The organism is Oscillatoria sp. CS-180 (genome assembly GCF_028330965.1).
Lineage (GTDB): Bacteria > Cyanobacteriota > Cyanobacteriia > Phormidesmidales > Phormidesmidaceae > Halomicronema.
In genome coordinates this window covers 115,344-173,014 of record NZ_JAQMUB010000088.1, presented here as the reverse complement: position 1 = coordinate 173,014, position 57,671 = coordinate 115,344, and the positions used below count along the sequence as shown (strand labels likewise).

Annotated in this window: 51 protein-coding genes (2 of these 51 cut by a window edge); 29 read left to right on the top strand and 22 right to left on the bottom strand. The window is 48.9% G+C overall.

The genetic code is table 11. The features are described 5' to 3' along the window. Positions 1–900: the 3' portion of a peptide chain release factor 3 gene (gene prfC, locus PN498_RS22840; RefSeq protein ID WP_272065720.1), read on the top strand. Its footprint begins 735 nt before the window's first position; the window shows 900 of its 1,635 coding nt (coding positions 736–1,635); the start codon falls outside the window, past its left edge; it ends in the stop codon at positions 898–900. Between the two features lie 105 nt (positions 901–1,005). On the opposite strand, the gene PN498_RS22835 is transcribed toward prfC, so the two are convergent. From PN498_RS22835 to lpdA, 4 genes are read right to left on the bottom strand one after another with little or no spacing between them, the layout of a single operon-like run. Continuing rightward, on the bottom strand, positions 1,006–1,839 hold the full coding sequence (locus PN498_RS22835; protein ID WP_272065719.1) for a Uma2 family endonuclease: 834 nt from the start codon (positions 1,837–1,839) through the stop codon (positions 1,006–1,008). Between the two features lie 56 nt (positions 1,840–1,895). Beyond that, a complete protein-coding gene (locus PN498_RS22830; protein WP_272065718.1) occupies positions 1,896–2,135 on the bottom strand; it encodes a DUF5340 family protein in 240 nt (79 codons plus the stop codon). A gap of 42 nt (positions 2,136–2,177) precedes the next feature. Beyond that, positions 2,178–3,062 (bottom strand): indole-3-glycerol phosphate synthase TrpC, encoded by an 885-nt coding sequence (gene trpC / locus PN498_RS22825; protein ID WP_272065816.1) that lies wholly within the window; start codon positions 3,060–3,062, stop codon positions 2,178–2,180. Positions 3,063–3,070: 8 nt separating this feature from the next. After that, positions 3,071–4,504: a dihydrolipoyl dehydrogenase gene (gene lpdA / locus PN498_RS22820; RefSeq protein WP_272065717.1), complete on the bottom strand. Its 1,434-nt coding sequence runs from the start codon at positions 4,502–4,504 to the stop codon at positions 3,071–3,073. Between the two features lie 170 nt (positions 4,505–4,674). On the opposite strand from lpdA, the gene PN498_RS22815 reads away from it, so the two are divergent. The 6 genes from PN498_RS22815 (at position 4,675) to PN498_RS22790 (ending at position 17,330) form a co-directional block, all read left to right on the top strand. Continuing rightward, positions 4,675–5,313 carry a YdcF family protein gene (locus PN498_RS22815; RefSeq protein ID WP_272065716.1) on the top strand — a complete coding sequence of 213 codons (639 nt, stop codon included), beginning with the start codon at positions 4,675–4,677 and terminating at the stop codon, positions 5,311–5,313. 310 nt (positions 5,314–5,623) lie between these two features. Continuing rightward, entirely contained in the window at positions 5,624–6,439 is an 816-nt protein-coding gene (locus tag PN498_RS22810) for a Uma2 family endonuclease (RefSeq protein ID WP_272065715.1), read from the top strand. 300 nt (positions 6,440–6,739) lie between these two features. Then, positions 6,740–8,578: a ShlB/FhaC/HecB family hemolysin secretion/activation protein gene (locus PN498_RS22805; protein WP_272065714.1), complete on the top strand. Its 1,839-nt coding sequence runs from the start codon at positions 6,740–6,742 to the stop codon at positions 8,576–8,578. A 142-nt stretch (positions 8,579–8,720) separates the two neighbouring features. Continuing rightward, positions 8,721–13,763, top strand: a complete 5,043-nt coding sequence (locus PN498_RS22800; protein WP_272065713.1) for a two-partner secretion domain-containing protein — start codon at positions 8,721–8,723, stop codon at positions 13,761–13,763. A gap of 79 nt (positions 13,764–13,842) precedes the next feature. Continuing rightward, positions 13,843–16,473 (top strand): CHAT domain-containing protein, encoded by a 2,631-nt coding sequence (locus PN498_RS22795; RefSeq protein WP_272065712.1) that lies wholly within the window; start codon positions 13,843–13,845, stop codon positions 16,471–16,473. Positions 16,474–16,520: 47 nt separating this feature from the next. Then, positions 16,521–17,330: a DUF6816 family protein gene (locus tag PN498_RS22790; protein ID WP_272065711.1), complete on the top strand. Its 810-nt coding sequence runs from the start codon at positions 16,521–16,523 to the stop codon at positions 17,328–17,330. A 276-nt stretch (positions 17,331–17,606) separates the two neighbouring features. Here PN498_RS22790 and asnB read toward each other — a convergent pair whose 3' ends face one another. Then, positions 17,607–19,631 carry an asparagine synthase (glutamine-hydrolyzing) gene (gene asnB / locus PN498_RS22785; protein ID WP_272065710.1) on the bottom strand — a complete coding sequence of 675 codons (2,025 nt, stop codon included), beginning with the start codon at positions 19,629–19,631 and terminating at the stop codon, positions 17,607–17,609. Positions 19,632–20,160: 529 nt separating this feature from the next. Here asnB and PN498_RS22780 point away from each other — a divergent pair. From PN498_RS22780 to PN498_RS22745, 8 genes are all read left to right on the top strand, one after another. Then, on the top strand, positions 20,161–20,877 hold the full coding sequence (locus PN498_RS22780) for a DUF1028 domain-containing protein (protein WP_272065709.1): 717 nt from the start codon (positions 20,161–20,163) through the stop codon (positions 20,875–20,877). A 376-nt stretch (positions 20,878–21,253) separates the two neighbouring features. Further along, positions 21,254–22,441 (top strand): FIST signal transduction protein, encoded by a 1,188-nt coding sequence (locus PN498_RS22775; RefSeq protein ID WP_272065708.1) that lies wholly within the window; start codon positions 21,254–21,256, stop codon positions 22,439–22,441. A 54-nt stretch (positions 22,442–22,495) separates the two neighbouring features. Next, the gene (locus PN498_RS22770; RefSeq protein WP_272065707.1) at positions 22,496–23,785 is read left to right on the top strand and encodes a GGDEF domain-containing protein; all 1,290 of its coding nucleotides are present in this window, start codon (positions 22,496–22,498) and stop codon (positions 23,783–23,785) included. A gap of 74 nt (positions 23,786–23,859) precedes the next feature. Continuing rightward, complete coding sequence (locus PN498_RS22765) at positions 23,860–24,369, top strand: GNAT family N-acetyltransferase (RefSeq protein ID WP_272065706.1); 510 nt, start codon at positions 23,860–23,862, stop codon at positions 24,367–24,369. 203 nt (positions 24,370–24,572) lie between these two features. Next, the gene (fabD, locus tag PN498_RS22760) at positions 24,573–25,457 is read left to right on the top strand and encodes an ACP S-malonyltransferase (RefSeq protein ID WP_272065705.1); all 885 of its coding nucleotides are present in this window, start codon (positions 24,573–24,575) and stop codon (positions 25,455–25,457) included. Between the two features lie 17 nt (positions 25,458–25,474). Beyond that, positions 25,475–26,116, top strand: a complete 642-nt coding sequence (locus tag PN498_RS22755) for a lysophospholipid acyltransferase family protein (protein WP_272065704.1) — start codon at positions 25,475–25,477, stop codon at positions 26,114–26,116. Positions 26,117–26,460: 344 nt separating this feature from the next. After that, positions 26,461–26,769: a DUF2288 domain-containing protein gene (locus tag PN498_RS22750; protein WP_272065703.1), complete on the top strand. Its 309-nt coding sequence runs from the start codon at positions 26,461–26,463 to the stop codon at positions 26,767–26,769. Between the two features lie 94 nt (positions 26,770–26,863). After that, positions 26,864–27,850, top strand: coding sequence for a homogentisate phytyltransferase (locus PN498_RS22745; RefSeq protein WP_272065702.1), 987 nt, complete (start codon positions 26,864–26,866; stop codon positions 27,848–27,850). A 62-nt stretch (positions 27,851–27,912) separates the two neighbouring features. On the opposite strand, the gene PN498_RS22740 is transcribed toward PN498_RS22745, so the two are convergent. The 11 genes from PN498_RS22740 to PN498_RS22690 all read right to left on the bottom strand — a co-directional run bounded on the left by PN498_RS22740 (position 27,913) and on the right by PN498_RS22690 (position 36,893). Then, positions 27,913–28,575 (bottom strand): Na(+)/H(+) antiporter subunit B, encoded by a 663-nt coding sequence (locus tag PN498_RS22740; protein ID WP_272065701.1) that lies wholly within the window; start codon positions 28,573–28,575, stop codon positions 27,913–27,915. Between the two features lie 2 nt (positions 28,576–28,577). Next, on the bottom strand, positions 28,578–29,207 hold the full coding sequence (locus PN498_RS22735; RefSeq protein ID WP_272065700.1) for a DUF4040 domain-containing protein: 630 nt from the start codon (positions 29,205–29,207) through the stop codon (positions 28,578–28,580). Continuing rightward, complete coding sequence (locus PN498_RS22730; RefSeq protein ID WP_272065699.1) at positions 29,200–29,478, bottom strand: monovalent cation/H(+) antiporter subunit G; 279 nt, start codon at positions 29,476–29,478, stop codon at positions 29,200–29,202. Before PN498_RS22730 ends, PN498_RS22735 begins: the two co-directional genes overlap by 8 nt. Continuing rightward, entirely contained in the window at positions 29,475–29,726 is a 252-nt protein-coding gene (locus PN498_RS22725; RefSeq protein ID WP_272065698.1) for a hypothetical protein, read from the bottom strand. The genes PN498_RS22730 and PN498_RS22725 overlap by 4 nt, the downstream gene beginning before the upstream one ends. 85 nt (positions 29,727–29,811) lie before the next feature. Then, a complete protein-coding gene (locus PN498_RS22720; protein ID WP_272065697.1) occupies positions 29,812–30,228 on the bottom strand; it encodes a Na+/H+ antiporter subunit E in 417 nt (138 codons plus the stop codon). After that, the gene (locus PN498_RS22715; RefSeq protein ID WP_272065696.1) at positions 30,225–31,673 is read right to left on the bottom strand and encodes a cation:proton antiporter; all 1,449 of its coding nucleotides are present in this window, start codon (positions 31,671–31,673) and stop codon (positions 30,225–30,227) included. Before PN498_RS22715 ends, PN498_RS22720 begins: the two co-directional genes overlap by 4 nt. After that, positions 31,670–32,005 carry a cation:proton antiporter subunit C gene (locus tag PN498_RS22710; RefSeq protein ID WP_272065815.1) on the bottom strand — a complete coding sequence of 112 codons (336 nt, stop codon included), beginning with the start codon at positions 32,003–32,005 and terminating at the stop codon, positions 31,670–31,672. The genes PN498_RS22715 and PN498_RS22710 overlap by 4 nt, the downstream gene beginning before the upstream one ends. Before the next feature lie 498 nt (positions 32,006–32,503). Next, on the bottom strand, positions 32,504–32,869 hold the full coding sequence (locus PN498_RS22705) for an EamA family transporter (RefSeq protein ID WP_272065695.1): 366 nt from the start codon (positions 32,867–32,869) through the stop codon (positions 32,504–32,506). Positions 32,870–33,018: 149 nt separating this feature from the next. After that, entirely contained in the window at positions 33,019–35,070 is a 2,052-nt protein-coding gene (locus tag PN498_RS22700; RefSeq protein WP_272065694.1) for a hypothetical protein, read from the bottom strand. A 50-nt stretch (positions 35,071–35,120) separates the two neighbouring features. Next, positions 35,121–35,924 (bottom strand): class I SAM-dependent methyltransferase, encoded by an 804-nt coding sequence (locus PN498_RS22695; protein WP_272065693.1) that lies wholly within the window; start codon positions 35,922–35,924, stop codon positions 35,121–35,123. A 12-nt stretch (positions 35,925–35,936) separates the two neighbouring features. Then, positions 35,937–36,893 carry a glycosyltransferase family 2 protein gene (locus PN498_RS22690; protein WP_272065692.1) on the bottom strand — a complete coding sequence of 319 codons (957 nt, stop codon included), beginning with the start codon at positions 36,891–36,893 and terminating at the stop codon, positions 35,937–35,939. A gap of 509 nt (positions 36,894–37,402) precedes the next feature. Here PN498_RS22690 and PN498_RS22685 point away from each other — a divergent pair. Further along, on the top strand, positions 37,403–37,753 hold the full coding sequence (locus PN498_RS22685) for a phenylpyruvate tautomerase MIF-related protein (RefSeq protein WP_272065691.1): 351 nt from the start codon (positions 37,403–37,405) through the stop codon (positions 37,751–37,753). A gap of 134 nt (positions 37,754–37,887) precedes the next feature. Here PN498_RS22685 and PN498_RS22680 read toward each other — a convergent pair whose 3' ends face one another. Together PN498_RS22680 and PN498_RS22675 are read right to left on the bottom strand one after the other, a co-directional pair. After that, positions 37,888–39,543 (bottom strand): WD40 repeat domain-containing protein, encoded by a 1,656-nt coding sequence (locus PN498_RS22680; protein ID WP_272065690.1) that lies wholly within the window; start codon positions 39,541–39,543, stop codon positions 37,888–37,890. Positions 39,544–40,055: 512 nt separating this feature from the next. Then, positions 40,056–41,876: an ArnT family glycosyltransferase gene (locus tag PN498_RS22675; protein ID WP_272065689.1), complete on the bottom strand. Its 1,821-nt coding sequence runs from the start codon at positions 41,874–41,876 to the stop codon at positions 40,056–40,058. A 319-nt stretch (positions 41,877–42,195) separates the two neighbouring features. Between PN498_RS22675 and PN498_RS22670 the strand changes: the two genes are divergently transcribed. The 9 genes from PN498_RS22670 (at position 42,196) to PN498_RS22630 (ending at position 50,181) form a co-directional block, all read left to right on the top strand. Then, positions 42,196–42,924 (top strand): J domain-containing protein, encoded by a 729-nt coding sequence (locus PN498_RS22670; protein ID WP_272065688.1) that lies wholly within the window; start codon positions 42,196–42,198, stop codon positions 42,922–42,924. A 98-nt stretch (positions 42,925–43,022) separates the two neighbouring features. Further along, entirely contained in the window at positions 43,023–44,384 is a 1,362-nt protein-coding gene (gene der / locus PN498_RS22665; RefSeq protein WP_272065687.1) for a ribosome biogenesis GTPase Der, read from the top strand. Between the two features lie 16 nt (positions 44,385–44,400). After that, positions 44,401–45,327: an energy-coupling factor transporter transmembrane component T family protein gene (locus PN498_RS22660; protein WP_272065686.1), complete on the top strand. Its 927-nt coding sequence runs from the start codon at positions 44,401–44,403 to the stop codon at positions 45,325–45,327. Positions 45,328–45,329: 2 nt separating this feature from the next. Beyond that, the gene (locus tag PN498_RS22655) at positions 45,330–46,784 is read left to right on the top strand and encodes an anthranilate synthase component I (protein ID WP_272065685.1); all 1,455 of its coding nucleotides are present in this window, start codon (positions 45,330–45,332) and stop codon (positions 46,782–46,784) included. Between the two features lie 184 nt (positions 46,785–46,968). Further along, complete coding sequence (gene pipX / locus PN498_RS22650) at positions 46,969–47,241, top strand: transcriptional coactivator PipX (RefSeq protein ID WP_272065684.1); 273 nt, start codon at positions 46,969–46,971, stop codon at positions 47,239–47,241. After that, positions 47,238–47,924: a YggS family pyridoxal phosphate-dependent enzyme gene (locus PN498_RS22645; RefSeq protein WP_272065683.1), complete on the top strand. Its 687-nt coding sequence runs from the start codon at positions 47,238–47,240 to the stop codon at positions 47,922–47,924. The genes pipX and PN498_RS22645 overlap by 4 nt, the downstream gene beginning before the upstream one ends. A gap of 414 nt (positions 47,925–48,338) precedes the next feature. Further along, the gene (locus PN498_RS22640; RefSeq protein ID WP_272065682.1) at positions 48,339–48,962 is read left to right on the top strand and encodes a cell division protein SepF; all 624 of its coding nucleotides are present in this window, start codon (positions 48,339–48,341) and stop codon (positions 48,960–48,962) included. Between the two features lie 93 nt (positions 48,963–49,055). Next, positions 49,056–49,862, top strand: a complete 807-nt coding sequence (proC, locus tag PN498_RS22635) for a pyrroline-5-carboxylate reductase (protein ID WP_272065681.1) — start codon at positions 49,056–49,058, stop codon at positions 49,860–49,862. Between the two features lie 19 nt (positions 49,863–49,881). Beyond that, complete coding sequence (locus tag PN498_RS22630) at positions 49,882–50,181, top strand: hypothetical protein (protein WP_272065680.1); 300 nt, start codon at positions 49,882–49,884, stop codon at positions 50,179–50,181. A 24-nt stretch (positions 50,182–50,205) separates the two neighbouring features. Here the strand turns inward: PN498_RS22630 and PN498_RS22625 are convergent, their stop codons facing one another. Then, positions 50,206–51,231 carry a threonine aldolase family protein gene (locus PN498_RS22625; protein WP_272065679.1) on the bottom strand — a complete coding sequence of 342 codons (1,026 nt, stop codon included), beginning with the start codon at positions 51,229–51,231 and terminating at the stop codon, positions 50,206–50,208. 175 nt (positions 51,232–51,406) lie between these two features. Here PN498_RS22625 and PN498_RS22620 point away from each other — a divergent pair, with 175 nt between their 5' ends. The 3 genes from PN498_RS22620 to PN498_RS22610 all read left to right on the top strand — a co-directional run bounded on the left by PN498_RS22620 (position 51,407) and on the right by PN498_RS22610 (position 53,778). Next, on the top strand, positions 51,407–52,024 hold the full coding sequence (locus PN498_RS22620; protein ID WP_272065678.1) for a trimeric intracellular cation channel family protein: 618 nt from the start codon (positions 51,407–51,409) through the stop codon (positions 52,022–52,024). 139 nt (positions 52,025–52,163) lie between these two features. Further along, the gene (gene bioF / locus PN498_RS22615; RefSeq protein ID WP_272065677.1) at positions 52,164–53,357 is read left to right on the top strand and encodes an 8-amino-7-oxononanoate synthase; all 1,194 of its coding nucleotides are present in this window, start codon (positions 52,164–52,166) and stop codon (positions 53,355–53,357) included. A gap of 85 nt (positions 53,358–53,442) precedes the next feature. Beyond that, positions 53,443–53,778 carry a hypothetical protein gene (locus PN498_RS22610; protein ID WP_272065676.1) on the top strand — a complete coding sequence of 112 codons (336 nt, stop codon included), beginning with the start codon at positions 53,443–53,445 and terminating at the stop codon, positions 53,776–53,778. A gap of 87 nt (positions 53,779–53,865) precedes the next feature. On the opposite strand, the gene PN498_RS22605 is transcribed toward PN498_RS22610, so the two are convergent. Together PN498_RS22605 and PN498_RS22600 are read right to left on the bottom strand one after the other, a co-directional pair. After that, positions 53,866–54,411, bottom strand: a complete 546-nt coding sequence (locus PN498_RS22605; RefSeq protein ID WP_272065675.1) for a hypothetical protein — start codon at positions 54,409–54,411, stop codon at positions 53,866–53,868. 115 nt (positions 54,412–54,526) lie between these two features. Beyond that, positions 54,527–55,603 (bottom strand): potassium channel family protein, encoded by a 1,077-nt coding sequence (locus PN498_RS22600; RefSeq protein ID WP_272065674.1) that lies wholly within the window; start codon positions 55,601–55,603, stop codon positions 54,527–54,529. Between the two features lie 176 nt (positions 55,604–55,779). Here PN498_RS22600 and PN498_RS22595 point away from each other — a divergent pair, with 176 nt between their 5' ends. Then, a complete protein-coding gene (locus PN498_RS22595) occupies positions 55,780–56,994 on the top strand; it encodes a glycosyltransferase (protein WP_272065673.1) in 1,215 nt (404 codons plus the stop codon). A gap of 38 nt (positions 56,995–57,032) precedes the next feature. On the opposite strand, the gene PN498_RS22590 is transcribed toward PN498_RS22595, so the two are convergent. Continuing rightward, positions 57,033–57,671: the 3' portion of a Gfo/Idh/MocA family protein gene (locus PN498_RS22590; RefSeq protein ID WP_272065672.1), read on the bottom strand. The gene runs 372 nt beyond the window's last position; only the last 639 of its 1,011 coding nucleotides appear in the window; its start codon lies beyond the right edge, outside the window; it ends in the stop codon at positions 57,033–57,035.

The following is a 57,671-nucleotide window of genomic DNA, read 5'->3' as shown; positions in this document are numbered from 1 at the left end:
TTAGATTTGGATGCTGTTCATGCAGGACAGCTCACACCTGTTTTCTTTGGCAGCGCCATGACCAATTTTGGCGTACAGCTGTTTTTGGATGCGTTTCTGGACTATGCCTTGAAGCCAGGGCCCCGCACTAGTACTCAAGGAGAGGTTGAACCTACTAAAGAGGACTTCACAGGATTTGTATTCAAGCTCCAGGCCAACATGGACCCCAAGCATCGTGATCGCGTCGCATTCATTCGGGTCTGCTCTGGCAAGTTTGAGAAGGATATGGTGGTCAACCATGCCCGATCTGGTAAAAACGTGCGCCTGTCTCATCCGCAGAAGCTCTTTGCTCAGGGTCGCGAATCGCTGGACGAAGCCTTTCCTGGTGATGTCATTGGTTTGAATAATCCTGGGGTTTTTGCGATCGGCGATACGATTTATCAAGGGCAAAAGCTTGAGTACGAAGGAATTCCCTGCTTTTCTCCTGAACTCTTTGCTTATCTCAGAAATCCCAACCCCTCGAAATTCAAGCAGTTTCATAAGGGGGTTACGGAATTGCGAGAAGAGGGAGCAGTTCAAATTATGTTTTCAGCGGATGAGACCAAGCGTGATCCCATTCTGGCAGCCGTAGGCCAGCTTCAATTTGAGGTTGTACAGTTTCGATTGCAGAATGAATATAACGTTGATACGCGCTTGGAACTATTGCCTTACAGCGTTGCTCGTTGGGTTGAAGGTGGTTGGGAAGCTTTAGAGAAAGCTGGACGCCTCTTTAATACAACAGCCGTTAAAGATAGCTGGGGACGCCCTGTTCTGCTCTTTAAGAATGAGTGGAATGTGGGACAAGTGGAAGGGGATCATCCTGAACTGAAGCTTAGGAATACTGCACCTGTGGTTTCTGGGCAGCAGGTCGCGGATTTGTAATGGTCTCTTGAATTGGTGTGACAAGCATAGGGGACACGATATGTTGTCGTGTCCCTACACAGCTACGCTTTTCCCAATAAGTTGATTCCTTCGCCAGTGGTAGAGTTATTCGGACTCGGGATCAATGCCGAGTGCCCTCAATTTCTCAGCCAGACGATCGGCTCGCTGCCGCTCATTTAACGTCTGCTGTTGTTCATGGACCAAGGCATTTTCGGCAGCTTCAGCTCGCTCTTCAGGGGTGGGAATCCATTCGTCGTTTTCATCGAACCATCGTAGCCAAAGCCGCTCACAGCCCTCATAGATTCCTTGCCAAACGCCTAAGCCCAGGTTCAGGTCAGGGAACCAAAATCGATTATTCGACAAGTCCAGTTCTTGATAACGACCGCTGGTGAGGTGGAAGACGCGGAATCGGTCGGTGTAGCGGTCAAAGACGACGTAATAAGGAATTCGTAGAATTTGCTCGTAGACCTGCCACTTTTTAGGTGGACGATCGCCTAACCGATCAGGTGCTCTGAGGTCGGGTTCTTTGAGATCAGGAAGCATCCCCAAATCTTCCTTTTCGGTTCCTGGTGAAAGGAGTTCAACCACAACAAAAGGGCTAATCCCCTCCTGCCAAATCACATAACTTAGTCTCAAATCGGTGCCTTTGTAGAGACGTGGAACACCGAGCACCAAAAACCAATCAGGTCGTTTATACCAAAGCTGATGATGAACGTCGTAATAGAGGTTCATATCAGTGGCTGTAAATATTTTATCCGCAGCGTATTCTTTGAGACGCAGTGTGGCGCTAAGAAGCTGCGGTTGAAAATCGTGAAATTCGTCTGGCAAGCCCGGCTCCTCTGGATTTTCACTCGGCAAATCATACATCGTTGGTAAGGTTTCCCACGGTGGCCGAGGAGGGTCAGTCTGCTGAGTCGGGTATTTGATGTAGTACGTCATGAATTCCCTCCCTTAATGCAGCAGTTGGGCTTATTTGAGCAAACAAAACGAAAACGCTATTCCTTAACAGGATTGTCGTTGAGCGACCATCGGTAATCAATTTTGACCCCGAGGCGATCGCAATCTTCCTCTAGCTTTCGCTGTTGGGATAGTGCTTTTCTTAGCGTAATGATCAGTTCATCAACATCGTGTTTTAGTTCAGGTTCTTCATAGACTGCGAACAGGGTTTGTCGCTCTAATAATTGCAACAGAAGTTCGTAGTGCACATGAGACGGTAGAGGGAGAGGCTCGCTCATAGAGAAATCGACAAACTTAAAAGTAATGAATTGTTGTGGGTGTCAGGGATAGAGATGCGCGATCGCCTCTACTAAATTATTCTGCCGCATTAGAGATTCACCCACCAAAATACCCTGTGCGCCTGCCTGGTGAACTTTAGCAACATCGTTGGGTCGATGAATGCCGGATTCACTGATCACAAAAATGGCCCGTTCCTCAATCTCAGCTTGTCTGGCCTGAAGGAGCGTTTCCGAAACCTCCAAGGAGGTCTGAAACGTCTCCAGATTACGATTATTGATCCCAATGAGGTGAACCGTATCAATTGCGAGTGCTCGGTCTAATTCAGCCAGTGTATGAACTTCGACCAGTGCCCTCATGCCTAGCGCTTGGGCAATACGGGTGAAGTAACGCAGATCCTCATCGCTGAGAATAGCGGCAATCAGAAGAACGGCGTCCGCTCCTTTAACGCGCGCCATATACATCTGATAGGGATAAATGATGAACTCTTTGCAGAGCACGGGGAGATCAACGGCAGTTCGGACTTGAGTCAAATAATCGAAGCTACCTTGGAAAAAAGTTTCGTCCGTGAGAACAGAAAGACAGGTCGCCCCACCCGTTTGGTATGCCTGAGCAATCGCAACGGGATCAAAGTCCTCACGAATCACACCTCGGCTAGGAGACGCTTTTTTGACTTCGGCAACCAGGGCGGGAGTGCGATCGCTGTTCTGTAGAGCCGCTAGAAAATCCTTGGCGGGCGGTGCACTCAGCACTTCTCGCTGCAAATCGGCTAGCGATATTTGTTGACGCTGGCGCTTCACCTCTTTCTCTTTTTGCCAAACAATCCGTTCTAGTATGTTTTGTGGTTCAGCACCGGGTGCCTCAATTTTGTAAGTCAGACTTTGCACAGATACCTTGGGGTAGGGAGACCGCCGACGAATTTCCATAATCACTGGCCTCAGGCGCTAACAACAGCACGCTTGAATGCTTCATCCATCACTTCTGAAAGTGTGGGATGGGTATGAACACAATAGGACAAAGCGGTTACAGTCTGCCCTTGAGCGATCGCATTGGCAGCTTCTTGAATTAAATCCGAGGCGTGTAAACCCAGGATGTGTGCACCCAGAATTTCTCCGGTATCTTTGCGGTAGATGACCTTTGCTAAACCATCAGATTCCCCTTCTGCCAGCGCTTTGGAATTGCCTTTGAAATAGGTTTTAACCGTCGCGATCTCATAGCCTTCTTGGTCTGCCAGTGCCTTGGCTTGGGGTTCCGTCAGTCCTACAAAGCTGACTTCAGGGTGTGTAAACGCCGCTGCTGGAATGCTGCGATAGTTGACAGTGCGGGACTCACCACAGATATTCTCCACCGCAACAACTCCCTGAGCGGATGCTGCATGGGCTAGCATCATCTTGCCCGTAGCATCCCCAATCGCCCATAGGTGAGGAATCGGTTCACCGTCTCTCAGAACTCTAAGCTCATCATCAACTGCGATAAAGCCTCGGCGGTCCGTTTCAATGCCAACTCTTTCCAGGCCAAGATCCTTGGTTGCGGGAATGCGACCAGTGGCGACAAGGCAAGCATCCACTTCCAGGACATCGACAATCTCTTTCGTCTCACGATCTGCCAGCTCGATGACGACAGGCGATCCTGGTATCACTTTCATCGCCAACACACCTGCCCGTGTTTCCACATCTCGGGGACCGATGAGAACCCGCTGTGCAACCTTAGCAATATCAGGATCAAAGGTTGGCATGACTTTGTCCAAGGCTTCTACGAGCGTGACCTCAGATCCTAACGCCGTGTAGATATCGCAAAACTCTAAGCCAATGTAGCCACTCCCAATAATGGCAACCCAAGACGGCAGCCATTCTAATTTCAACGCGCCATCGCTCGTAAAAACAGTCTTGTTATCGATTTCAATCCCAGGTGGAACAAAAGGAACCGATCCGGGTGACAGCATCACGTCTTGAGCCGTCAAGGTCTGCTCTCCCGCTTCTGTCTTGACAACTACTTTTTGTTCTCCCGCCAGTTGTCCCCAGCCATAGATGACATCAACGCCTAGCCGTTTGAGGCTATTGCTCATATCACCTTGGATCTTGCTAACCAAGTTTTTAGCATGGTCGGAAATAGCTTGTCGATCAAAAGCAATATTTCCAACTTGGATGCCTAAAGAATTGAGATGATGGGCATTCTGAAGTTCTCGAACGCGCCCCGAGGCAGCCAACAATGCTTTCGACGGAATGCAACCGCGATTCACACAGGTGCCACCCATATCCGCTGCTTCAATGATTGCCGTTTTTAGACCTCGCCGCACTGCATGAATTGCAGCACCGTGGCCTCCTACACCTGCACCAATAATAATTAAGTCGTAGTCAAACGCTTGACTCACAGTTTTCTCCTAGCCAATCGCAGCGAACGTTAGAATACCATTCTGTCTTAGCCACCGTCTCGTTATGGGCTATCAGCAAAACAGTTCCTCTATTCTTGACCAAAGAGGGTGAGTAAGACAATACACGGTGCAACTCTCGGTCAGACGAATTCATATCAGGAATTTTTGCCATGGCTGAACTGGATGCAGTTTTGATTCCGGGTGGAGGGGTCTCAGCCTTTGGAGAAGTGGTGCCTTGGGTCAAGGCAAGATTGGATCGGGCGATCGCCCTCTCTCCCTCAACCACGTTCTTCATTCCCCTCAGTGCTGGCACAACCCATAAACCACCACCCTTAAATCAAAAGGGATTTCCTATTCTGGAATCAGTCGCCGCTGCTGAATACTTGGTTGCACAGGGTGTGCCTGATTCGTGCATTTTGCCCGAGACGATCTCCCTGGACACTATTGGAAACGCTTATTTCGCCAGAGTGCAGCACACCGATCCCCTTGGACTCCAACGCTTACATGTCATTACCTCTGAGTTTCATTTACCCAGGGTTGAAGCCATTTTTAATTGGATCTTTGGCATTTCTGACGCCCGCAATCCCTATCAGCTCACTTTTGAGGCGGTTCCCAATATTGGCATCTCACTGGACGTTTTAGAGACCCGGCGTCAGCGGGAGGCTGCTAGCTTGCAGCAGGTCGAGGATTTGCGATCGCACCTCACGACACTGGCTGAGATCCATCGTTGGCTCTACACAGAACATGAAGCCTACGCTGTTTCTAAATCGCCTCGTCGTCTTAAAGATGCAGCCTTGAAGACTTACTGAACATTGGCCTCCAATACTGTTGCCTACCCAAGAGGTGAATTCTAAAAGTCCTATCACGCAGACGAGGAGGGTATGATTCGTAGCCAAACGTTGCCAGGCTTGTGGCTAATACACTGCGGCAGAAATAGGCTCATCATTCAAAACACTGAAAAAGCTTATCTGCCTTAGTTTTGCAGAGCTTTCCTCTTCTCGCAGAGTATTTTGAACTTTGAATTTTGCATGCCGCGTAGCGGCACTAGCAGTCGATGACCTTTGCTAGCCATCAACATTGATCGGTTTAGAATAAACAGAACGTCGCTGGGACTGATCGATGACTTCACAACAGGTGCGGGCTAAGGAAGCGATCAATGAGGATGGTGTCGTTACTGAGTTGGATATTGGTCACTTAGTCATTGAAGACGACACCCCAGTGGATAACTTTCAATCTGAACAGCAGCAAAGGCTTTTAGTGGAACCGCTTTACAGTTCACAAGCCGTACCTACCCCCTTTTTGGCTGCCGCTAATGTCGGTCTCTTTTATAAGCTGTATGGAACACCTATCGTACCGGATGCAATGCTGAGTCTGGGGGTACAACGACCAGATGCCTATGCTGAAAAGCGCGATCGCTCCTATTTTGTATGGGAGTTTGGCAAAGTTCCAGAGGTCTGTATTGAGATTGTCTCTAATCAAGAGGGAGATGAGATTATCCTCAGTCCGCGATCGCAACAGAAAGGAAAATCGGCCAGTAAAAAGGAACGCTACGCCCAAATAGGTGTGCATTATTACGCTGTGTTCGATCCTTTGCAGCAAATCCAAGACGCTGAGAACATGAACGGTGCACTGCTGCGGGTTTGGATGATTTCACCTGTGGGCTATCGTGAATTAACTCCAGACGATGGAATCAAGATGACTGGACAACCCGTTTGGTTAGAGGGCGCGGGGATTGGACTCACCCTCTGGGAAGGCCAATTTGAAGAAGATACTAGTCGCCTATGGCTGAGGTGGTGTGATCAGCAAGGAAATGTGATTCCAACTGGAGCCGAAGGACAGGCCCGAGAACGCCAGCGGGCCGAGGACGAACGCCAGCGAGCAGAACGATTGGCAGAACGCTTGCGAGCACTGGGTGTTGATCCAGATGAAGTGTAAAGTCCAGTTTTGTTGTTTTGTCGATCAAAATTGGAAGCAAAAGACGCTATTTGTTAAGTTCTAAACATCTAGGAAGTCAGATTAGGTGTTGATAAAATCTACTTTTTGATCCTCTATAAATTGATCTTATAGAGATAGCTTTAGGAGCAGATCTCTAACTTTCTCGCAAAAGGGTTAGTCAATATTTTCTAAGCAATAGAAAAAACTTCAATTGGTTCTAAAAACAAGAGCTGATAGAGTAACCTTAGCTTGTTGTGGTTTAAGTTGTATTACCCTTCAACCATTAATGCATGTTTGGTTATGGCTATTGTTAATTGCTCTATCGATCGCATTGTCCAAGCCAGATATAATCCTTGGCATCGGTATCCCTTTTTCTTAATAGGAATGTTGAGTGGTTTGTTGTTGGGGACGCTGCCGGTTTCTAGAGTCGCTGTAGCAACTGAGCGAGACACTGTTCTCTCGAAGTTAACTCAAGACGCCGCTTTATCTGAAAACGAATGGTTAGCTCAGACGGTCATTGATCCACCTCTAGAAGAGCCCCAGCCGGAGCCTCCTCTGCCTGAGCCTGAGCCTATTCCAGAACCCGATGATGTCCTGACGATTCCTGCCCCAATAGAAACGTTAGTGCCGCTACCTGATGATGAGGTGCCGGAATCGTTTGTCGTGACGGAATTTTCATTTGTAGGCAATACTGCATTTCGTGATGAAGAATTGCAGGCCATCGTAGCTGACTTTCGCGATCGCCCCATCACATTGAATGATCTCTTTGTTGCTCGGGCACTCATCACCCAAACCTATCTCGATGCGGGATACATCAATTCAGGCGCTTATCTGCCTATCCAGCGAATCGAGGAAGGCATTGTTGAAATCCGGGTGATTGAAGGACGATTAGAAGAAATCAATATTGAAGGGTTGAGGCGACTGCAACCCGAGTATGTCCGAAAACGTATTGCAGCCAGAACCGGACAGCCTCTGAATGTCAACGACATCATTGAATCGCTACAGCTCTTACAGCTAAATCCTCTCATTCAAGAGATCTCGTCTCAACTTTCTCCAGGAACGATGACTGGGGGTAGCGTCCTTAACGTAACGGCAGTGGAGGCCGATGCGGTATCAGGTCAAGCAATCTTAGATAATTCGCGATCGCCTTTAGTCGGTAGCTTTCGACGTCGCTTCGTATTTTCTCATAACAATCTGTCGGGGCACGGCGACCCATTTTCCGTGGGATACAGCAACACGGACGGTAGCAACAGCTGGGATGTTCGATATGCGTTTCCCTTCAACGCCTACGACGGAACGATAGAGTTTTTCTATAGTGGCAGTCGTAGTGAGATCATCGAACCCGATCTCAAATTTCTGGGCGTTGAGTCCAATTCTGATGAGCTAGAATTTGGCATTCGTCAACCTATTGTGCAGACGCCTAGACAGGAAGTTGCTTTGGGATTGTCTCTGAGCCATCAGTGGGCTGATAGTTCGTTCCGGTTGGACGGATTTCCTCGATTGCCCTTAGTTACGGCTGGTTCGGATGCGGACGGGAATACTCGTCAGACCGCAATTCGATTCACTCAAGAATGGATTCTGCGAGAAGTCAATCAGGTGGCGGCGGTGCGATCGCAATTTAGCTTAGGTACCACTTGGTTTGGAGCAAGTGATAATCCTGGTGATCTGCCTGACAGCAATTTTTTTAGTTGGCAAGGACAGGCACAGTATGTCCGAATTTTTGAAGACGATATTTCGCTCTTTTTGCGGCTAAACGCTCAGTTTGCCAACAGTCCACTCCTAACAACCGAACAGTTTCGCTTGGGTGGACAAGGCAGTATTCGCGGTTATCAGCAGGATCAGTTCACGACGGACAACGGCATTTTTGCCTCAGCTGAGGCCCGGTTTCCCTTGATGACCATTCCTGAGATTGACAGTACATTTCAGGTGGCTCCCTTCATTGACTATGGTGTGGGCTGGAATGAGGACGGCAACGATAGTGAGGCTCTACTATCCATTGGTGCCGGTATCCTTTGGCAGGTCGGCAATCGATTCAATGCTCGGCTAGATTACGGCATTCCCTTAAGTGGGTCTGAACCTTCAGGGGATTCTTGGCAAGAACACGGAATTCTGTTCACGCTGACGGGGGAGCTTTTTTGATTTCTCCGTAACAACCCGCAAAAAAGAATGCCGTCTGATGAAAAGGGAGTGCTAATATCCGCGTAGCATCAGGAAGGTTTGACTACAGATTCGCTTCAATATTCTCGAACTTTTTCGTGCCAATTCGATTCAGGTCTTTGTCATGGCTGTATTTAGAGCTACTAGGCGATCGCTCTTCTGGGTTTATCTAATCGGATTGTGGGCTGGCAGCTTTGCTGCCTCAGTCTCCGCCCAGGTGACGCCGGATGGAACTTTGGGGAATGAAGCGTCTCAGGTCAACCCCAATAGTCTCGTCAATGGCCTGCCTGCTGATGTAATTGAAGGCGGTGCCGTTCGGGGGGAAAACCTATTCCACAGTTTTAGCGAGTTCAATGTTGAGGAGTTACAGCGCCTCTATTTTGCCAATCCTATCGGCATTGAGAACATCCTCAGTCGCGTCACAGGGGGCGATGCGTCCAACATTCTGGGAACGCTGGGAGTTGATGGCGGGGCTAATCTTTATTTTCTGAATCCGAACGGCATCATTTTTGGTCCAAATGCTCAGCTAGATATTTCTGGGTCCTTCTTTGCCAGTACCGCCGATACGTTTGACTTTGGCAATGGCGATATCTACAGTGCACTCAATCCAGAGTTGCCGCCGTTGGTCGCTATCGACATCACCCCCGGTTTGCAATTTAGTCAGACTCAGCGGGCGATCGCCAACGAAGCGGTACTCACCGTTGGGCAAGATTTGACATTAGCGGGCGGCAACCTAGAGTTGTCGGGCCAGCTTCTTGCGGGAGAAAATCTGGCGCTGCAAGCTCAAGATACGGTGACTATTCGAGATGCAGCGGCTCAACCCTTCATGGCCACTGCAGGACAAGATCTGACGGTTCAGGGAAACCAGGGTGTTGATATTTTTGCTCTGAATCATCCTGCCAGTGGCCTGTTCTCCGGCAGCGAGATGATGTTGCGATCGCCCACTCCCGTCATTGGCGATGCCCGCTTCTACAGCAACGGTAATTTCACCATTGAACAGCTAGACGGTGGCTTAGGAAATCTCACTAGTCCGTCCGATCCAGTTATTCTTGCCAATGAAGATGTCTTCCTAGGCGGATATCAGGGAGCTTCTTTACACATTCTGGCGGGGGGCAGCGTCACCATTCGTGATTTTGTTTGGATACAAGCGGCTGATCCAGTTAACGGTCTTGTCGATGACACGCTTCAGCTACGCAATGGAGAAACGATTAATGGGCAAGTCGTTCCGACTCTAGATATTCGAGCAGGAATTGATTGGTCCGAACTGCCCAACAACACACAAGTTGGCAACTTCTTGCCCACGCCCCCTGATTTCAACGCAGTGGACGCTTCACCCAGTGCCAACATTGAAGTTGGTACCATTTTCTTTGCTGACGCTAATTCCTCTTTAGATCCGGCTCAGGGGCCTGCAATCCCAGTTCGGGGCGTCGTCTCGCTGACAAACCGCTATCAGCCCAATAATGCTCCAGCTAGTGAAGCCAACATAGATGTCAATGCTGTGCAAGCAGCCGTGCCGCTTCTGGCCGGTCGCTCTATTGTTAACGGCGATTTTACTGGCGGTGGATATATCGAAATCCAATCGCGAGGTGATATCACCATTGACGGCATCGTGAATGCTGATCCTCCTGCCTTTTTTGATGGCTTCAATAACCAAGTGTTTGGTAATGGAGGCGATATTGCTCTCGTTGCCGATGGCAATATCATCCTTAGTCAGGGGGCTTTACTTAACTCCAGAGGATTGCAGGGCGGCAATATTGACATCGAAAGCGGCAACACCTTTTCTGCGTCTGGTCCTAGTTCACTCCCAGGAGTGTTGTCTGGCATTCAAACGAGCAGTGTAGGGACAACGCCGGGGGTAGCAGGCGGCACCGTCAACATCATTGCCGACGCGATCGCCCTTTCTGGTCCCATGTTGATCACGACCGACACCGAAGGTGCAGTGGACGGGGGCACCATCGATATTCAAACTCAAAACCTACAGCTTAGTGGCGGTGCAGAAATTCTATCTAGAACCTTTGGTACTGGTCAGGCGGGAGACGTCTTTGTCCAACCTAGGGATTTGAATCAACCGTCTAGTATCACCTTGGATGGAGTCTCTCCTGACTTCGTGGGTTTTGATGAGTCCGGCAACCCGCTTCTAGGAGGATTCTCTAGTGGTTTGTTTTCGACCTCAGAACCACCAGCCACTGGTGATGGCGGACAGGTGACCATCCTTGACTTCGATGAAGTCAATATTCGAAATGGAGCTGTTATTAGCGCTAGAACTCGTACAAATGCCGATGGCGGAACCATTTTTATTGACAACGTTGGCACTCTAAACCTTGAAGGAGGCGGCCAGATTCTTACAACTGCTTTTGCCAATGGAGCAGCAGGAGACATCATTATTTCAGCCCGTGACCTTGTGACTATTGCTGGCTCTGATCCGAGCTATGAAATTAGGAGTAACAATCTTTTTAATACTCGATATGCAGAGTTTATCGCGGCCAATAGCAATACCATTCCAAGTCCAAGACTTGAATCGCAAGCTCGTTTATTTGCTATTGATGCCATTGAAGCAACGATTGACCCAACAAGTCAATTTAGCGGGCTGCAAGCTTCCAACAATCTAAACTTTATAGAAAACACCAATCCAGACGGTTCAATCAGTCTTGTTCCTGTTCTGGATGGCTTAGGGGCACCTGGCATCATTTCAGTCTCTTCTCCCACCATACTGTTGTCGGATGGCGCAACGTTAACAACGAGTACAGTCGGACAAAATGATGGCGGAATTATTGGACTACAAACTAATTTCCTATCCATTACTGGTGGAGCAAGTGCCCTATCTCAGAACTTTGGATCTGGAGAAGGCGGCAGTATTCTTGTCAGTCGCTTGGATGATAGTTTGCCTTCCTCCGTTTTTATCTCCGGTGTAGTTCCGTTATCGACTTCAACTGTGTCGGGTCGACCCGAAGGGGCTTATTCGAGCGGACTCGTTTCTTCTACTGAAAACCTGGATATTGCTCTGCTTGAAGATCCGCTGTTTGATCTCAGTTTTCTTCCAGCGACTACGGGCGCAGGAGGATTGATTTCTGTCGAAATGGATGATTTGACCATTGCCGATGGAGGTGTTCTGAGTGCTCGCAGCCGGAGTAACGGAGATTCACTCGGTATTTTGGTGAATGTGAACAGCTTAGATATGAGTAGTGGCGGCCAAATTCTGGCTCCCGCTTATAGAGAGGGCGAGGCTGGCGCTATTTTTGTTACCACTCAGAATGATATTTCGTTGTCGGGGTTTGATCCAGACTATGGAACCCGTTTTGAGACCTTCGAGAGCAACTATGTCGACTATCTAACCAACCTGTTTGTCAATTTCTACGGACTTCCCTTCGATGAAGCTAATGCGCTAGCGACAGATCGGGCGGTGATTGCTCGCCGGTTCACCATCGATCCCGTTAATTCTCGCACTGGGTTTCATGCTCAGGCTGGCTTTGACAGTTCTGGAAGTGGCATAATTTCTGTCACCAGTAATGGTTCTCTTTCATTAGAAGACTTTGCTAGCATCGACTCCAATAATTTTGGTCTTGGTGATTCTGCTGGCATATTTATCGATGTTGCTAACGAGGTTAGTCTCAACGGAAATGGCTTGATTAGTAGTGCCGTGCAGAATAACTCTAATCGCACTGTTCCTATTGCAGGCGGATCTGTGCTGATCGAAGCAGGATCTTTATCCGCAGACAACAATAGTGAGATTTCGGTCGCGACGTTTGGATTAGGAGATGCTGGACGTGTTGAGATTACAGCACCTGGTCCTGAAGGGGATACCGGGCCTAATGATGCTTTAGGAGACATTTCTCTGGCTGGAGGAAGTTCCATTCGAGCAGGTATAGAAAGTGGAGGGAACGGCAACGGAGGAGGCATCATTTTTGATGTCAGTCGTCTTTCCATGACTGAAGGGTCTCAGGCGATCGCTGGTGTATTCCGCCCCAGTGACTTAGACGGAGACGGTATTTTAGAACCAGGTGGTGTTGCTGGACCCGATGGTGCGGGAGACATTCTTATCTTTGCCTCAGAAGGCGTTGAGATTTCTGGACAAAGTTCTGCTGGTTTTTCGAGTGGCTTATTCGTTAGCACCGAAGCCAATGCCCAAGGCGAGGCGGGAAGCATCCTGATTTTAACTGATCTGCTTTCCATCACCGATAACGGACTAGTCACTGCGAGTACTGAGAATCGTAGTGATGCTGGCAGTATTAACTTGAATGTTCTGGATACTCTCCTGATCGCGAATGGAGGTCTAGTTTCAGTTGATGGCCCCATTGACGAAAATGGTCAGGTATTTGTCGATTTTCCAGGTGACCCTGGCAACATCAACATTGTGGCTGGCAATTTCGTCTTAGATGAGGGAGGCAAGATTCGGGCCAGAACAGCCTCGATTGAGGACACTGCCAATATCAACATTACGGCAGGGTCTTTGCTGCTCCGAGGCAGTCGCACGGAATTAGATCCTCTGGGGAGCTGTCCGACTTGCAACGAAATTTCGACTGAGGCCCTGGCCAATGATGCTACGGGCGGCAACATTATTTTGCAGCTGAATGGAATCAGTGCTGTACGAGATGAAAACAGTGACATTGTTGCCAATGCGGCAGGCAATGGCGGTGGTGGCAGAATTGACGTTATTTTGCCAACGGATGCGGACGGGCGCAGTCCGTTTAATTTAGAAGCGATGTTCCGCCTGCAAGAGGGGCGATCCATTGAAAGTGACCTGGATGCGAGTTCAGAACTGGGTGCGCCCGGAGAAGTGAATGTCGCTGAGAGCACACCTGTAGAACCTGTGGTTGTGCCTGATCAGGTTGATCCGTCTGATCTAGTCGATCGCCGCTGCGAACTGATTGCTTCGGGTAACCCCAGCGAATTTAGCGTCACCGGTCGCGGTGGTTTGCCGACTGATCCAGGTGCATTTCTGGAAGATAGCCCTCTCTTAGAAGATTTTGGACCTGACCCCATGCCCGTTGAGGACGATCGCAGCGATCAGTCCTTAGATGACGAAGCTCTGGCAGCAAATCCACCCGAATTGATTCAGGAACCCCAAAATTTCCGGGTTGCTGAAGACGGGTCAGTTTATCTTTATGCTGAAACGCCTACCAACGCAACGATGCCAGGGCAAGGAGTCATCAGCTGTCAGCCCAATTGAAGTGAGTTGACGATGGAGTAGCTGGATTGGTTTGCATGACTGAGATGCCCGTAATGTACAGGAAGACTAGAGACGACTGATGGTCAAGCCTCTGTATTGCTCAATTCAAATCCGATGGCGACGGAGCCTGTGGCGATGGCTGTTGATCGTTAGTCTGAGCGCGATTGCTGTGGTGGGTCTGCATCCTGTTCTTCACCCATCCAGTCCTGGCGTCACTGTCTATGCAGCGGATCCGCAATCTCTGATGCAGCAAGGGCGTGAACAATACGCCGCAGGACAATACACGGCGGCATTGGAACAGTGGCAGCAAGCTGCTCAAGGCTATGCTGCACAGGAAGCCGGTGCTAACGCTGCCAGCGCTCTCAGCAACCAAGCCTTGGCCCATTTAAAGTTGGGTCAATATGAGGCCGCGCAAACAACGATTGACACGGCTAAGGGATGGCTCAGTGGAGTTTCGGCAACGGACTATAACCGCCGAGTGTTAGCACAGGTGTTGAGTACTGAAGGCCAGTTATTCATGGCTCAGGGCGATGCCACTAGGGCGTTAGCGTCCTTCGCTCAGGCGATCAAGATTTATGAGGCGCTGGACGATGAGACCGGGCTGCTGCGAGCACAGTTGAATCAGGCACAAATTTTTAGAGTCCAGGGGCGAATTCCTGAAACGTTGCGATCGCTTGATGCCGTGTCTGCCCAACTTGACGAGCTTCCAGGTGAGTCATCCCTCAAAGCGACGGGATATCGGCAGTTGGGAATTGCCTTACAGCGATCAGGCGATATCAGCGGTGCTGATACTGTCTTGCGAAAAAGCCTAGAAGCCGCAGAGCAGCGGGGTGATGCGGCTGATATCAGTGCCGCTTGGCTCAGTTTGGGCAATCTAGCACCACCGACTGTTGCCTTAGATTACTATCGTCAGGCGGCGCAAGTTGCCCCAACAACGTTGTCCCGAATACAGGCCCAGGTGAATGCTCTCCACCTTCTGGTTGACCTAGGCTTTCTTTCAGAAGCTCGTCCTTTGCTCAGCGAGATCTTAGTGCAGCTCCCGGATCTGCCGCCTAGCCGCTCATCTTTGTTTGTTCGCATCAATGTAGTCAGCCAGGCACTAAAACCGGAAGCGTTCGAGGCGAGTCCACCGCTTTTATCGACGGAAGAGATAGCGCGCCTGCTGACAACAACGTTGGACGAGGCTCAAGCAATCGGCGATGCCCGAGCTGAAACCTATAGTTTGGGCTACTTAGGACGTTTATACGAAAACAATCAGCAGTGGGACGAGGCGATTGAATTGACTCGCAGAGCCAGTTTGGTGTCTCAATCAATTGATGCCAATGTGGCGACTTACCAATGGCAATGGCAGTTGGGCCGTATCTTTGAAGCACAGGGTGAAACGGAAGCGGCGATCGCGGCCTTTGAGCAAGCCCTCACCACACTACAGCGACTGCGGAGTGATTTAGTTGCGGCAGATCGAGATGCTCGGTTTTCTTTCCGCCAAGAAATTGAACCGGTGTATCGCGACTTAGTGAGCTTGTTGCTGAAAACTGATGCTGCTGATACCCCTCAAGAAAATATTTTCCAAGCGCGAGATGTCATTGAGTCGTTGCAGGTTGAAGAACTGGTCAACTTCTTCCGGGCTGACTGCGTGGTGACTCAGTCTCAGCAGATTGAGCAAATCGATACTGAATCTGCGATTATCTATCCCATCATCCTGGAAGACCGCGTTGAAGTGATCTTGGGCCTACCAGGACAACCTCTGTTGCATCAGCCCACTGATGTTCCCAGGAGTGTCGTTGAGAGCAGTTTGGATCAGCTGTTTACAGCGGTTTCTACCCCGAATTTCACGTTCCCTGAGGGAGGACGGGGCATTGGTGTGCGAGGTGGCAGCGCTGCTGATTACTTAACACTGTCTCAGCAAGTTTACGATTGGATCATTCGGCCTTTTGACAGTGACTTGCAGGCTAGTGGCATTGATACCCTTGTCTTTGTGCTAGACGGCAAGCTGCGCAATGTGCCCATGGCGGTTCTGCATGACGGTGATCAGTATTTGGTTGAAAAATACGCGATCGCCCTTACGCCGGGTCTACAGCTATTGGATCCCCACCCCTTAGCCGATCAAGGAGTTGAGGCGTTAGTGGGAGGGCTGAGCGAAAGCCGTGAGGATTTTGCTGCACTACCGTTTGTCGAAACCGAACTAGAAACGATCGAGGACGAGGTGCCCAGTCAGGTCTTGCTCAATGAGACGTTCGACACAGAAACGTTTGCCTCTCAGTTAACCGACACAGCGTTTCCGATCGTTCACCTAGCGACTCATGGTCAATTTGGAGCCACCTTAGAACAAACCTTCATTTTGACTTGGGACGGCAGAATTAACGCTAATCAGCTGAGTCAACTGTTGCAGAATAGTGAAATCGCTCGGGAAGGTGATGTCGAGTTGCTGATTCTCAGCGCTTGTGAAACGGCAACGGGTGACGATCAAGCTGCTCTTGGGCTGGCGGGCATTGCTGTGCGGTCTGGTGCCCGCAGCACGCTGGCAACGCTTTGGCAGGTCAGTGATTTGGGTACCTCCCTGTGGATGGGCGATTTCTATAGCCAGCTTGCTGACACCCAGCAAACCAAAGCTCAAATGATCAGAAATGCTCAACTCAATATGTTGGCAACTGAGGAATATCAGGATCCTTTCTATTGGGCACCGTTTGTATTAGTAGGCAACTGGCTTTGAGAAAACTACAAAACTCGATCTTCAATACTCGAAACCTACGGACTCCTATGTCACGACGCTTTACTCAACATCTGCGCCGCAATCTATTCTGGTTTGTTTTGATGACTTTGGTCTGGCTGCTCTGTAGTGGAGATGCCTATGGCGGACCTTTGAGCGATCGCCTAGCGACCTTCCCCAATTGGACCGATAAACCCCCAACCCAGCCCGCGAAAGGAGATTTAGTCTATCCAGACTGGATGGCGGGTACGTGGGAACTGACCAGCACGCTCGTTGATCTATCCGCTCCGTTGGCTCCAGAGTTACAAACGCCGGGGTTTGAGAGCAATCAATCGCTGCTCAACCAGCCAATTACCTGCGAAGTGCGGTTTGAACCCAGAATGACCTCGTTGACCAAAAGTTTCTTGCTGAAGCCACGCTTGGCTCAAGAGGAGATTGTGGCTGATCGCGCCTTCAATGGTCTAAGTTTGGCGCAAGCCTATCTGGGGGATCAGGCGGTCAAAACTGTTAAGGTTGATCCGAAGAATCCCAACCGCCAGGTAACGTTTTTGCGGGGCGATCGCCAGCTCGAATCGACCGTCATCAGCCGCGCAGTTGAAGTTCCTTCAGACGAAAGGTTCGTGACCACCGAAATCTTTCAGCAAGTGTTTCGCGGTACTGCTCAGCCTTACCTCAACGAAGTCGAAACAACGACTGCTTATCAAAAACGAGAGTCTGATCAATCGTTTTCGGTTACCGCTGATCAAGTGACTGCCATTTATCTAGCACCCCAGGATTCTGATTACTTCAAAGCCAGAAATCAACCAATCGCCCTGTATCGCTATCAGTTAGAACTCAGTCCAATTGCAACCCCAATTTGATCCAGGCAACGCTTGTGGTAATGACTTTGATGTTCAGATGTGCTGGATTGATAGCGACTTATAGCGGCATGCACTTGCATCAAGCACACCCCATTCCCTATTTCCTGCTCCCTCAGGACACTGAGATGGACTTGACCCAGCTGCAAGGGCCATACCTTGCTCCAGGGCGACGGTTAACCCGCACAACACCACACAACATAATCAAGCCGCTAATCAAATATTGGGGACAGACTATAGCAGAGCGACAGCCCCAGCGAAGCCCTACCCAGAGGGCTTTTATGTGGCGTCTCGCGCAGACCAGCCATACTTTCGGGCATCTTCCTGGGCCTGTTTAGCAACGTCTTTAGCAACAAAATGATCGTGTAGAATCTGGACGCTCAGCATGTGGTTAATGACGGCATCCAACTGCACCCGTTCTGCAACAGGAGTTTCATCACTCTCATGGCGATTCAGAATAGACTGCACGGCATCCATATCAAGCAGTCCCGCAGCTTGCAGCCGCTCTTGGGATAGATAATTGTCTGCCAGCGATCGCATCGCTTTCTGTTTCACAACGTCTGTATGAGAAGGCGGAGCCATAAACGCGAACTTCTGCCGCTGATAGAGGGTTTCGGGTAGCAAAGGACGCATGGTTTCCCGCAAGATGTATTTATCACGGCGCTCTCGCAGTCGCATGGACGGTGGCAGCTTCACCGCAAATTCCACCAGTGGATGATCGAGAAACGCAGGACGGGCTTCTAGGGAATTTGCCATATCGACGCGATCGCCAGCCCAACCGAGCACCTGAGATTCAAACTGGGTTTTGATCCAGACATATTGAGCTTTGTCGAGGGGATGACGGTCAACCAGTTGATCAGCATCCAAAGCAGCCGCGATCGCCGCACCGGGAGAATAGTCCTTCAACTGCTGCCGATGATGTGAGTTGAGGAGTCCCGGAACATGAGCTGCAGAAGAGAGCCAGGATTGCAGAGAACTGGGCGTAAATCCGACTAGTGCGGTCAAAGCAGGATCATCTAGGCGCTTCTCCGCCAGCAAATTACCTTTGAACAGGCGATTGCTTTCTGCTAGCCAGCCTTCGAGATCGGCCCGCTCTTGGGGTGAGGCATCTTCCATGCCATGCAGAATCATGTCCAAGCGGAGTTGAGGATAGCCTGCAAAAAGCTCGTCTGATCCTTCGCCCGTGATCACGACCTTATATCCCGCATCGCGGACATGGGCACTCATGAGCAGTTTAGCGACGGTGAAAGTATTGTAGATGCTGCGTTCTGTGTGCCAGAGGGTTCTCGCAAAGTGATCGTAGAGTTGAGTGCCGCTGACGGACAGAATGTCTTGGTCCGCCTTGACCGCTTCTGCCATTTCGCGAGCGATTGCTGTTTCGTCATAATCGCTGTCATCAAACCCGATGGTGAATGCTTTGACTGGAGATTGCTGACAGGCTGCGGCTACTCCCATGATGGAGCAGGAGTCGATGCCCCCAGATAGGTAACACGCGACTGGCACATCCGCCTCTAACCGGAGCTGAATCGCTTCCACAAAATGTGCTCGAAACTCTTCGATGTAGTCAGCTTCAGTGCGGTGAGAATCGCGCTCTCCTTTATGGGGAAAGTCTAAATCCCAATACTGATCTGTTTTGATCGTTAGCTCACCCTCGCGGCGCTGCACAACAACCTTCTGTCCCGGTGCTACAGCATAAATGCCTTCAAAGCAGGTCGTTCCAGGGACCATCGTCTGCATTAGCTGATGATATAAGCCCGCAGACGAAAACCGTGCTTTTACATCGGGGTGTGCCAGGAGCACCTTGATCTCAGAACCGAACACAAAGCCCGTCGCAGTCTGTGTCCAATAAAGCGGTTTGATGCCGAAGCGATCGCGCACTAAAGTCAGCCGATCTTGCTGTCGCTCGTACAGGGCAAATGCGAATTCTCCCCGCAAACAGGGCAATGCTTCATCTATCCCAAACCGTTCTGTTAGGTGAAGGACTAACTCAGTGTCACTTTTCGTTTGAAACTGGTAGCCTCGCGAGGCTAAATCGGCTCGCAATCGTTTGTAGTCGTAAAACTCACCGTTGTGGGCAATCAGATATTGACCGTCAGCGGACATGAAGGGTTGACGCCCCCGTTCTGGATTCAAATCAATGATGGATAAACGAGCGTGAGCAAAACCGATGCCGCGATCGTCCAAAATGCGGTAACCAAATCCATCAGGCCCTCGGTGATATTGAATTGCGGCCATGCCAACCAACACTTCAGGGCTGACGGGATGATTAGGGTCTGCATACATGACTCCGCCAATTCCGCACATGCCGCTTTATTCCCCACACTGTTTCAACCTAGGTCAGACTTACGCATCGCTCCCTTGCTATCCTCCACTTCTGGAGAATGTTGAATTCAGCTTCATCACATTTGGGAATCAAAAAGCCCCCAGCCGAATTCAACCGCGTAAGTTCCATTAGGGATGCATCCTAATACGGAAATTCGTCAACGTGAGCAGTTCTCTAGACAGATTTTTGAGCTAATCCGTCAGTTGCAAACGGTGCAAAACTGGTATGGGTCGAGTCTGATTGGCGATTACGGCCTGCTCTGAAGTTGTCAAAGCTCAATTCAGAATTGCCCCAGGATTCAGGAATGAGGGACAACAAAGGCCTGTACTCTACTCAGATTTGATAAAAGGTGATTTCCCCCGTTTTTGGGAATTGATAGATCAGTCCAATCCGAATGAAATGTCACCTCCCGTTGACTTGTGTGAAGGAATCGTAAGATTCGAGACAGACTTTTTTGAAAACACCCGTGATCATGATGATGCCAGCAGGTTTTTGAGGGACTGACTCGGTATGACATTCTCTATCGTTGCCTGGGACGCAAAAACAGGAATGACTGGTGTTGCTGTGGCAACCAAGCATCTTGCAGTCGGCGCGCTGGTTCCTCATGCTAGGGCTGGAGTAGGGGCGATCGCGACTCAAGCCCAGACCAATCCTCTCCTGGGTATCTGGGGATTGAGGCTATTGGAAAGCCGAAAAATGGCTCAGGAGACTCTTTCAAGAATTCCAGTGGGTGATGTGCTGGACGTTCTCCTTCAGAATGATGATGAGCGCGATCAGCGGCAACTGCATTTGGTGGATCACCTAGGCCACACAGCTGCATGGACTGGAAAAGACTGTGTCGATTGGGCGGGTCATTTCACGTTCAATCAGTTTTCGGTTGCTGGCAACATGTTGGTTGGAGAGCATGTCCTCCAAGCCATGGCTAATACGTTTCGAGATACGCTTGCCCTTAGCTTTCCAGAGCGATTGCTCTGTGCGTTGGAAGCTGGAGAAGCGGTTGGCGGCGACAAACGCGGTCGGCAATCCGCAGCGCTCTACGTTGTACAGAATGATTTTTATCCCTATTTGGATTTGCGGGTAGATAACGACGCTGACCCTATTCAAGCACTGCGAACGGTCTTTGCAGAGGCTCATAAGGATTACTATCAATCCTTTCGCAAAGCGATGCCAACCCACAATCAACTTTCCCTCAAGATTGAGCCAATTTGGTTGAGGAAAGTCGTTTGACTGAGTCCCAAGTTGTCACCTCCTTTTCCCAATACCTATTGGATTCGGTATGAAAGTGATTTTGGGGGTGCGTAGGTCCTAGAGGCGCGGTTGGAGTTTTGATTCTGACGATGGATCTCCGACTTGCCATTTTGCAACTGGGATAGCGCGATCGCATAGCCTCATTAGTCCCATTGGGACAAAACGGCGAGCCGTCTGGCTATGCCTTCAGAACTCGGATGCTATTAGGTGGACAAGCCAAGATAGCCAAAGCTATATGAAATGATGGATCTCTTAATAGATGGCTGCTTAGGCAAGCTCTTATACAGATGTCTATAGACCCAGATGCTGGAGTTGGGAACTCTGATAACGAACCTGATTTGAGGGATAAGGCATCATGGGCACTCGCTCCGGAGTTGGCATCAGCCACCATCGTAATCCTAAGAAAGCAGGGCAAGAGGCGTCTGAGCAGGCTCTCCAACAAGCGGGTATCGATTCTCCCGATTTTGTTTTAGTTTTCTCTTCAGTGGGCTATCATCAGAAACTCTTGTTGAGTACTGTGCGGAATCTTACCCAGAAGGCCCCTTTAATTGGCTGTTCAGGTGAGGGTGTAGTCGTGCAAGGCGAGGCTGATGAGTCGAACTTTTCAGTCGCTGTTATGGTGCTTCAGTCGGACGAAATACGGTTTGAGCACGGTGGTAGAGCCGGATTGACTCAAGATGTTCTCGAAACAGGGCATGAAGTTGGAAAAGCACTGGCAGATAAGTATACCGAGGATGCGATCGCAACACTATTGTTTGCAGATGGCATCTCTTGTAATTTCGACAAATTAATGCTCGGCTTAGAAAGTCAATTTCCGCAAGCAACTGAGATACCTATTGTGGGCGGTTTGGCTGCCGATAACTACTCTATGAAGACGACCTATCAGTATATTGACGATACTATTCTGACGGATGGCGTGGTCTGGGCAACTCTGGCAGGAAAAGCGAAATTCACTCTAGCAATCAACCACGGTTGTGTTCCTTTGGGGAGTAAGTATACGGTCACAAAAGCGCAGCATAACGAGATTTTTGAACTTGATCATCGGCCTGTTTTGGAGGTTTTGAAGCCTTATCTCCTAGACAAAGAGATGGAAAATTGGGAGCTTGCATTTATAAATTTATGCCTGGGCATCAAGACTTCGACAATTCTTCAGGATTATGATGATTTCTTGGTTCGAGGCATTGTGTCAAGAGATATCGCTGCTGGATCGGTTAAGATTCCTTCAGAAATTGCTGAGGGAACCGAAATCTGGATTGTACGTCGAGATGAAGAGAAGATTGCAGCAGGACTCAATAAGATTGCCCAAGAAACTCATGATCAACTGGGTGGCAACATTCCAAAATTCATATTTCATTTGGAATGTGCAGGTCGAGGAGATGTCGTTCTACGAAGCGATCGCAAACGCGCCTTAATGAATAAATTGCAGGCGTCAATTGGTTCAGATATTCCTTGGATTGGTGTCTATCCCTATGGGGAAATAGGACCGTTACAAGGCAGAAATTGTTTTCACAACTATACCTCTATTATCACATCTGTTTATTAAGGGGCAAAGCTACCACATTATTGTTGTGCTTTTGAAATTTTCTGCGACAAGAGAATGCCCTATTCACAAAAGTCATTTCAGACCAGGGAGGAACAGTTTCGACATCTGCGCCAAGAAAATGATGTCTTGATAGAGCAGGTCATGAGGCTAACTGAGGAAGTCAAAAGGCTAACTCGTACGGAAAGTAAACTTTATCAAATGCAGAAAAGGTTAGATAGGCAGATCTATAGCTATCAGTCTATTAATGAATTTTGTAAAAAGCTGAATCAGGCCATTGCTTTGTCTGATGTATTTGATGCAATTAAGGAGTTCATTCTCTACGAAGTTAATCTTGAAAGATGTCTGATTTTTCTAAGAGATAGGCAAGAAGATATTTTTCCTGTACAGGCGCTAGATGGGTATTACGATGAAGAAGCCAGTCAGCAATTTGAAAATCTAAAACTTATGAAATCGGATCTGCATTTAGAAACGTTGCTTTCTAAGGCAGAATATGTAATCTGTTCGGAGCAGTGTGAAGAAACTCTAATATGCCATTTTAGAGATTTATTTGGCATGCAAGAATACGTTCTATTTGCCATTGGCGAAGATAAACGCGAACCCATTGGTTTGCTAGTGGCCGGGAATACTCAAGAAATGGCAAATTATCAAACTCGCGTGACGGCTGATGGCGATTTTTTGCTTTATCTCAGCAATTTAGCCTATCAGGTCTCCACGGCTATCAAGAAGACACTGTTTTATGAGGAATTGCAGAAACAAAAAGAGGATTTGAAGAAGGCAATTTTGGAGCTTAATCTCAAGAAAACCAGATTAGAAGTAACACTTCAGGATCTGGATGAAGCTCGTTCTATGGCAAACCATGATTCACTTACAGGATTATTTAATAGAACGTACTTTAATGCTCAGCTTCCTCAAGAATTTAATCAAGCAAAGCTAGGGGGATATCCAATATCTGTCGTGTTGATGGATATTGATTTCTTTAAGTCAATTAACGATAACTTTGGACATCCTGTGGGCGATCTTGTCTTAAAGAAGGTGGGTGAAATTCTCAAGCAGCATACTGAGACTGACGGCATTGCCTTTCGATACGGCGGAGAAGAGTTTGTCCTCGTTTTCTCCGGTGTCGCCCCAGAAGTTGCTTATGATCGGGCCGAGAGCATTCGTCAATGCTTTCAGGATCAGTCCTTTCGAGTGAATCGCCATGATGTGTCTACAACGTTGTCCGCAGGAATTGCCTATGGCCCTGTAGGGTATGACCGTTATGAAAAATTAGTCAGCCAGGCGGATGAAGCGCTTTACAGAGCAAAATCACTGGGGCGGAATCGGATTGAGACGTTTGTCATATAGCAATTGATATTATGCTGTAGCAGAATCTTGAGCCAAAAGTTTCGTAATAGCAACTAGTGATTGTTTAAAGAGTGATGCCGTATCATCCGGTTCAATTACGCCCGACTGCATCTGAAGATTTAGAGTTTGTATTAGAAGCTGAGAACGCTGCTGAAAACGCCTGCTTCATTCGGCAGTGGTCCCGCGATCGCCATCTTCAGGCCTGTCAGCATCCTGATGAGCGTCACTGGGTTGTGGTCGATATCGTGACTCAGAAACGTGTTGGCTATGTCATTATGCAGGGCGTCCAGGATGTTGACCAGTGTTTATTACTGAAGCGGATTGTCATCACTGAGAAAGGCAAGGGGTATGGGCGGTCTGTGCTGAGGCAAGTTCTGGAAAAAGCTTTTTTGGACTTTAATGGGCATCGCATCTGGTTGGACGTGATGGAGCGTAACGAACGGGCGCGATCGCTATACCGCAACCTCGGTTTTGTGGAGGAGGGCCGCTTGCGAGACGCAGTTAAAACGTCTGACGGATTTACTGCTATGTGGCTGATGTCAATGCTGCGCTCAGAATTCATCGATTTATATGGCAGTGAATAGCTGGGTCAATTTCAGTGCTGGTCAGATTGTCCAGAGGCTTCATGTTTCAAGCCTGATCAGGACAATTGATGGTTTTTAATCAAAATTGAGGGATTGAGAGCGCTAAGAATAGGATGCTGATGCGAATTTAATTTTGAGAAAAGTCCCTTGGCTCAGTAGAGTGTAGAGTGGATTTTGCTTAAGACCATCAACAGTAAGTAATCATGGTGAAAACAGCCTGGGTATTTCCCGGACAGGGATCTCAATCAGTCGGCATGGGGATAGATCTCATGGACCTCCCCTTAGCAAAAGAGCGATTGGCGATCGCTGATGACGTCTTAGGCTGGTCCGTTAGTGGTGTTTGCCAAAGTGAAGATAACAAGGTTTCGAACACGCTTTACACTCAGCCTTGTTTGTATGTTGTTGAAAGCGTATTGATTGATTTACTGAAAGAGCGTGGACAAACTCCCGATCTCGTTGCTGGACACAGTTTGGGCGAATACTGCGCCTTGTATGCTGCTGAAGCCTTCGACTTTACCGCTGGCTTGCGGCTTGTGAAGTTACGAGCCGAGCTGATGTCCCAAACTTCGGAAGGCATTATGGCTGCAATTATTGGCTTTGATCGAGAAGCTTTAGAAACCAAAATTGCTGAAACAGAGGGTGTTGTTTTGGCGAACGATAACAATCCGTCTCAAGTGGTGATTTCAGGAACACCTGAGGCGGTTGATGCGGTTTTAACGACAGTTAAAAGCAAGCGAGCGGTCAAGCTGAAGGTAAGTGGTGCTTTTCATTCCCCGATCATGGGGCCTGCCGCCCGAGAGTTTCAGGAGGTGCTGGATGCAGTTGAGTTTCAGCCTGTTGTGGTGCCTGTCTTATCTAACGTTGACCCAACACCGATGATGGATTCTGCGATGCTGAAAGAAAGACTGTCGCGCCAAATGACGGGATCGGTTCGCTGGCGCGAAATCTCTCTGGCACTCCCGGAGCAGGGGATTGAACGTGTTATCGAAGTGGGTCCAGGCAATGTCTTGACTGGCCTCATGAAGCGCACAGTGAAAACGTTGACGCTGGTAAATGTGGGCACCCTCAATCAGCTTCAGACGCTGTAACGATCAGGGGGACGACCATGGCTAGTCGCGATCGCGAACCCTTCGCTAGTTTACTTCTGTACCATCTGTTCAAATGGTCAGTCGTCAGTCCTATGTACCGCGTTTATTTTCGGGGACGAGTCGATGGAGCACATCATGTTCCCCAGCGAGGACCGGTGATTGTAGTTGCCAACCATGGTAGCGACTTCGACCCACCAATTCTCTCTAGCTGCGTACAGCGTCCTGTGTCTTATATGGCAAAAGAAGAGTTGTTTCAGGTCCCTGTCTTGGCTCCTGCGATTCGACTGTACGGGGCTTACCCCGTTAAACGAGGCAGTGCTGATCGCAGTGCTATTCGAGAAGCCCTCAAGCAACTTGATCAGGGTTGGGCGGTTGGCGTTTTTTTGGAAGGCACCCGAACTGACAATGGCCGTATCCCTAGCCCTAAGTTGGGGGCTGCTTTAATTGCGGCCAAGGCACAAGTCCCGCTGCTACCTGTCAGCCTATGGGGGACGCATCGTATCTTGCCGAAAGGGGGCAAATGGCCACGAACCATTCCTTTGACCGTAAGAATCAGCTCGCCCGTTCCCCCTCCGGCGAGTACGAACAAGGAACTGCTTTGGGAAACGACCCGCCGCTGTACAGACACCATTCATCAGCTTCACAATCTAGGCCGATAGCGCCTGGGAAAACTGGTTTTAGGCTATGCGGCGTTGAGTGGTTGAGCTTGTACTCCGTAGCATCCAGGGGCCTAGCCTATAGCTAGATGGTACGCCGTCTTGTTCTAGCCGAACTGGCGACGGCTGATTCGCTTTCAAGACAGCACGCTAAGCGGGTTACAATAGGCCTCTGTTGGCAAAAATGCTAAAACTGTGGCTTTAACCATCTAGTTTGGTGTACTCAATAGCATTCGGGTGCTTAGCGCATTGCCAAATGGCACGCCGTCTTGTTTTAACGGAACTGGCGCCGGCCATAAATCTTGAGGTCTTGTCCACCAACGACCTTTCACTCATTCCAAGAGGCTATGACGCAACAACTTAGACAGGAACTTGAAGCATTGGTTGGTCCGGCTGCATGGCACAACCTGTTGCCTCACGCCGCCCGCGATAGCCTCGTTGTGGTTAATTCAGATCTCGATATTGTTGAAGTCGGCGTTGCGGTGGTTACAGACAACGTAAATTTTGTTCAGCGGTGGATTAGCGAAGCATTGATTGCTAAGCCGACTGTGGAACAGTTGGAAGATTGGGAACGCGATCGCGGGCGCGAATTTCAAGCTCTGATCGTGCAGCCCTATGTGCTAATTCAGGACATAACAGTCGATAATTCGGCATGAAACTTGTGAATTGGGGCGTTTTCTCTCTACGATCCATTCTCAGCTCGATAAGCTATAAAGCGTTCACTCTTGTGTGTTGTTCTGTGGTCCAAGCGTGTCTTCAAAGCCTCCCACCGTTCAAATTAGCCTATTCCAAACTCCTGTCCCCTGGTTGACGGCTTTTTGGAAGTTTTCGCGTCCTCATACGATTATTGGCACCAGCCTGAGCGTCATTGGTGTTTTTGTCATTGCGTGGACGGTTGTTCAAACAGGAACGACAACTCCTCCGCTAAATCCGTTTTCCCTACTGTTGCCTTTAGTGGCTTGTCTAGCAGGTAATGTTTATATCGTTGGTCTCAACCAGATTGAGGACGTTGAGATTGACCGCATCAACAAACCTAGTCTGCCAATTGCCTCAGGAGAGTTTTCTCGCCGTGATGCCTGGAGTATTGTCACCTTCGCAGGCTGCCTGAGCATTGTCCTAGCTGCCTTCGGGGGATGGTTTTTGCTGGCAACCGTTTTGTCTAGTTTGACGATTGGCACGGCCTATTCGTTGCCACCTGTTCGACTCAAACGATTTCCTTTCTGGGCCTCTACCTGCATTCTGACTGTGCGGGGCATCATTGTGAATTTAGGATTATTCCTACATTACAGCCGTCAGCTAGGTTTACCATTAGAGATTCCAGGACGGATGTGGGCACTGGCTCTGTTTGTTCTTGTCTTTAGTATCGTGATTGCGATTTTCAAGGACATTCCCGATATTGAGGGCGATCGCCGTTTCAACATCTCAACCTTTACCGTACGTCTAGGGCAAGCTCGCGTCTATCAGGCAGCCCGTCTCATTTTGACGGCTTGTTATATCGGCATGATGGCGATCGCTCCTTTGATTGCAGGGGTGAACTGGATATTTGTCTGGGTCACTCATGCTGGTTTGCTAGCGCTCTTTTGGTGGCGGAGTTACCGGGTCGTGATGCCGAATAGCAACCTTCTGGAGAAGCCAATCACCGGTAAATCTATCTCATTCAGTGACTTTTATCAGTTCATTTGGCAGCTCTTTTTCTTGGAGTATTTTCTTTACCCCATTGCGTGTCTCTTAGGTTAATCAATCAAGCAATAGAACACGCCAATCAAGAGCTTAAAGCGTTGGATGAAGGCAAATCGTTACTACAACAAGCCCCGATAGCGAATGAAAACCAGGATGGCTGCCCACGCGCCGAGAGCCACTTTGATGGCGACGAGAATGTTCAGCAAAGGAATCCAACCGCCACTGACGAGACTACCCAACTCGCCATGAGGCAGCTGTAGACCAATCAGGGATAATACAGCAATAACAATGAAAATGAGAACCGACACCTTTTCTAGGGTTGCAGCTCGCCAACGTTTATAAATCGCTTCCATCCAGCGTGAAGACGATGTAATGGCAACCAAGCCGATCGCAGTCCCCCCTGCAACACCTGCCGCAAATCCCCCACCGGGACTCAAATGCCCTCGAATCGCTAGCTCAATACTAATGAGTGCGGCAATAGTAGCTCCCAAGCGGGCCAGCACGATTGAGGGATCGTCCGTAAATTGGTAAATCGTGCATGAAGGCTGCTCATCGGCTAGCAGGAACCGTACGCCCATAATGGCGATAGTGAATACGACTACTTCAAAAATGGTGTCATACAAGCGATTTCGGAAAATAATGCCTGACACCGCATTGGCTACACCACTGTCTTCAACCACTAGCTCGACCATCGACAGTTCAGCCGCGTCCACTGATGGGTTAGGAAACACCAGCATTTTGAGATAGAGGGCAATCACCGCTACAACGTAAATCCACTTCATAACTAGCCCTCCAATCGACCACGTAATAAAACATCTTCAGGCTGTCTGATAGGGAAAGACTCCGGTAGTGTTTGGCAATATTCCACCGTAGCGACAGTATCGGGCAGGCCAGCGTCCAGAATGCTGTGAACTCGCGGAACTCTGACTGTCAGATGGTAAAGCGGTGAGCTGGCTGCTGAGTGCAGACCTGAGACAGATGCAGGGTTATCATCATTGGGTGCAATCACGCCGTGTAATTCTTTGGCTCGCAAAGAGGCTTGTAGAGCCTGAGAACTAGGATATGTCAGGACTTCTAACCGCATGTGATGCTGCTTCAGCGTTTTTCGAAGACTGGGCAATAGGGTCTGAGACAGCGAAGACGGTCCTTCAGCCGTCATTTCCAAAACGCCTAGCCGTAAGCTCATGGACGATCGCACTGCAATGGCATACAGCGTAATTGAGAGCATCGTTCCCACTAAGGCTTCAGTCAAAGCCACGTCTGCTGCGCCGAACAGGGCATACACCAGTGCAGCAACTGCCCCCAAAATGCCGCGAATAACGAGAGCGTGGTAGGGATTGACTTGAGTGACCAACATACCTGCTGTCAAAGGTAAAAGGGCGGCGATCGCCACCATGTAGAGTTCCTCAGACATCTTCCCTCCCTGAACTTGAACAGTAGGCCAACACGTATCCCAAAACCGTATTCCAAATTGCTAGCGAAATGAGTGCGAGTATCAACAGCGGCCACTCACTAGGAATTTTCAAAAGTAGCCCCATTACAATACTCATAGAACCCAGCGTATCTGCGACAGAAAGGCTGTGCAATTTGAACAGGACAGAACGATGACCTAGCAATGGAAACGTTCCCCAAAACCAGAAGACAATTCCTAGTACGATTAGACAGTAACTAAAGGCATTAATCATAATTCGTTTATCCGCCTAAGCACATGGGCTAACAACATTAGAGCTGCGTTACCAACACTTAAAATCAAAACACCAACTAGCCCAATCATCCAATCATCTCGCATAACCGACACTACCAAGATCATGATGGATGTCTTAGTTGCAATACTGGCAAAAGCCAGCATCTTTTGCCAAATGTCTTCGTCTTGCCAAGCTTCATAGATAGGGATGAGCAAAGCTAAAATCATTGCAATTAGAATACCGTTCATTCTTTTTGGGAGACTAAATTTGACAATTCTCAAGCAGCTTTTCAGACGATTCAGGCATGGAATATAAACTCAGTAATTGATCAAATCACTTACTAGCTTGCTCACCCAGCGTTTTACTTTTGCGACTTCTGCGAATGCGATGCACTTCATACCAGCCATCTTCGTGATATTTCAAAACAATTGTTTTAGGTGTAAACGTAATCAAGAAAATGTCTAAAAAGATAAGACCAGGGGTTCTTTTGGGTTTGACGCGCTCCATCACTTTATCTTCTTCGGAATGCGGACGAAAAATAATCTCAATTGCTTCCATATACGCTACAGGAATCGCAATTAAGATTTCCCAAAAGACTCGAATCCAGTCCTTTAGCAGGGCCGTCATCGTATGGTTTCTAGGTAAAAGAAAGGCAACGCAAATGCCGATTATAATATTGGCTGGGCTGAGATCAGAGGTCAGCAAAAACCAGATAATAAGCCGCAATACAAGATCAAGGTATCCAATCATACGACTACCATCCCAAAAAGTAGCATTAGCATTAAACTCATGATCCCAATTAGGTTTTCAAACCGCTCAACACCCTGAGGTAGCTTGAGTGTAAAGCGGCGAAATATCAACCAATAGGTCGTCCATCCAGTACCGACAATGGCCAGGGCTATGAGCACTTTATTAACGGTGTATAGCTCAAAGCTTTGTCCATTAGCCAGGACTAATCCACTCAACAACAGGCCGATCGCTAGCCAGAAGCCTGATTTGATTTTCTTGTAGCTAGCTGCTGATGCAGTCTGCTTTTCAACGGGCAAAAAGATGAATTTGGCGAATGCGATCGCAGTGCCGACTGCAATCAGATTCATAACAGTAGCGTGCCAATACTCCAGGTTTTGAGTCGTTAGTGCCTTGGCTTCAAAACCTGCTAAGAGCGGAAGACCGGAGATAGAAAGACTAGCAATCACAATTGCTAGCCAAATTCCTCTGGGCAACGGCGATCGCTTGAGGGTCTGAAAATCCCGGCTTGGCAAATTCCCTGCAATTAGAAAGAGAGAAGCCTTGGCAAGACCATGGGTCAGAGCATAGAAGCCGGCTGCTGCTGGGGCTGCCAGTACAAAGCCTATTTGCGAGATGGTGCTAGACGCCAACATGCGCTTGGTATCTTTTTCAAGAATCGCATAGCTGACACCTAACAGCGCTGTGCCGATACTGAAAACCTGCAAAATCGGAGCAATATCTTCTGCGATCAGCGCAAATCGCACGAGTGGAAAAACTCCTGTCTTGACTACCACGCCTGACAGCAAAGCGGAGACCGGGGTCTCTGATTCTGAATGGGTCAACGGCAGCCACAAACCCGAGGCAAAAATTCCACCCTTCGTTAGGAGCCCTAAGACAATGAGGGCGATCGCATCAGTTGGGGCATTCTCCAGACCATTGAAGGAAAACGATTGATTGGTTTGATATACCAGCACCGCCCCCATCAAATAAAACAGCATGGCAGTGTTGCTGATGAACAAGTAGCGCAGCCCCACCCAAATAGAGCGATCCGTCCGAGGGTAGGCAATCAGCAGAAAGGCAGCAATTCCAATGACCTCTAATGCTACGTACAGACTCATCAAGTCAGCACAGATAAAAACAGCATTGACGCTGCCGTGCAGAATGATAGTTTGTGTATAAAAGAATTTCGACTTGCCCTGTTGCCAGCAGTAGAGTACAACCGCTGTGGTTACGAGGGCATTCGTCAGAATGAAGAAGCCGCTGAGGGAATCAACCACTAGCGTAACGCCGAAATTGTCCAACAGTTCCAGCGTTAGGGTATTAGGATCGACAATGCGAGACAGTCCATAGGCAATAGAAATAGAGGTAATGCTGAGAGCAAGGGTGCGGGTCAAATGGGGCAATAAGTAACCGCTGAATCCGACAAACAGCGGCAGAGCAATCCAAAGAATGGTCAAAGTGTTCATGGTGTATTGCTCTTCTCGATTTCGTTACTTTCCAGCGTTGGGTTGTCTCTTGCGAGCTTCATCACGCCGACCAGCATGAGCGCCTGAATGGAGAAGCCAATGACAATTGCGGTTAGAATAACGGCTTGGGGAACCGGGTCAGCGTAATCAACCGTTCTTTCGTTTGCCAAGATGGGCGTGAAAAGACCTTTCCGTGCCGCCACGAGGACGTAAAGAGCAATCACCCCAGTGCTCATCACATCCATCGACAGAATCTTCATCATTAGGTTGCGTTTCAAAATGATGCCAAGAAATCCGCATAGGACCGTGGCAAACACACAAGCTTCTAAGATGGATATCGACGTCCAATTTGTACCCATGAACGATCGCGCGATCGTTTCCAAAATCAGGCTTTCACTAAAATCTGTGAGTCTAAGCAAACATCTCACCGCAGTCATAGGCAAACGCAACTCATAGACTTAATACTATCAGGAATAGAAAATTCATTAACTAAAGTCTAATCTATAGCGTTCTTATCATCAGCCCCATGCCGGTGAATATTTGTTGATAGACCTGAGAAGAGATACAAATCAATAGGGTGAAGACTGCTAACAGCATATTGTGGTAACCGAGCACCAAAGTCCCCATATTCCCCAAAACCTAGGAATTGAAGGGGAAAATGCAGGATATTGAGGCAAATGCAAGATGTCAGCACCACAAGTTGCGCGCCTTGGCAAAAACGTCACTGCGCGGCTAAACACTCGGATGCTATTGGGTGCACAAGCCAAATGGCTAAAGCTATATCTAGGACACCAACCTGGATGGTCAAAGCCGTGCCTTAAAGCTGAGGATTATGGTGACGCCAAGAGAGCAACACCTAGCACGATAAAAACAAGACCTAAATATTTCAAAATTGAAAGGCTTTCGCCCAGCACAAAATAACTCAGTAAAACCGTGAATACATAAACTAGGGAACCTGCAGGCGCTGCGATGCTCAGTTTAACTCTTGTGAGTAGGAAGATATAAATAACTGCTCCGAAAGCGTACAATCCTAGACCTGCTAGCAGTTCAGGAATGACAATAATTCTCAGAATTCGTATCAGTGGGCTTGCGCTATCAATGAGCACTATTTTAAGTGCGCCCAACTTCAAGAGTAGCTGCCCAGAAGCATTGGTTAAGACAGCAATCAATAAAAGAGTGAGTTCTCGAAGATCCATGGAAGTACTTGAAATTTGGTAAGACTATCTCGACGCATAGCCAGGAATGTAGTTGCCAGATACCAATGCAAATATTCTTTGATCTCAAATACAAAATTACAACTCAATATTTGACTATTTGATCTGAAAATAAAAAATCATCTTGAGGCTTACTCAATGGATACATTAGGGTTTAAGTCATATTTCTCACAAAAGCCCCGATTCGTTCCATCAGGAACCTCTTCAAATAATAAATACTGCGCATTCTCATTTTGTGTTGAAACTGAAAACTTCGAGGAATTTATCGATACATGTATTGGGCCATACTTGTCCAGGGCTTTTCCCTCGGTATCAAGTGTTGTCAGTTGAAAGGCTGCATGCGTGCAGTCTTGATGTCTAAATCCAATGGTGCCAATGAACTTAGAGGAATCGGCTAACGGACCAATATAAAGTGTAGGGAGCATCGAATGCTCTGCCGTGTTAGCTTCATCTATCTCTAGAGATAGGAAATCAGATTGCGTTCCAGGTCTTGGAAATATTTTTTCCTGCATCAGTTGAAGAGATTTCAAAGCTGCTTCAAGTGAAGTCCTTCTAATCCTCTCGTATATATGAATGGTTACTCCCCCTTCTAATACAAATTGCTCTGGCAGAATCCTAAAGTCTTGGCTGATATCCCAGGTCTCTGTAAAAGCATCAAACACGACCTTCACCACATCCTGTTCTTCAGCTGACATATGATGTTGAAAAGGAACAGCGATAAGTAAGTAATGAGCTTTCAATAATGCCTCAAGTGGATAAAAATCCCGAGAATCAACATGAGGTACATGAAGGATGTTTAGTTTGGATTGTTGTCTGCCAAAAAGCTGCTTTTCTCCTTCCATAACTATCGAAGGATTTAAAGTCATAGAAGAAGCTGCTACGTAGATTGGTTCGTTATTTGCTCCTATTGAGCGGAGAAAAGTGATTAAATCATTGACTTCGTTATAGTCGCTGCGAATCATTGGTGGCGGGGGGGAAGTCAGAGCGAGCCAAGGAACTAAAGAAGTTCGAAAGGGAATGAAAGTTGTCAACCCATTGAGTAAGTTAAAAATTAGAATTGCAGCGATCAATATAGGTATTGAAGCTCGTAGACTGTTCTTGAAATACCGAAGAGATGCCCAAAACAGTATGGCAATGCCAATTACTGTGAAAACGGTGAATTGTGTTGCGTAATGAAAACCAATATATCTAGCGGAAATTCCCCAATCAAGAATCGATATCGCTCCAAATAGAGTGAGAAAGAGCAACGAAGATCTAGAATCTGGTCTAATTAATGCTCCGATCGCTAAGCCTGCAACAGCCAGTAACCAAATCACCCATCCGTAGGCTTTAGCATAAAACCCCAAAATCGCAAAGACAGGGTGTTGATATGAAGCATAAAGTGAACTGAAGTCAGTGTTGATAACTCTATTGATGAATTCTGGCGACAACAAAGTCAATGCTAGGAAACAGCTTAGGGATATCAAGACAACTGCAAGCTCATAATTCAAGAATCTCCTCAAGAATTTTCCAAACTTTTTAGGGAACAAGCAGAAAGACAGAATTAAACCTTCGAGAAATAAAGCAGCTAAGAAGGCCCTTGCATTGTAAGCGTAGTACCGCCGAAATAAGATTGCGAATGACAGCAGAAGTCCTGTTAGTGGAATTTGCCAGCGAATGGACAACTTAGGATCCCTTAAATGGGTCAGGATGGCGAGGTTCATGATGGCAGCACCACCGATGCCGGGATAACCTACAAGGATAGAATTCCAAACGGGGGGCATTAGGATTGCAGAAAATGCTGTCATCCAAAAAATCGCAAATGAATAGGAATTCAGGAGTCGAACCACAATGACTCCCGTTGATAGAGAAAAGGGCAGGATATACAGTAGGGCTAAGCCTGTTATGAAAACTAATCGAGAATCACCAAATATCAAAATAATGGGAACGATTGGCAAGCAGGGAACTTGGTTATAATCCCTTCCCAAAGAGCTGAAAAAAGTATTGAATCCATCGACTATGGAACTTCGAAATATGTTTGCTAGCTCTACACTTTGGTTGTGATAGTTAGCAGTATCCCAAAAATAGATATACTCATCATTTGAAACATATCCGATGGAGATAGTTGCTATAACTATAGTCAATATGCTTAGTAAAGTGAGATTGCTCACAAGAGCACTCTTATCAAAATCGAATTTTTTCATGCCATCACAGACACAGCTATATCCGACTTTCTGCATCACGTAAATTAGGTTTATTTAGTTGCAACGACTGCAATATTCCAAGCCATTCGCTTCATTAATGGGATTTTCTTCAAAGCTCTGTCAACGGTTTCCAGTCGAAAATAAAGCTGCCTAAGCCGAGCCTCTTCATAGATGATTTTTTTCCAATAGCGCTCTTCATTAGGATTGACTCTTTCGATTAGATAAAATTGAAGAAATATCCAAAGCGAGGCTAACCAAAACGTATCAAATTCGGCTTCAGCGTAAACCTTTTTGACAAACTTTATGATTCCGATATCTAAGGGCATTTCATCCTCAGTGCGTACATCTTTAGCCATTTGCCGGTAGATATTGATAATTGGATTGTGTCTAAGTGGTTCCCAAAAGCATACTATTCCTCCTGGGACTAAAACGCGATGGATTTCTTGAAGTGTCCTTTTCGGATCTACGTGATGAAGTATATTTGCCGCATAGACAATGTCAAAACTATTCTCAGGAAAGTCTATATCCATGGCATTGATGACTTTCCCATCGATCTTCACTCCATATCTATTAGCTAGCTTTAAAGCTGTTTCCACCATTCCTGGAGAAATATCGCTCGCAACACAGTTTGCGCCTCTTCGAGCAAAATAAACGCTATTTTCACCAGCTCCGCAGCCTAAATCCAGAAGTCTTTTGCCTCCGATGTCGCCAAGCTTTCTGACTATATAGCGATTTTCAGGACAGGTTGAGCCCTCGAAATATAGATCAACATCGATATCTTCAACATCAATTTTAGAGGCCCATTCATCATGAAAATCTTTCTCTTTTTGTAAGGGATTTCTATTCTTTTTCATGAGTCGTTTATCCTAATTGTCTTGATTCTCAAAACCACCTACTTCTGCCAGAGTATACAGTGGCCTATTTTTTACTTCTTCAAAAATTTGACCAATATATTCGCCTAATATACCAACGCTTATGAGCTGAACTGAGCTAAGTAAAAAGACCAACATCATAATCATTGTTAATCCCGTTAACGGCGAGTCTGGATGACTTATACGCCAGTAGAGCACTAAAAATGACATCAGCAAAGCAGCCGTGGCAGAAGCAAACCCCAAATAAGTTGAGATTCTTAAAGGTGCTTTTGAAAAGGACACAAGACTACTCACTGCTAGGGAAAGAGACTTGCAGAAAGTGTACTTAGCTTCCCCTAAAAAACGCGGATCACGTTCAAAATATACGGCGGTTTGCTTGAAGCCTACCCAGGCTCGCAGTCCTCTTATGTATCGATTTCGTTCTGGCATGACATTCAAGATGCGAACTACTTTTCTGTCCATCAAGCAGAAGTCCCCAGTATCTGTCGGAATATCGATATCAGCTAAATGCCTGATAAACCGATAGAACACATAAGCAGTAAAGCGCTTTAGACAAGATTCCTTATGCCGCTGCACTCTTTTTGCGTAAACAATTTCGTATCCTTGATGCCATTTTTCAACAATTTCTGGAATAAGTTCTGGTGGATCTTGAAGATCACCATCAATCACTATGATTGCTTTTCCTCTAGCGAAGTTAAGTCCTGCAGTGACGGCTACTTGATGACCAAAATTACGCCCAAAGCTGAGATAGCAAACTCTTCGATCAGTATGGTGTAATTTTCGAATAATTGTCAAAGATTCATCACAACTACCATCATTCACAAACAGCAATTCTACTGACCCATTCAGAGAATCTAATACATTTATTGTGCGGCGATACATCTCTAGAATCCCTTCTCCTTCGTTGTAGATAGGGATTATCAGCGAGTATTTGATTTCATCTTGACGCATTGTTGATGTCTAACCAAACGCATTATCCTGCACTCGCTTATGAGGATAGTTTACCTGCAAAGCAATATTTGCGACTTAAAAAGTATGTGAAATGGACGATGAAAATATGTGTTCCTTAAAAACCATCGGTTCTGAAAGTTAAGAAGTAGCTAATAAGGCTTCTCCTAAACTTTTTGAGAATTATCTAATACATCAAAAAAAAGACGTCCATGGTTTTTGAGCTTTGTGGTCTATATTTTTAATTAATAAACTCAATCTAATAAGCTCTTATGCTGAAGTAATACGGACAAGGGGGTGCAAGGTAATTCCGCATCAATAAAAATAAAATCTATGGTTTCCGATCTTTGAAGTTTTCTATCTTAAACTCATCAAACTCATCTAATCAGCCCTTGTAATGAAGAGGCGGAGACGTACATCGCAAAGATAATATTCAATGATTAACCAAGATTGCTTTTTTCGTGACGAGCAATTGGATAATGAGCAATGATACCGCTATAGCTTTTGAAATTATGCCTCTAATCAAGCTACAGACCTCTGTTCCTTCTCCCAATAAGGCTGACATCGATAGAATCCTCAAGGACCTCTCTAGCAGCCTGGCTTCCTATTTAGGTAAGCCTGAGTCCTATGTAATGACAGTATTTGAAGGCGATGTACCCATGACCTTCGGCGGGTCTACGGACCCTGTTTGCTATGTCGAAATTAAGAGTGTCGGTACGATGGGGTCGAAAACAAGAGCCATGAGCGAAGAGTTCTGTACCAAGATTGAGGATGCACTCGGTGTGCCTAAGAATCGCACCTATATTGAGTTTGCTGATGCGGCAGGTTCAATGTGGGGATGGAACGGCACAACCTTCGGCTAAGCAAGTGTGTGCTTCAATTCATTTCGATGAACCTTGTTCAGCCTGTACTTGGATCGTCGTAGGGAGCAGGGAATAGGGAACAGGGAATGGAATGTGCTTGACTCAAATGCAGGCCGCTATATCTTTTCAAGACATTATTGATATGGCCGTTGCCAGATTTGAATTTGAGCGGTTTTGGTGAATCCATCCCCAGTAAGGCCAATGAGTTGGTGACCATCCGCGCTCATTGTTAGTCGGTGCATGGCATCCTGCTCTAACACTGCTATCAGCTCTGTCGTCTGTAAATCCCAGATCTTGAGCCCTTCACCAGTACTGACCATCACCACGTTGTTGTTCAGTGCGAGGCGATCGCCGTAGCCCCAGCTCTCTCTATCGCTCGACAAGAGTATCTTGGCCTGCAACTCACCCGTGACTGAGTTCCAGATCTTGAGATGAACGTTGGGCTGAGTATAGGAGGTTGTGACTACGGTTTGAGTATCGGGGCTGAAGTGAGCTGATGTAAGACTAGTAAACCACTGGCGAGGTAGCTCCGTTTGTTGGTTTGTGTCCAAATCCCAAATCTGCACCCGACCGTGGGTCTCTATCAAGAGCTTTTTGCCAGTTGCACTAATATCCAGCAGGCGAAAGTAGGGTGGGCTGTTTTGAATGGTGACTGGCCCAAGTTGAAATTCGGTCTGCCCCTTTTCAGGCAGGGTCGAGTCGAGTTCTCCCGTCTTCCGATTCCATAGATTGATCTCGCCGTAGCCCCCACTAATGATGGTGGTATCATCAGCGGTTACTCTGACTAAGTTGAGGTCGTGAGTGGTATGGCCCTGGAGCATTTGAGGCGATTGATTGGGTGTTTTTGGATCCCAAATGCGGACCATGCGATCGCCTGCTCCACTGATGATAGTGTGGTTGTCTGGGGCGATCTCCAGTGCTGTAACCCTGCCAGAATCACTCTGCAAGGTTTGCGTCACTGTCCCTGTCGATAAATCCCAGACCTTAATGGCTTTATCAGAGCCGCCGCTGACCAATGTTTGACCATCTGGACTCAGGGCAATTTGGGTGGCTGCCGGATGGTCAGTGAACGTTTGTATCTGAGCAAAATCACAGTAGGGTGAAGGTGTCGAACTCTGCTTGCAGTAGGATGCAGTCTGCGGCGGCGGCGAGATTTCCGGTGTGATGAAGTGTTGCTGCACTAATATCACTAGAGTGATCGTGCCAATCGCCCAAGCGATCAACTTCAGGGTGCGCTGCCCCAGAAGGCTGGATGTGGAAGGTGATAAGGGAACGCCCTGCAGCATTTGGGTGAGTTCACGCCGACTGCGCTTAGCTTCATACCAAAAGGCGGCACAAAATAGGGTAAGCGCAGCTAAAGGTGAAACTAAAAATAGCAGGGCAACTGCTGGATGAACTTCCCCAGTGAGGGCCGCCGATAAAGTCAGGGGTATCGCTGCGGTGTACCAAAATGAGCCCCAAGCCACCAAAAAGACCAGGACGAGCGGATGTAAGGTCATCGTGATGTGGACAGTCGTGCCGCCAGCCCCCGCTTCAAATCGACCGTGAATCTTGGGTAGGAAGGAGTTGCGATAGTGAATAAGACGGCGAATCTCGAAGCCTGACTCAGACAAACTGCCAGTGTAAGGAGGATGGTTGCGAGAAAATCCCCATCGAATCCGAGGCGCTTCAATATGAGGTTCTAAGATGGCAACAATTTCTGAGAGCGACTGATGGGTTTGAATGGAGAAGCGATCGCGCGGCAGCAATTTCATGATTTTGGGAAAAGGATGGTTTCGTGGCGGTGTCATTGTTATCGCCACGTTGTCTTTAACTACACATCCAGCCGCTAATTTTCCTAGGACTTATGCTGGCTTTAGAAATTTCTGAAAACAACAATACCCGACTGTCTTAGTTTTGTAGAGCTTTGCTCTTCTCGCAGAGTATTCTGAATTTTGAATTTTGAATTCCGCGTAGCAGTGCTAGTGCAGCATCAAGCTCGAAATTGTGAGTATAGCCGTCGCCAGTTCTGTTGGGACAAGACGGCGAGCCATCTAGACGATGCTGAACACCCGAAATTACTGGGAATGCACAAACCTAGATAGCTATAGCTATCAATCCAGATTTTGCAGTTGAGTTGACGCTGACTGCTCTAGCCCCCCAGCCCCCATTCTAGGTGAGCCAATCCCTGGAAGTCCCCCAGGATTGGGGATTTAAGGGGCGAATGCACGCGATTTGTTAAACCGAGAGATCAGAGCACCGTATTGTCTGCTTCAACACTTGCAGGGATAACTCGCCTACAATTGCAAAATTGGCAGACCCCTTAGTTTCTGGTGAAGAGCCGAACCAGATGATAGGTGTCGGTCGTGACCAGAGAGTCTTGCTGTTCAGGAGGCCATTGAATTTCCTGAAGTTCGTCAGCTGTACCGACCACAAGGGCTGAATTGTTGCTGGTTGGACTCGTTAACTCATCAGCGAGTTCGGTAGGCTGCTCTATGTAAGTGACGGGTTGCTGAGTGTAGAAAACGAGGGTCGGTTTCATAAAGCCGACCATGTAAAGCGGTTCATCCATTTGCTGTTCAGCGATCGCCGTTGCCGCAATCTGTCTCAATGGCTGTTGACGCACCTGATCCGCAAGTTGGTAAGCAGGCAAAATAGACCCCAAAACAAATAGAGTAAACGCAACGAGATTAACGAACCATAACCAACGACTACGGCGCACTAGCAGTCCAATTCCTGATAGGCCTGCAAGGCTCCAAATAATAGCGGCACGAATCATAATGCCGGACTCTCGAACTAGATCGGGCAAGCCTGGCATTGCTGGGTCATTTCCCATCCAGTTGGGACTGTAAAGTGCGGCGATCGCCAGCACAATGAATACAAAAATGTTGACACCATAGCTGAGCCAAAAGCCAACTCCAGTTTTTAACCTATCCGGTGCAAGGCAAAGGCGATCGCTCCAGCCCAACCCAACCATGATGGCGGCAGCAGGCATGAGGGGCAAAACGTAGCTGGGTAGCTTCGTAACAGCGATGGTGAAAAAGCCAAAAATGACCCAAAACCAGATAAAGGCAAAGATGCCTAGATGTGTTGATCGTGGCTGGGTCTGCCAGTCGTTGATGCTCAAGGGACGAAGACGAGCGATCGCCCAAGGCAGAAACGGTGACCAGGGCAGAAAGCCAACTGCAACAACTAGAAAATAGAAATACCAGGGGGCAGCGTGACCGTTGACCACACTCGTAAAGCGGTCAACATTGTGATAGCCAAAAAAGGTGTCAATGTAAGCCCTGCCGTTTGCCAGGATGACCAATACATGCCAGGGAACCGTAATCGCTAGAAAGATGACGGCTCCTTTTACCAAATGGAGTTCTCGCCACGCCTTGCGCCACTGTCCAGTGTGAAGAAAGAAAGCGCCGACAATGAGTCCCGGCAGCACGATGCCTACAGGTCCCTTAGCGAGTACGGCTAGACCCAACGAGACGTAGGCAGCCAGGTACCAGTTGCGCTGTCGTTGAGGAAATTCCGGCTGAGCGTACCCCAAAAAGAAGGTCAGTAAGGCCGTACCGATGCAACCCGTCAGCAACATGTCAGAGACGCCAATGCGTGCCCAAACGATGGTTTCGGGGTGAAGGGCCATAATCGCTGAGCCAATAATGGCAGACCACAGTAAATTCCGTTCGCTATCGCGGGCCAGAGGTTGAGTATTTTCGTGAGTTGGCGGCTGGGTATAGGCGATCGCCCGCTCAGGTCGGGAAAAGCCAAACCGCCGCAGCGTATAGAACCCCATACCAACCAAGACTGTGCCGGAGAGGGCCGAGGGCAACCGCACGGCCCATTCACCCACACCAAAGAGGTGAAACCCAATCGCCATTAGCCAATACACTAACGGCGGCTTATCGAAGCGAGTTGTGCCGTTGAAGTAGGGAGTTACCCAGTCGCCCGTCTCGTACATCTGGCGAGAGGCTTCTGCAAAAAGCGGTTCCGTCTCATCCACAAGGCCCGTGCTGGACAATCCCCAGAAAAAGGCCACGCCACAAATAATAGCCAGCCACAGCAATGACCAAAGCGCCTCTTTTTGTCTGGGCAGTGCGCCAAGCTTGTTGGTGTGCAAATTGCTGGAATTATTGAGGATGGAGCGTTTCATAAGCTACAACGCCGGACTGTGTTAGCGCCACAAAGGGAATCAGTCTTCTACATTACAGCGGTTTGTTCAAGGACGTGTGCTTCTCTGTCCGAATCGTCAGCTGTCATAGAAAGAGCTTTGATGTGGCGTTGATTGTTGCTATGTCGTCAAAACGTGAAGGACACTTAATCCAGACTGCATAGAGACTGACGCTATCTTTGACTTTGAGTCTTCTGTTTTTTATTCCAGAATCACTAGCCTTGAAGAGCGCGATCTTTCACAATGAGATGCGGAGACATTGCGCTCGTGAACGTACAACAATGACTGTTTGGATTCTGTCATGCCTTCTAAACCAGTGGAAACCGATCACTACCGCACTCTAGAAGTCTCGGAAGTGGCGACTCAGCAGGAAATCAAGCAGGCGTATCGACGACTTGCCAAACAGCTTCATCCCGATACTCAGACGGTCGAGGCTGACCATACAGGAATTCAACAAGTCAATGCGGCCTATGAGGTGTTAGGCGATCCGAAAGCACGATCGCACTACGATCGCGAACGCCGTGTGCAGCAGGCAGGCTTTGAGTCCGAGAATGAGTTGCGCGATCGCACCAACCGCACCGCCCGTTCTCAGGAGCAGTATCGTCAGAGCCGCAATGCTGCTAGAGCTGCTGATGATTCTTTGCAGGCTTGGGTCCGGCAAGTCTACAATCCAGTAGATCGGTGGATTGGCAAAATTTTGAGTCCCCTGAAGGGAGAAATCCGGGCGCTCTCAGGCGATCCCTTTGATGATGAGCTAATGGAAAATTTTCAAGCCTATTTGGAGAACTGTCGCGAATCTTTAGACAAAGCCCGTAGCCGCTTTCAGTCTCTCCCCAACCCGTCTAATACTGCTGCGATCGCTGCCAATCTCTACTACTGCCTCAACCAGCTAGAGGACGGTATTGAAGAAATGGAGCGCTACACCTACTGCTACGAAGAAAGCTATCTCCATACGGGGCAAGAACTGTTTCGCATATCGTCGAAGCTGCGGAAAGAAGCAAAACAACAGCTTAAGGTTGCAGGTGTATAAGTCAGAATACTTTTATAAGACAGGGACGTTTAGCGTAGATGTGGCCTGTTGGGGCTGAGGCATCGCTAATATAAAGAGATATTGTTTGGCTTAGCGTGATGCCTCTTCCTGTTGTTGCTGTTATTGGTCGCCCCAATGTGGGCAAGTCTACCCTCGTGAACCGACTGGCAGGGGTGCAGGAAGCGATTGTCTATGACACGCCGGGGGTGACACGCGATCGCACCTACAAGCCTGCTTTCTGGAACGATCGCGACTACTTGGTGGTTGATACCGGTGGCCTTATCTTCGATGACGATACGGAATTTTTACCCTATATCCGGGAACAGGCAATGGCAGCGCTGACTGAAGCTAGCGCCGCAGTGATGGTGGTGGACGGCCAAGAAGGGCCAACTGAAGCTGACCGCGAGATTGCCCAGTGGCTGCGTCAGCAATCCGTGCCTGTATTGTTATCCGTCAATAAGTGCGAATCACCCGAGCAGGGGCTGATCCAAGCTGCACAGTTCTGGGAATTGGGATTGGGTGAACCTTACCCCGTCTCTGGCATTCACGGCAACGGCACTGGGGAACTGTTAGATGAACTCATCACTCATCTACCGCCTAATGACGAAATTGACGAGCCGGAAGAAGTGCGAGTTGCCATTGTGGGACGACCGAATGTGGGTAAATCCAGCTTGTTGAATGCCTTTGTCGGGGAAAATCGCGCCATTGTTAGCCCGGTTTCAGGGACAACCCGGGATGCGATCGACATGTTGGTAGAGCGAGATGAGCAGCGATATCGCCTGATTGATACGGCGGGCATTCGTAAGAAGAAGAATGTTGAGTATGGCCCTGAATTTTTCGGCATCAACCGAGCATTCAAAGCGATTCGTCGATCCGATGTGGTGCTGCTGGTGATTGATGCGATCGATGGTGTGACCGAGCAAGACCAGAAGCTAGCGGGCCGCATTGAGGAAGACGGGCGTGCCTGTGTAGTGGTAGTGAACAAGTGGGATGCTGTGGATAAAGACGCTCATACCATTTACGACTACGATCGCACTATCGGCAGCAAGCTCTATTTTATGGAGTGGGCTAAGCGGATCTACACCAGTGCCTTGACTGGGCAGCGAGTCCCCAAGATATTGGACCTCGTCGACCAAGCTGTGATGGAACATCGTCGTCGGGTGTCTACCGCCGTCGTCAATGAGGTACTGGAAGAAGCTGTAAGCTGGCACACGCCACCAACGACGCGACAGGGACGGCAAGGTCGCATCTACTATGGCACCCAAGTCACGGCTCGTCCCCCTACGTTCGCCCTGTTCGTTAATGATCCGAAGCTCTTTGGGGAAAGCTACCGGCGCTACATCGAAGGACAATTCCGTCAGAACCTCGGGTTTGAGGGAAGTCCTATCCGCATTCTGTGGCGAGGCAAAAAGATGCGGGATTTGGAGCGTCAAAGCGCTAACCGTGCAACCAAGGTATAACGTCTCAAGCTGAAGCATGGATCTGCTGAAAACACTGCCCATTGGTCTTTATCTGGAGCAGCCGATTACTTGGCTGCACCGTCTCGATCCCCGTGTAAAGTTAGCTTGGTTGGTTAGTATTCTGATTAGTCCCATTCTGGCGAATGCCGCCTGGCGGTTTTTTGTTGTGGGTTTTCTGATTTTGCTAACGCTGCTGGCAGCGATCCCGGTGCGGGTTTGGCGGCAGCAAATGGGGCTATTACTCTTTCTCTGCACTCTTATGTTGGTCTTGACCTCCGTACTGCCTGACGGTTTGGCAATTAGCTATCAGTCTCCGGTGCCAATAGCTGAGACGCTTAAAGAGATTGAGCCTTTCCCCGATCAGTTCCCGCCAGACGCTTTTGATCTGCCTCAACCGACCGGCTATCGATATGTTGTGATCGACCAAGGGCCTTTGAGAGTAACCCAGCGATCGCTAGAACTCGGCATCCGCGTTAGCACCCTCATCTTTACGCTCATCTACGGTACAAACCTATTTCTGCTGACCACGGCGGCTGAAGAAGTCACGGTAGCTTTGGAAGTGCTGATGCGCCCTTTGAGAACGCTCAGGGTCCCGGTCACTGAAATTGCGCTGACGGTAACTTTGGCGCTGCGTTTTATTCCTCTCGTGCTAGAGGAAACTCAAAATCTGATTCGCTCCGTCCAAACTCGGGCTATTGATTGGAAGAAGCTTGGCTTTCGAGGGTCGGCTCAGGTCTGGCTAGCAGTGGTGGAACGACTTTTGAAGAACCTACTGCTACGGGCTGAGCAGACGGCTGCTGCCATGGCAGTGCGTGGGTTTACGACTCCAAATACGCATCGAGTGAAGTGGTCACATTTGCAATTGCGCAGCGTTGATTGGATAGCGCTGGCTGTTCTGGTCGGCTTTTGGTACGCCCGCATCGTGTGGGGCGGTGAAGGGTAGCAATGCTTCAACCCTGGTATGTGCGATCGCGCCCCCTCCAGCATCGAACCGGGTCACGCATCTTTGATGCCATCTATGGGCATTTGCTGAAACAGCCAAATCGTAGTACGGACGGGGCTTCTTGGCAAACGATCGCCACCCTTCTCGAAAGCCCATATCCCCTATTGCCAGAGACCCCACAGCCGCGAATTGCCCGCTATTCTATCTGCGCAGGTCCACCTCGTTGGCAAAAGGATCGCCCCAAAATGTGGACTCCTCCCTGTGGCGAGATTCTGCCAATGCTGGCACAAAGATTAGCCATGGCCCAACCCGAGAGCGTTTTGCTAACGGAAACCGGAGAACCCGCTCAGCCCATTGAGCCCTTTGCTGGGGGCTGGCTGGGCTGGCTGGGCTATGATTTGGCCTGGGAAATTGAAACGTTGCCGACCTATACCAGCGATCCCTTACCGTTTCCGGTGGCTTTTTGGTACGAACCTGACACTTTTGTTGTGATGGATCACCAAGCGCAGTTACTTTGGTTGGCTGCCACTCAGCCTGACCAATTAGATCCAATGGAGGCCGCGATCGCCCGATCTTCTACCCTCAAGCCACGGTCACCTATAGTGTTTGCCGACCAGCTTGATTTTGCTTCTTCACAAGCGATCTATGAGCAGGCAGTGCGGAAGGCGAAGGCTCATATTCAAGCAGGGGATATTTTTCAGGCTAATCTCTCCCTACGCTTTTCAACCCAGACTCAGGCGGACAGCTGGGCGATTTATCAGCGCCTTCACGCCATTAATCCTTCTCCCTTTGCCAGCTACTGGCATACGCCCTGGGGATCTGTGATCAGCTGTTCACCCGAGCGTCTGGTTTCATTGCAAGGCGATCGCGCTGAAACGCGACCGATTGCAGGGACCCGTCCCAGAGGACAAACGGCAGCCTGCGATCAGACATTAGCCCAGGAGCTATTAAGCAACCCGAAAGAAAGAGCCGAACACGTCATGCTGGTGGACTTAGAGCGCAACGATTTAGGTCGAGTTTGTCAGTGGGGATCAGTCCAGGTTGATGAATTGATGACGGTGGAACCGTATAGCCATGTCATGCACTTGGTGAGTAATGTGACTGGGACGCTGTCTGCCGAACGAACTGCCGTGGATCTCATTCGCGCCACTTTTCCGGGAGGGACGATTACCGGATGTCCCAAGGTCCGCTGCATGGAAATTATCGAGGCATTAGAGCCTGTTCGGCGCAGTTTGTTCTATGGTTCCTGTGGCTTTCTAGACCATCGCGGTCATCTTGATCTCAACATCCTGATTCGGACTCTACTCTGGGCCGAAGGACGAGACCCTAACGCTTACACCGTCTGGGGACAGGTTGGCGCAGGCATCGTAGCGGATAGTCAGCCTACGCAAGAATGGCGAGAGTCTTTGCAAAAGGCAAAAGCACAGTTACTGGCAATCGGCATGACCATTGAGTAATCCAGTCGCACAAGTCGAATAATCTAGCCGCACTACAGCCATATATGGTAACAAAGGTGACAGCACGTGAAGTCAACCTCATATTCCCGAATCTGCTTTAAAATTTAGTTTTGGCTCACGCCATCGCCTAAAGTGTGGGAATGGTCGGTCAGCCCTTCAATTAACTCCCGTTTTCCCTTATTGGATGAGCACAGAAAACTACATTAACCACCCGACGTTTGGATTACTCTTCAGGCTTTGCTTGTTAGACGAGGGCACTGAGTTATTCGCCACTCTATATGCCCAACGGTTGTTTTTTATCGTGTCGCCTGCGATACCCAAAGGTCTTGCTTTTGAGGCCATTGGACGAGGGGATGCCCGGCAAATGGTGGAAGAACGGATGCGGCATCTGCGGCGGCGGGGAGACTATTCAGAGTACGATCGCCTACAGAAGATTTACAAAAAAACCTTCCAATGACCGTCTCTCCTTCTCCAGGCCATATCCAAGAGCGAATCACGTCCGTTAAAGCGGCTATCCCGTCCCAAGTACGCCTGATTGCAGTGACTAAGAAGCAGCCCTCTAGCTGTATTCGGGCCGCTTATGAGGCCAACATTCGGGATTTTGGAGAAAGCCAAGTTCAAGAAGCGATCGCCAAGCAAGCTGAGCTGGTTGATCTGAAAGGCATCACTTGGCATTTGATTGGTCATTTACAAAGCAATAAAGCTCGAAAAGCCCTGCTCCATTTCGACTGGATTCATTCAGTTGATAGTCTCAAGATTGCCGCTCGGCTCAATGAAATTGCGGCAGATGTTCAGCGATCGCCCTACTGCTGCTTGCAAGTCAAGATGGTGCCCGATCCGCCAAAATATGGCTTTTCCCTAGACGACCTTTGGGCATCGCTGCCGCAGCTTGATCAAATGCAACATTTAAAGATTGCAGGATTGATGACTATTCCTCCTAGAGAAAGCTCTATAGAAGAAATTAAATATATCTTTCAACACGCTCAGATTCTGGCTCACCAAATCAATACCGAGGGGTTCAATCGCATCCGAATCAATGAGCTTTCGTTGGGAATGTCGAGCGATTATCAGGTCGCGATCGCATCCGGTTCAACCATGATTCGACTCGGTACAACTCTCTTCGGCGATCGCCCTGCCTAGGTTTCAGCGATCGAGCTTTTGATGACTGATCGACCCGACAAGATCAGGGGATACCCAAACAAATAAGAAAACCACGATCAACCAGATCGGATCAGAGAGGCGCACACGGCGAAATCGACTCATAGTCGAGATTCTCAAGTTTTTAACTAATTATTAATACCCCCTACCTTTTTCGGATTTCGTGTATACTGTGGACTCAAATTCCGCAATCTCTATTAGAGTAAAGGCGGTTCAACGAGCAAGTCGTTTCCTGATACTGTCTCCAATCAGATTCAGCAACAGAAGCGATTAAACCTGATTCAGCAGTAAGTTCTTGCTTAAACCAGTTGGAGCAACTGATTGAGGGCGTTGGCACAATTCCTCATGCCGAGCAGGTTGCTATCTGCAAGGCGCTGATTGTATGGAGTGTAAGCTGTGAGCAATTTGTTTAATAAGTTAAAGGACTTCGTCGGCCTTAATGATCCTGCCGACTATGACTACGAATATGACGAGATAGAGACTGGTGATGACTATCAGGCAATCTATCAAGAAGAAAACCCTCAACCTGTGGTAGCAGCAGTGCCCCAGCAGCAGCCAGTACCTCAGGAGGAGCCACGGGCACGTCGTCGTGTTCGAGACCGGATGCTGACTAACGAAACTGGAATGAACACCATGGGAAGTAATGTGATTGGTATGCCTGGAGCAATTAATGGTGCCTCTGAGGTTGTGGTGATGGAGCCACGCTCTTTTGAAGAGATGCCCCAAGCGATTCAAGCTCTGCGAGAGCGTAAGTCGGTTGTTTTGAACCTGACTACGATGGATCCTGATCAAGCTCAGCGAGCAGTTGATTTTGTGGCTGGGGGAACTTACGCCATTGATGGTCATCAGGAGCGAATTGGCGAAAGCATCTTCCTGTTTACGCCGAACTGCGTCCACGTCAGCACGCCAACCGACATTGAGGAGAACATGCCCGTTGCGCCTCAAGCGCCTATGATGGATCCTCGAACTATGCCTCCTACACCCGCATGGACCGGCGATCGCGCTGTCGGTATGGGCTAATTGCTGGCACTCTGGCAGTGCAGCCGGGGAATTGAATTGAAAGATGGTTCTAGGCCATCTCAACTGCTGTTCGTTGAAAAGGACGTTAGCTAGTTGCCAACGAAGCTAAGCGTTTTGGGAGGCGGGGTTATGGGTGAAGCACTCATCTCCCGCCTTGTTTCCCTAGGAACATTTACGGCTGATGCGATCGCGGTTGGTGATCCCTCCCCGTCGCGTCGGCAGTTTTTGATGGAAACCTATGGTGTGCGAGCTACAGGGGATAATGATGCAGCGCTTGCCCAAGCTGACATTGTTTTAGTCGCTGTAAAACCTCAGATTTTCGATAAGGTGACGCCTGTTTTGCAGAAAGCGAGTAGTCAGCAGCAGTCTTTGTTGCTGTCTATCATGGCTGGCATTCCCCTAGTGACTTTGGAGACAGTAACTCCGAACTGGCCGATCATTCGAGCGATGCCTAACACACCCGCTACAGTCGGTGCAGGCATGACTGCGATCGCACCCAATCAATTAGCTACAGATGATCATTTACACCAGGCCCGATCAATCTTTGCCGCAGTGGGTGACGTTGTTGAGGTCCCTGAAAGCCTGATCGATGCCGTGACCGGATTGTCCGGATCTGGGCCAGGCTACGTGGCTATTGTGATAGAAGCATTAGCTGATGGCGGAGTTGCTGCGGGTTTACCCAGGGCGACTGCATTGCAGTTGGCCATTCAAACCGTTAAGGGAACTGCCGAGCTGCTTCAAAAAACTGACTTGCACCCAGCTGTACTCAAGGATCGGGTGACGAGTCCAGGGGGCACCACCATCGCTGGGATCGCACAGCTCGAAGCAGCTGGCTTACGCTCTGCACTAATTGAAGCAGTTCAAACAGCATGCGATCGCGCGAAGGCTTTGGGATCATGAGTCGTGGAGAACTTCAGTCGTGGATCTCACTCGCTTACTGGTTCAAGTGTTGATTGCGTTGGCCTGTGGTACGGTTGCCACCCTTTTAATTCCTCGTCAAATACCTGGTAAGCTTCTGGGTTTAGTGCTGATTGGTTTTGCCGGAGTCTGGTTAGGCGAATGGAGCGTCAGTTTCTTGACATCCACCTATGACTTGTCCTTGCCGGATTTTTTGAGCTTTGATTTCCAAGGTGTTTTAGTCATTCCAGCCATTATCGGTTCCGCGATCATCCTCTACATCGTGACAACATTCTTATCCTGGGGCCGCTATCGTCGTTGACAGCTGAGAAGCAATCTCCTAACCTCAATTGACGGCTTTGATGTCTGCTAAAAGATCGTCAATGCGATCGCGGGTCGTATTCCAGCTACACATGAATCTAGCGCCACCGTCGCCAATAAACGTATAGAACTTCCAGCCTTTATCGTATAAGGCTTGGATCACGTGTTCAGGCATTTCCACAAATACTCCATTAGCACTCTGAGGAAATAGCAGCTTGAGACCTGGGATTTGAGCGAGCTGGTCCGCAAGGTACGCGGCGCAGGCATTCGCATGACGAGCGTGGTCTAGCCAAGCCTCTCCGGTCAGTGCTCCCAGCAAGGGGGCAGCAATAAAGCGCATTTTAGAAGCGAGGTGACCGGCCTGTTTGCAGCGATAGTCAAAATCCTCAGCCAAGGCTTTGTTGAAGAAGATAACGGCTTCTCCCGCAGCCAGCCCGTTCTTAGTGCCGCCGAAGCATAAGACATCAACCCCTTGCTTCCAAGTCATGTCTGCCGGGGAGCAGTTGAGCGCCGCGATCGCGTTGGCAAAACGTGCTCCATCCATATGGATCCTGAGACTATGGTGATCTGCTGTTGCCCGAATTGCTGCTAACTCCTCTAAGGAATACAGCGTTCCGACCTCCGTTGGTTGAGTCAGACTAATCACCTTGGGTTTGGGATAGTGGATGTCACCCCGCTTGAGCACAATATCCGCGATAGTATCCGGTGTTAGTTTGCCGAGTTGTCCGCTTCCCAACAGTAGTTTGGCACCGTTGGAAAAGAACTCCGGTGCACCGCATTCATCCGTTTCAATGTGGGACAGTTCGTGGCAGATAACGCTATGAAAGCTCTGACACAAAGAGGACAGTGCGAGGGAATTTGCCGCTGTACCACTGAAAACGAAAAAGACCTCACAGTCGGTCTCAAAAATTTCCCGTAGCCGATCCGCAGCCTGCTGTGTCCAGGGATCATCACCATAGGCAACTGCATGACCTTGGTTGGCCTCTAGAAGAGCCGCGATCGCTTCAGGGCACATACCAGAGTAGTTATCGCTAGCAAATTGCTCAAGCATTGGGGTTAGGGCGAATAGACACAGAATGATAGGGTAACGAATTGAACCGCCATTCACCGGTTATCGCTATAGCCATTGCCAGCTCTGTTCGGACAAAACGACGAGCCATTAGACTATGGGCTAAGCACCCGGATGCTATTGGGTTACACACGCTTAGATGGCTAAAGCTATAGCTATGATTCTCTACACTTTGGACATGATTGGTGTTGCTGTTTTTGCGGTCAGTGGTGCACTGGCGGCTGGCCGTAAGCACTTGGATCTATTGGGTGTGATGGTGATTGCTGTCGTGACGGCTTTAGGAGGAGGAACCCTGCGGGACGTACTACTGGACCGTTCCCCCGTTTTTTGGGTGCAACAGCCAGACTATCTTATCGTGGCCATTAGTGCTGGACTGTTAACAGTGATTTATACGGCCTTCTTCAAGCCTCCTCAGCGATCGCTGCTGATTGCGGATGCCTGTGGGCTAGCACTGTTCAGCCTCAGCGGCGCACAAATTGCAGAAGCTGCTCGCTTACATGGTCTCATCGTTATTTTGATGGGGGCTTGTTCTGGTGTAGCAGGGGGCTTAATACGAGACGTGTTGCTGGTGGAAATTCCGATCATCCTCAAGCGGGGTAATATCTACGCAACAGCAGCGATCGCCGGCATCGCGCTCTACTTGGCTTTGCAGAAAATGGGAATACCTAACTCAGGCTCTATGCTGGTAGGCATGGGAACGATCGTCAGTCTACGACTAGCAGCCATTATGTGGGGGCTTTCCTTACCGGTGTATCGTCTCCGCGATCAGGAGTAATTCACATAAGGCTGCCGCAAACGAACCCGTCAACACCGAGTGCTAGCGTCAGGTGAGCGTCGCTTTATCTGACCCATAGAGGTTTTGTCCAAGTCGTAGCACAATCTTTTCTTCCCGTCCTAATTCGATTTTCAATCTTATGGCCCAGGCATACGACTGGATTGATCAGGCCCTACGAACCGTTCATCGGGCTAACTGGCATCGAACGGTGCAGCGCTTAGACGGTAAAGCTGGACCCACAATGACTTATCAGGGACGGCAGGTTTTGAACTTTGCTAGTAACGATTATTTGGGTTTGGCAGGCGATCCCCGGTTATCAGAGGCTGCGATCGCGGCCATTCAAACCTATGGCACAGGCAGCACAGGCTCTCGTTTGTTGAGCGGTCATCGGCTGCTGCATGAAGAGCTAGAGCAGGCGATCGCTCAGTGGAAAGGCGTTGCGGATGCAATTGTGTTCAGTTCAGGCTATTTAGCCAACATGGGCACTATTAGTGCGCTAGTCAATGCTCGCGATTTGATCTTATCGGACCAATACAACCACTCCAGCTTGCTCAACGGCGCTAAACTCAGCGGCGCTACCATTCAGTCCTATCGACATGCCGACAGCGACGATTTAAAGACCCAATTGGTGAACGCGCGATCGCGCTATCGTCGCTGTCTGATTATCACAGACAGCATTTTTAGCATGGACGGTGATATCTGTCCGCTACCCGACATCTTGGAGTTGGCCGACCAGTTCGACTGCATGGTGCTGGTGGATGAAGCGCATGGCACTGGGGTTCTCGGTGCAACCGGTTCAGGCGCGGTTGAACATCTCGGCTGTCGCAATCATCCCCTGATACAAATGGGCACGCTCAGCAAAGCCTTAGGCAGCTTGGGTGGCTATGTCGCGGGTTCTGCCTCTCTGATCGATTTTCTACGCAACCGTGCCCCCAGTTGGATTTACACAACAGGACTCACCCCCGCCGCCGCCGCCGCCGCCTTAGCTGCGATTAGAATCGTGCAAAGTGAACCTGAACGACGCGATCGCTTATGGCAAAACGTCCATCACCTCAAAACAGCGCTTCAGGATCTGCTACACCATCGATCACAGAGCGTATTGAAAAAGCTACTCCCTTCAGAATCACCTATCCTCTGTCTTGAAGTCGCTGACGCGGCGATCGTCATGCAGTTGGGCCAGCACTTGAAGCAAGCAGGCTGCTTTGTCTCTGCCGTCCGTCCTCCTACGGTACCTGTTAGCCGCCTTCGTCTCACCGTCATGGCAACCCACGAACAGGCCCATATTCACCATCTCATCCACACCTTAGATCAGACGATGAGGCTGAACGGATAGCAATTGATTATAAAATTGACACAGTTTGAATCGTGAGCCTATTTCTGCCGTAATGTACTAAGGCCACACTTCCAACAGCAACGCAATGGCCAATCATCCCGTTACTCCTGATGGGCGCTATTTTGTGGTCAAAGGACGGCTCTGGCGCTGTACCAATCCCGATTTAGACGCAGCAACGCGCCAGCATTGGGTCAATCAACTGATGAATGCTCGCCGTCAGGTGAAGCAAGCCAAGCAGTCGCAAGATGCGACAGCGTTAAAAGCAGCGCGATCACACGTCCACAAAGCCAAAGTCGCTTTAGGAGAACGCGGACCAGTGTGGTGGAACGACGATATGCCTGATTTCAATCGGTACTTAGTCAAAAATACGCCCTATGCCAATTGGTACATAGCCCTCTCTCCTGAGCTGAAGAGTGACTGAGGCCTACCAGAATGGTGAGGTTGTGAAATGGCGATCGCACCGCTTGACAGAGTTACAGGAACGTAGACGCAAGACTAAACATTGATATCAGGATCTCCCGGATCTGCGCTCTTCCCCCTGTAGAACGATGTTCGCTAGTTCAACCGTTGCTTCTTGGGTCCCGTTTTTGATAACCGCACTGTAGAGAATGCCCCCTAGGCGCCATTGCACTCTTGCCATACAATACGCTCCGCAGGTGTTTACAAACTGGCCGCTCATACCATTCTCGAAGCGGATAGGCACAATCTTGTCTTGAGGCATTCCCTGCCGCACGGTTGGGTTGAGATCATCTATCGTCAAAAATTGACCATTCTGCTCTGCCATAAAGGAACCATAGTTACAGGCAGTCGCACCACCGCAATCTGGAACGTAGTCGAAGTAGATTGAATAAGCATCAGGCGCAGTGTAGAAGCTAATGTAGACCTCTTCCATTTCAGGCACTTCATCCGGCACCCAGATCGGCAAGTCCGTTTGTGGCTGCAACTCAGCAATGACTTGCTCCACCGCAATAGGAGCTGCGCTGATAGGTGCACCGCTGACCCAAAACAGAAGCGGTAGAGTCGCCAGAGCACGAAGCATATGGGTGTAGCGCATGGTCAAAATGACTGTGAAGATGTCACGATTTTAGCCTGCTTCCTCTGGGGGTTTGGCTAGAACCAGCAACGTGCATCATAAAGGACTGGTACGAATAGTGGGTGAGGAGACAGCCTCATCGATAGCGACGCTGTAGGGGACTCAAGATCTGATTGAGGCGACGCAATTCCTCAGATGTTCCCATCCCAATCACCAGATCACCAGCACAGAGGATTGTACTAGCATTGGGTCCCACGATCAGCGTATTGTCAGCTCGGCGGATCGCTAAAATTAGAGCTCCGGACTTCAGCCGCAGTTCTGTTTCTCCAATCGACTGACCTACTTTGGGACAGTGCTCTGGCGAAATCAAGAACTCCTCAACATAGACAGTGCGATCAGCTCCTGTCAGGATGCCTTCCAGAAAATCTACGACCTGAGGACGTAAAGCCGCTGCTGCCATGCGCTTACCTCCCGTGATGTAAGGGGAGACAACCACATCAGCCCCGCCTCGCTGGAGCTTCTGGACGGCCTCTTCAGTACTGGCCCGGGCGATCGTGCGAATATGCGGTGACAAGGTTTTCGCTGACAGGACAGTGTATAGATTTTCAGCATCGGACGGCAAAGCGGCAACCAAACAGCTGGCCCGTTCGACCCCAACTCTGATGAGAACCTGGTCTTGGGTAGCATCCCCTTGAAACGTGAGAAAGCCAAGCTGCTGGGCTTCTTGGATAGAGTTGTCGTCTGAATCAATGACCACGAAAGGAATTCGCTCGACAGAAAATTCGGCAGCCACCTGTCGTCCTGTGCGTCCAAATCCGCAAATGATGTAGTGATCTGTCAAAGAATCCATAAGTTTACGGCGTTGCCTCAGTCGAATGCCTGCTTGGAGGTGACCTTGTATTAAGCCTTCTGAGAAGGAATTCAAAATATAGCCGATGACCACGACACCCATCAGAATCAGGATGATGGTAAAGAGGCGGCCTCGGGTTCCTAGTGGCTGGACCTCAGCAAAGCCAACAGTCGCTAGTGTGATGACTGACATGTAGACAGCATCCAGCCATGTCCATCCTTCGATTAGCTTGTACCAAAGAATGCCGGATAAGACGACACCTGCAAGGGCGATCGCGCCTCCAATCAAGTGTCGCCGCGTACGACGGTAAGTTTCTTCGATGAGCGTGTCAGAAAAATATGGGCGGAAAGAACGGTCTGCCATGCAATGACATTACTCAACTTTGAATACGAACCTAATGTGCTCTTAATTGTAGAAGCTTGCAGAATTACGCCACAGTATTCAACCAGCAGGAAGAAAATTGCAGAAGTGGACGCTTTTGCTTATTTGCAGGGCCTCTGTCCTTTATAGTTGCTCAATGTCCCTCATGTTCTCGTTTGATGACTCGGAACCTGCTTAGTCTAACGCCGACTCCCAAGGGCATTTTGCAAATCAACGAGCGATCGCCCGTTCATCTTCACCCGTTGTTCTCTTTGGTCATTCCGACTTACAACGAACGACAGACGATTGAACCCCTAATTGGAAAGCTCAGCCATTTACTCGATAGTAGTATCCCCGACGATTACGAACTCATTGTGGTTGACGACAACAGCCCTGATGAGACGTGGGATGTGGCGCTGCAACTCACTGCTGTTTATCCTCATCTCAAAGTCATGCGACGTGATGGAGAAAATGGCTTATCCTCAGCGGTTGTGCGAGGTTGGCAGGTCGCCCAAGGTCAAATCTTGGGCGTCATCGATGCTGATTTACAACATCCGCCCACTGTGCTGCTGGAGCTTTTGCAAGCAGCTTTACACGGGGCAGATCTGGCAGTTGCCAGTCGCCATGTTGAAGGGGGCGGAGTCAGCGAATGGAGCATTGCGCGGCGATCGCTCTCACGCGGTGCTCAAGTTTTAGGACTCATCGTGCTGCCTGATGTGGTGGGGCGGGTGTCTGACCCGATGAGCGGCTACTTTGTGGTGCAACGAGCGGCGATCGCCAACCAATCACTCAATCCCAAAGGGTACAAAATTCTGCTGGAAGTACTCGGTCGAGGTAGCATACAGCAGATTGCTGAAGTTGGCTATGTTTTTCAAGAGCGTACTGAAGGAGAAAGCAAAGTCACTTGGCGACATTACCTAGATTATGTGCAGCATCTGATTCGTCTCCGGTGGCACCGTCGTTTTCCTCAGACCCTATTTAAATTTCCAATCGGTCGATTTGTTCGGTTTGCTGTTGTTGGCTTCAGCGGTGTTTTCGTCGATTATGCCGTGTTTTACTTGCTATTCAATCAAGCAGGTTTTAGTCTCAATGTGAGCAACGTGCTCTCTGCTGAGACGGCCATTTTCAACAACTTCTTGTGGAATGACGCATGGACCTTTTCTGATTTGGCTCAGCGACAGTTGGGCTGGCAGGCCAGGGGCAAGCGCTTCCTTAAATTTAATCTTATCTGTTTGGCTGGATTGTTACTTAATACCGCAATGGTCAATGTGTTGGTGAGAGTCTTCGGCGTCAATGTATATCTTGCAAAGTTCGTCGCGATCGCCCTAGTCACCATCTGGAACTTTGGCGTCAACCTCAAGCTCAGCTGGCGGGTCACTGACGTGCAGCGATGAAGTCTGACCTGCCCCTATGCCTAAGTCCCACTGGACGTCTAAAGCTCAACAATACGCCCTGTGGCTGCTGATTCGGCTGCCGCCGCCGCTACCTGCAAAGCATAAAGGCTTTCGTTGGGTGTCACATATAAAGGACGACCTTCCCATAAAGCATCTAAAACGTAGGCGGTATCCTTGGCAAAGAGTCCCCGACGAGAACCTACTTCGATTGCTGTTTCTCCGTCAGCAGAAATCAGCTTACCTTGGTTGCCCTCGAATACTAGCGCTCCGTGATCGCCTTCCACGTCCATCCAGCGCTGCGATCGCCATGTCTGCTCGCCTTTGGCATAGAGCACCTCGGCCATCAAGCCGCTCTGAAACCTAAGTTGCGCTACACAGCGACACTGCTTGAAGTAACGGTTTTGGGGAGGAACAGCAGCGTTGTCGTATTGAATTTGCGAGGCTACCCAGCGCACAGCACCAAACAAGTTAGTCAGACGATGAATACGAGAGAGTGCTCCTGATAAAGGAAAACCGAAGAGTTCAGTGTGATAGGTCCACTTTTCTGGCACTGGATTTTGAGGCACTGCAGTGCAGTAGCGCACATAATGAGGAGTGCCGACTTTTGGTAAATGTTCCACCATGGCCTGATGTAAGCCCCCGAGCAGTTCAATATGCTCAACGTGCAACAATACCTG

Excerpts from the sequence above, each read along its gene's own strand:
- PN498_RS22625 (WP_272065679.1), bottom strand. The coding sequence starts at position 51,231 with ATGCTTGAGCAATTTGCTAGCGATAACTACTCTGGTATGTGCCCTGAA.
- PN498_RS22720 (WP_272065697.1), bottom strand. The coding sequence starts at position 30,228 with ATGATTGGATACCTTGATCTTGTATTGCGGCTTATTATCTGGTTTTTG.
- PN498_RS22770 (WP_272065707.1), top strand. The coding sequence starts at position 22,496 with ATGCCCTATTCACAAAAGTCATTTCAGACCAGGGAGGAACAGTTTCGA.
- PN498_RS22810 (WP_272065715.1), top strand. The coding sequence starts at position 5,624 with ATGACTTCACAACAGGTGCGGGCTAAGGAAGCGATCAATGAGGATGGT.
- PN498_RS22790 (WP_272065711.1), top strand. The coding sequence starts at position 16,521 with ATGTCACGACGCTTTACTCAACATCTGCGCCGCAATCTATTCTGGTTT.
- PN498_RS22705 (WP_272065695.1), bottom strand. The coding sequence starts at position 32,869 with ATGGATCTTCGAGAACTCACTCTTTTATTGATTGCTGTCTTAACCAAT.
- PN498_RS22685 (WP_272065691.1), top strand. The coding sequence starts at position 37,403 with ATGCCTCTAATCAAGCTACAGACCTCTGTTCCTTCTCCCAATAAGGCT.
- PN498_RS22700 (WP_272065694.1), bottom strand. The coding sequence starts at position 35,070 with ATGAAAAAATTCGATTTTGATAAGAGTGCTCTTGTGAGCAATCTCACT.
- PN498_RS22680 (WP_272065690.1), bottom strand. The coding sequence starts at position 39,543 with ATGACACCGCCACGAAACCATCCTTTTCCCAAAATCATGAAATTGCTG.
- PN498_RS22730 (WP_272065699.1), bottom strand. The coding sequence starts at position 29,478 with ATGATTAATGCCTTTAGTTACTGTCTAATCGTACTAGGAATTGTCTTC.
- PN498_RS22605 (WP_272065675.1), bottom strand. The coding sequence starts at position 54,411 with ATGCGCTACACCCATATGCTTCGTGCTCTGGCGACTCTACCGCTTCTG.
- der (WP_272065687.1), top strand. The coding sequence starts at position 43,023 with ATGCCTCTTCCTGTTGTTGCTGTTATTGGTCGCCCCAATGTGGGCAAG.
- PN498_RS22780 (WP_272065709.1), top strand. The coding sequence starts at position 20,161 with ATGACATTCTCTATCGTTGCCTGGGACGCAAAAACAGGAATGACTGGT.
- PN498_RS22600 (WP_272065674.1), bottom strand. The coding sequence starts at position 55,603 with ATGGCAGACCGTTCTTTCCGCCCATATTTTTCTGACACGCTCATCGAA.
- pipX (WP_272065684.1), top strand. The coding sequence starts at position 46,969 with ATGAGCACAGAAAACTACATTAACCACCCGACGTTTGGATTACTCTTC.
- PN498_RS22695 (WP_272065693.1), bottom strand. The coding sequence starts at position 35,924 with ATGAAAAAGAATAGAAATCCCTTACAAAAAGAGAAAGATTTTCATGAT.
- PN498_RS22645 (WP_272065683.1), top strand. The coding sequence starts at position 47,238 with ATGACCGTCTCTCCTTCTCCAGGCCATATCCAAGAGCGAATCACGTCC.
- PN498_RS22675 (WP_272065689.1), bottom strand. The coding sequence starts at position 41,876 with ATGAAACGCTCCATCCTCAATAATTCCAGCAATTTGCACACCAACAAG.
- PN498_RS22670 (WP_272065688.1), top strand. The coding sequence starts at position 42,196 with ATGCCTTCTAAACCAGTGGAAACCGATCACTACCGCACTCTAGAAGTC.
- PN498_RS22740 (WP_272065701.1), bottom strand. The coding sequence starts at position 28,575 with ATGAAGTGGATTTACGTTGTAGCGGTGATTGCCCTCTATCTCAAAATG.
- PN498_RS22815 (WP_272065716.1), top strand. The coding sequence starts at position 4,675 with ATGGCTGAACTGGATGCAGTTTTGATTCCGGGTGGAGGGGTCTCAGCC.
- bioF (WP_272065677.1), top strand. The coding sequence starts at position 52,164 with ATGGCCCAGGCATACGACTGGATTGATCAGGCCCTACGAACCGTTCAT.
- PN498_RS22620 (WP_272065678.1), top strand. The coding sequence starts at position 51,407 with ATGATTCTCTACACTTTGGACATGATTGGTGTTGCTGTTTTTGCGGTC.
- PN498_RS22655 (WP_272065685.1), top strand. The coding sequence starts at position 45,330 with ATGCTTCAACCCTGGTATGTGCGATCGCGCCCCCTCCAGCATCGAACC.
- PN498_RS22725 (WP_272065698.1), bottom strand. The coding sequence starts at position 29,726 with ATGAACGGTATTCTAATTGCAATGATTTTAGCTTTGCTCATCCCTATC.
- PN498_RS22765 (WP_272065706.1), top strand. The coding sequence starts at position 23,860 with ATGCCGTATCATCCGGTTCAATTACGCCCGACTGCATCTGAAGATTTA.
- PN498_RS22800 (WP_272065713.1), top strand. The coding sequence starts at position 8,721 with ATGGCTGTATTTAGAGCTACTAGGCGATCGCTCTTCTGGGTTTATCTA.
- asnB (WP_272065710.1), bottom strand. The coding sequence starts at position 19,631 with ATGTGCGGAATTGGCGGAGTCATGTATGCAGACCCTAATCATCCCGTC.
- PN498_RS22805 (WP_272065714.1), top strand. The coding sequence starts at position 6,740 with ATGGCTATTGTTAATTGCTCTATCGATCGCATTGTCCAAGCCAGATAT.
- PN498_RS22715 (WP_272065696.1), bottom strand. The coding sequence starts at position 31,673 with ATGAACACTTTGACCATTCTTTGGATTGCTCTGCCGCTGTTTGTCGGA.
- PN498_RS22690 (WP_272065692.1), bottom strand. The coding sequence starts at position 36,893 with ATGCGTCAAGATGAAATCAAATACTCGCTGATAATCCCTATCTACAAC.
- PN498_RS22595 (WP_272065673.1), top strand. The coding sequence starts at position 55,780 with ATGACTCGGAACCTGCTTAGTCTAACGCCGACTCCCAAGGGCATTTTG.
- PN498_RS22735 (WP_272065700.1), bottom strand. The coding sequence starts at position 29,207 with ATGTCTGAGGAACTCTACATGGTGGCGATCGCCGCCCTTTTACCTTTG.
- fabD (WP_272065705.1), top strand. The coding sequence starts at position 24,573 with ATGGTGAAAACAGCCTGGGTATTTCCCGGACAGGGATCTCAATCAGTC.
- PN498_RS22610 (WP_272065676.1), top strand. The coding sequence starts at position 53,443 with ATGGCCAATCATCCCGTTACTCCTGATGGGCGCTATTTTGTGGTCAAA.
- PN498_RS22835 (WP_272065719.1), bottom strand. The coding sequence starts at position 1,839 with ATGACGTACTACATCAAATACCCGACTCAGCAGACTGACCCTCCTCGG.
- PN498_RS22750 (WP_272065703.1), top strand. The coding sequence starts at position 26,461 with ATGACGCAACAACTTAGACAGGAACTTGAAGCATTGGTTGGTCCGGCT.
- PN498_RS22830 (WP_272065718.1), bottom strand. The coding sequence starts at position 2,135 with ATGAGCGAGCCTCTCCCTCTACCGTCTCATGTGCACTACGAACTTCTG.
- PN498_RS22795 (WP_272065712.1), top strand. The coding sequence starts at position 13,843 with ATGGTCAAGCCTCTGTATTGCTCAATTCAAATCCGATGGCGACGGAGC.
- PN498_RS22775 (WP_272065708.1), top strand. The coding sequence starts at position 21,254 with ATGGGCACTCGCTCCGGAGTTGGCATCAGCCACCATCGTAATCCTAAG.
- PN498_RS22755 (WP_272065704.1), top strand. The coding sequence starts at position 25,475 with ATGGCTAGTCGCGATCGCGAACCCTTCGCTAGTTTACTTCTGTACCAT.
- PN498_RS22660 (WP_272065686.1), top strand. The coding sequence starts at position 44,401 with ATGGATCTGCTGAAAACACTGCCCATTGGTCTTTATCTGGAGCAGCCG.